Origin of the sequence: Streptococcus pluranimalium, assembly GCF_002953735.1 — a bacterium.
Taxonomy (GTDB): domain Bacteria; phylum Bacillota; class Bacilli; order Lactobacillales; family Streptococcaceae; genus Streptococcus; species Streptococcus pluranimalium.
Map to the genome: position 1 here is coordinate 1,860,145 of NZ_CP025536.1, position 57,671 is coordinate 1,917,815.

General features: G+C 40.0%; 48 protein-coding genes and 1 pseudogene (2 of these 49 only partly in view). 3 read left to right on the plus strand and 46 right to left on the minus strand.

The window, feature by feature from the left end; translation table 11 throughout:
* From C0J00_RS09445 to C0J00_RS09550, 22 genes are all read right to left on the minus strand, one after another.
* Positions 1-50, minus strand: the start of a protein-coding gene (locus tag C0J00_RS09445) for a M15 family metallopeptidase (protein ID WP_104968614.1). 718 nt of this gene lie to the left of the window's left edge; the window shows 50 of its 768 coding nt (coding positions 1-50); the start codon lies at positions 48-50; its stop codon lies off the left edge, out of view.
* Entirely contained in the window at positions 40-741 is a 702-nt protein-coding gene (locus C0J00_RS09450) for a histidine phosphatase family protein (protein ID WP_104968615.1), read from the minus strand. The genes C0J00_RS09445 and C0J00_RS09450 overlap by 11 nt, the downstream gene beginning before the upstream one ends.
* Positions 742-1,271: 530 nt before the next feature.
* A complete protein-coding gene (locus C0J00_RS09455) occupies positions 1,272-2,015 on the minus strand; it encodes a response regulator transcription factor (protein WP_104968616.1) in 744 nt (247 codons plus the stop codon).
* Positions 2,012-3,376 carry a GHKL domain-containing protein gene (locus tag C0J00_RS09460; RefSeq protein ID WP_104968617.1) on the minus strand — a complete coding sequence of 455 codons (1,365 nt, stop codon included), beginning with the start codon at positions 3,374-3,376 and terminating at the stop codon, positions 2,012-2,014. Before C0J00_RS09460 ends, C0J00_RS09455 begins: the two co-directional genes overlap by 4 nt.
* The gene (locus C0J00_RS09465) at positions 3,373-4,689 is read right to left on the minus strand and encodes a hypothetical protein (RefSeq protein ID WP_104968618.1); all 1,317 of its coding nucleotides are present in this window, start codon (positions 4,687-4,689) and stop codon (positions 3,373-3,375) included. Before C0J00_RS09465 ends, C0J00_RS09460 begins: the two co-directional genes overlap by 4 nt.
* A 100-nt stretch (positions 4,690-4,789) precedes the next feature.
* Entirely contained in the window at positions 4,790-6,244 is a 1,455-nt protein-coding gene (gltX, locus tag C0J00_RS09470) for a glutamate--tRNA ligase (RefSeq protein ID WP_104968619.1), read from the minus strand.
* Between the two features lie 220 nt (positions 6,245-6,464).
* On the minus strand, positions 6,465-7,217 hold the full coding sequence (locus tag C0J00_RS09475) for a TIGR00266 family protein (RefSeq protein ID WP_104968878.1): 753 nt from the start codon (positions 7,215-7,217) through the stop codon (positions 6,465-6,467).
* 174 nt (positions 7,218-7,391) lie between these two features.
* Positions 7,392-7,886: a beta-class carbonic anhydrase gene (locus tag C0J00_RS09480; protein ID WP_104968620.1), complete on the minus strand. Its 495-nt coding sequence runs from the start codon at positions 7,884-7,886 to the stop codon at positions 7,392-7,394.
* A 120-nt stretch (positions 7,887-8,006) separates the two neighbouring features.
* On the minus strand, positions 8,007-8,417 hold the full coding sequence (locus C0J00_RS09485) for a Mini-ribonuclease 3 (RefSeq protein ID WP_104968621.1): 411 nt from the start codon (positions 8,415-8,417) through the stop codon (positions 8,007-8,009).
* The gene (cysS, locus tag C0J00_RS09490; RefSeq protein WP_104968622.1) at positions 8,410-9,759 is read right to left on the minus strand and encodes a cysteine--tRNA ligase; all 1,350 of its coding nucleotides are present in this window, start codon (positions 9,757-9,759) and stop codon (positions 8,410-8,412) included. The genes C0J00_RS09485 and cysS overlap by 8 nt, the downstream gene beginning before the upstream one ends.
* Before the next feature lie 2 nt (positions 9,760-9,761).
* Positions 9,762-10,001, minus strand: coding sequence for a hypothetical protein (locus C0J00_RS09495; RefSeq protein WP_104968623.1), 240 nt, complete (start codon positions 9,999-10,001; stop codon positions 9,762-9,764).
* A 186-nt stretch (positions 10,002-10,187) separates the two neighbouring features.
* Positions 10,188-10,964 (minus strand): nucleoside phosphorylase, encoded by a 777-nt coding sequence (locus tag C0J00_RS09500; RefSeq protein ID WP_104968624.1) that lies wholly within the window; start codon positions 10,962-10,964, stop codon positions 10,188-10,190.
* A 467-nt stretch (positions 10,965-11,431) separates the two neighbouring features.
* Complete coding sequence (cysE, locus tag C0J00_RS09505) at positions 11,432-12,055, minus strand: serine O-acetyltransferase (RefSeq protein ID WP_104968625.1); 624 nt, start codon at positions 12,053-12,055, stop codon at positions 11,432-11,434.
* Between the two features lie 69 nt (positions 12,056-12,124).
* Complete coding sequence (locus C0J00_RS09510; protein WP_104968626.1) at positions 12,125-12,871, minus strand: SseB family protein; 747 nt, start codon at positions 12,869-12,871, stop codon at positions 12,125-12,127.
* Positions 12,872-12,873: 2 nt separating this feature from the next.
* The gene (gene pnp / locus C0J00_RS09515) at positions 12,874-15,021 is read right to left on the minus strand and encodes a polyribonucleotide nucleotidyltransferase (RefSeq protein WP_104968627.1); all 2,148 of its coding nucleotides are present in this window, start codon (positions 15,019-15,021) and stop codon (positions 12,874-12,876) included.
* Positions 15,022-15,203: 182 nt separating this feature from the next.
* Positions 15,204-15,965, minus strand: coding sequence for an ABC transporter permease (locus C0J00_RS09520; RefSeq protein WP_104968628.1), 762 nt, complete (start codon positions 15,963-15,965; stop codon positions 15,204-15,206).
* Positions 15,946-16,599, minus strand: coding sequence for an ABC transporter ATP-binding protein (locus tag C0J00_RS09525; RefSeq protein WP_104968629.1), 654 nt, complete (start codon positions 16,597-16,599; stop codon positions 15,946-15,948). Before C0J00_RS09525 ends, C0J00_RS09520 begins: the two co-directional genes overlap by 20 nt.
* A gap of 196 nt (positions 16,600-16,795) precedes the next feature.
* Positions 16,796-17,686, minus strand: a complete 891-nt coding sequence (locus C0J00_RS09530) for a helix-turn-helix domain-containing protein (protein WP_158667331.1) — start codon at positions 17,684-17,686, stop codon at positions 16,796-16,798.
* A 67-nt stretch (positions 17,687-17,753) separates the two neighbouring features.
* Positions 17,754-18,449, minus strand: a complete 696-nt coding sequence (locus C0J00_RS09535; protein WP_104968631.1) for an ABC-2 transporter permease — start codon at positions 18,447-18,449, stop codon at positions 17,754-17,756.
* Positions 18,442-19,272: an ABC transporter ATP-binding protein gene (locus C0J00_RS09540; protein ID WP_104968632.1), complete on the minus strand. Its 831-nt coding sequence runs from the start codon at positions 19,270-19,272 to the stop codon at positions 18,442-18,444. Before C0J00_RS09540 ends, C0J00_RS09535 begins: the two co-directional genes overlap by 8 nt.
* A gap of 608 nt (positions 19,273-19,880) precedes the next feature.
* On the minus strand, positions 19,881-20,150 hold the full coding sequence (gene rpsO / locus C0J00_RS09545; protein WP_017770609.1) for a 30S ribosomal protein S15: 270 nt from the start codon (positions 20,148-20,150) through the stop codon (positions 19,881-19,883).
* A gap of 117 nt (positions 20,151-20,267) precedes the next feature.
* Positions 20,268-21,431, minus strand: coding sequence for an MFS transporter (locus tag C0J00_RS09550; protein WP_104968633.1), 1,164 nt, complete (start codon positions 21,429-21,431; stop codon positions 20,268-20,270).
* 84 nt (positions 21,432-21,515) lie between these two features.
* On the opposite strand from C0J00_RS09550, the gene C0J00_RS09555 reads away from it, so the two are divergent.
* On the plus strand, positions 21,516-22,181 hold the full coding sequence (locus C0J00_RS09555; RefSeq protein ID WP_104968634.1) for a cyclic nucleotide-binding domain-containing protein: 666 nt from the start codon (positions 21,516-21,518) through the stop codon (positions 22,179-22,181).
* Positions 22,182-22,200: 19 nt separating this feature from the next.
* On the opposite strand, the gene C0J00_RS09560 is transcribed toward C0J00_RS09555, so the two are convergent.
* The 3 genes from C0J00_RS09560 to C0J00_RS09570 form a co-directional block, all read right to left on the minus strand.
* On the minus strand, positions 22,201-23,529 hold the full coding sequence (locus C0J00_RS09560; RefSeq protein ID WP_104968635.1) for a uracil-xanthine permease family protein: 1,329 nt from the start codon (positions 23,527-23,529) through the stop codon (positions 22,201-22,203).
* Between the two features lie 275 nt (positions 23,530-23,804).
* Complete coding sequence (locus C0J00_RS09565; RefSeq protein ID WP_104968636.1) at positions 23,805-24,350, minus strand: cysteine hydrolase family protein; 546 nt, start codon at positions 24,348-24,350, stop codon at positions 23,805-23,807.
* A 54-nt stretch (positions 24,351-24,404) separates the two neighbouring features.
* A complete protein-coding gene (locus tag C0J00_RS09570) occupies positions 24,405-25,724 on the minus strand; it encodes a nucleobase:cation symporter-2 family protein (RefSeq protein ID WP_104968637.1) in 1,320 nt (439 codons plus the stop codon).
* 219 nt (positions 25,725-25,943) lie between these two features.
* Here C0J00_RS09570 and def point away from each other — a divergent pair, with 219 nt between their 5' ends.
* Entirely contained in the window at positions 25,944-26,558 is a 615-nt protein-coding gene (gene def / locus C0J00_RS09575; protein ID WP_104968638.1) for a peptide deformylase, read from the plus strand.
* Positions 26,559-26,702: 144 nt separating this feature from the next.
* Here the strand turns inward: def and C0J00_RS09580 are convergent, their stop codons facing one another.
* The 13 genes from C0J00_RS09580 to tgt form a co-directional block, all read right to left on the minus strand.
* Positions 26,703-27,692 carry a lipoate--protein ligase gene (locus C0J00_RS09580; protein WP_104968639.1) on the minus strand — a complete coding sequence of 330 codons (990 nt, stop codon included), beginning with the start codon at positions 27,690-27,692 and terminating at the stop codon, positions 26,703-26,705.
* 921 nt (positions 27,693-28,613) lie between these two features.
* On the minus strand, positions 28,614-30,377 hold the full coding sequence (lpdA, locus tag C0J00_RS09585; RefSeq protein ID WP_104968640.1) for a dihydrolipoyl dehydrogenase: 1,764 nt from the start codon (positions 30,375-30,377) through the stop codon (positions 28,614-28,616).
* A gap of 163 nt (positions 30,378-30,540) precedes the next feature.
* A complete protein-coding gene (locus tag C0J00_RS09590) occupies positions 30,541-31,932 on the minus strand; it encodes a dihydrolipoamide acetyltransferase (RefSeq protein ID WP_104968641.1) in 1,392 nt (463 codons plus the stop codon).
* Between the two features lie 105 nt (positions 31,933-32,037).
* Positions 32,038-33,036, minus strand: coding sequence for an alpha-ketoacid dehydrogenase subunit beta (locus tag C0J00_RS09595; RefSeq protein ID WP_104968642.1), 999 nt, complete (start codon positions 33,034-33,036; stop codon positions 32,038-32,040).
* A gap of 27 nt (positions 33,037-33,063) precedes the next feature.
* Positions 33,064-34,032 carry a thiamine pyrophosphate-dependent dehydrogenase E1 component subunit alpha gene (locus tag C0J00_RS09600; protein ID WP_104968643.1) on the minus strand — a complete coding sequence of 323 codons (969 nt, stop codon included), beginning with the start codon at positions 34,030-34,032 and terminating at the stop codon, positions 33,064-33,066.
* 313 nt (positions 34,033-34,345) lie between these two features.
* Positions 34,346-34,942 (minus strand): NADPH-dependent FMN reductase, encoded by a 597-nt coding sequence (locus C0J00_RS09605; protein WP_199773967.1) that lies wholly within the window; start codon positions 34,940-34,942, stop codon positions 34,346-34,348.
* Between the two features lie 88 nt (positions 34,943-35,030).
* Positions 35,031-35,459 carry a MarR family winged helix-turn-helix transcriptional regulator gene (locus tag C0J00_RS09610; protein ID WP_104968644.1) on the minus strand — a complete coding sequence of 143 codons (429 nt, stop codon included), beginning with the start codon at positions 35,457-35,459 and terminating at the stop codon, positions 35,031-35,033.
* Between the two features lie 144 nt (positions 35,460-35,603).
* Entirely contained in the window at positions 35,604-40,004 is a 4,401-nt protein-coding gene (locus tag C0J00_RS09615; protein ID WP_104968645.1) for a PolC-type DNA polymerase III, read from the minus strand.
* A gap of 320 nt (positions 40,005-40,324) precedes the next feature.
* Complete coding sequence (locus C0J00_RS09620; RefSeq protein WP_104968646.1) at positions 40,325-40,969, minus strand: phosphoribulokinase; 645 nt, start codon at positions 40,967-40,969, stop codon at positions 40,325-40,327.
* Between the two features lie 89 nt (positions 40,970-41,058).
* Positions 41,059-41,592, minus strand: a complete 534-nt coding sequence (locus tag C0J00_RS09625; protein ID WP_104968647.1) for a biotin transporter BioY — start codon at positions 41,590-41,592, stop codon at positions 41,059-41,061.
* Positions 41,579-41,902: a CHY zinc finger protein gene (locus tag C0J00_RS09630; RefSeq protein WP_104968648.1), complete on the minus strand. Its 324-nt coding sequence runs from the start codon at positions 41,900-41,902 to the stop codon at positions 41,579-41,581. Before C0J00_RS09630 ends, C0J00_RS09625 begins: the two co-directional genes overlap by 14 nt.
* 146 nt (positions 41,903-42,048) lie before the next feature.
* Positions 42,049-45,360 (minus strand): Cna B-type domain-containing protein, encoded by a 3,312-nt coding sequence (locus C0J00_RS09635; RefSeq protein WP_104968649.1) that lies wholly within the window; start codon positions 45,358-45,360, stop codon positions 42,049-42,051.
* A gap of 308 nt (positions 45,361-45,668) precedes the next feature.
* On the minus strand, positions 45,669-46,811 hold the full coding sequence (gene tgt, locus C0J00_RS09640; protein WP_104968650.1) for a tRNA guanosine(34) transglycosylase Tgt: 1,143 nt from the start codon (positions 46,809-46,811) through the stop codon (positions 45,669-45,671).
* A gap of 424 nt (positions 46,812-47,235) precedes the next feature.
* Between tgt and C0J00_RS09645 the strand changes: the two genes are divergently transcribed.
* Positions 47,236-48,057: a DUF975 family protein gene (locus tag C0J00_RS09645; protein ID WP_104968651.1), complete on the plus strand. Its 822-nt coding sequence runs from the start codon at positions 47,236-47,238 to the stop codon at positions 48,055-48,057.
* Between the two features lie 44 nt (positions 48,058-48,101).
* On the opposite strand, the gene C0J00_RS09650 is transcribed toward C0J00_RS09645, so the two are convergent.
* The 8 genes and pseudogenes from C0J00_RS09650 to C0J00_RS09685 form a co-directional block, all read right to left on the minus strand.
* On the minus strand, positions 48,102-48,992 hold the full coding sequence (locus tag C0J00_RS09650) for a diacylglycerol/lipid kinase family protein (RefSeq protein ID WP_104968652.1): 891 nt from the start codon (positions 48,990-48,992) through the stop codon (positions 48,102-48,104).
* A gap of 310 nt (positions 48,993-49,302) precedes the next feature.
* Positions 49,303-50,051 (minus strand): annotated as a pseudogene (locus C0J00_RS09655) (ChbG/HpnK family deacetylase).
* Positions 50,052-50,055: 4 nt separating this feature from the next.
* Positions 50,056-51,450, minus strand: a complete 1,395-nt coding sequence (locus C0J00_RS09660) for a PTS transporter subunit EIIC (protein ID WP_104968653.1) — start codon at positions 51,448-51,450, stop codon at positions 50,056-50,058.
* 56 nt (positions 51,451-51,506) lie between these two features.
* Positions 51,507-52,295, minus strand: a complete 789-nt coding sequence (locus C0J00_RS09665; protein ID WP_233995842.1) for a PRD domain-containing protein — start codon at positions 52,293-52,295, stop codon at positions 51,507-51,509.
* Positions 52,296-52,550: 255 nt separating this feature from the next.
* The gene (locus C0J00_RS09670) at positions 52,551-54,446 is read right to left on the minus strand and encodes a M13 family metallopeptidase (protein WP_104968654.1); all 1,896 of its coding nucleotides are present in this window, start codon (positions 54,444-54,446) and stop codon (positions 52,551-52,553) included.
* Positions 54,447-54,753: 307 nt separating this feature from the next.
* Positions 54,754-55,683 carry a transketolase family protein gene (locus C0J00_RS09675; RefSeq protein ID WP_104968655.1) on the minus strand — a complete coding sequence of 310 codons (930 nt, stop codon included), beginning with the start codon at positions 55,681-55,683 and terminating at the stop codon, positions 54,754-54,756.
* Positions 55,680-56,537 (minus strand): transketolase, encoded by an 858-nt coding sequence (locus C0J00_RS09680; RefSeq protein WP_104968656.1) that lies wholly within the window; start codon positions 56,535-56,537, stop codon positions 55,680-55,682. Before C0J00_RS09680 ends, C0J00_RS09675 begins: the two co-directional genes overlap by 4 nt.
* A 1-nt stretch (position 56,538) precedes the next feature.
* A protein-coding gene (locus C0J00_RS09685) for a PTS ascorbate transporter subunit IIC (protein WP_104968657.1) crosses the window boundary here: on the minus strand, positions 56,539-57,671 show its 3' portion. 214 nt of this gene lie beyond the right edge of the window; only the last 1,133 of its 1,347 coding nucleotides appear in the window; its start codon lies off the right edge, out of view; it ends in the stop codon at positions 56,539-56,541.

The window sequence follows — 57,671 nt, forward strand, 5'->3', positions numbered from 1 at the left end:
AAAGCAAATCCCAAAATGACCAGGGACTGTTTTCCTAACTTACTTCTCATTCGCGTCGATAATCTCTCTTCCCTTTTCACGGTAAGATAAATCCGCTACTGTTTCAATCTTAAATTTGCCATCTTTATAAGTCACGACTGAAATACTGCCATTTTCAATACGTTGTTTTTCTTGATTGTTGTCAATCAACCACATGAAAGTACCAATTGTCATACCGTGACTAACAACAATAGCATTACCGCCACCTTGGGCTTCGATTTCTTGTGCCATCGCTTCAAAGCCATCATAAATACGTTTACTTAAAACTTCCCATGGCTCTGCCCAGTTAGCAGTATCAACTTCTACAATACTTTGAGCAATATCTGGGTAAGGCATTTCGTCTAGGGAACGGCCATCCGCAAAAGCAACCGTTCTTGGAAGAACTCCCTGGAAAAGATCGCCGTCATATCCACCATCTAGACTACCAAAACACCATTCACGAATGCGTTTGTCCCGTTTATAAGGAAGGCTTTCATTTTCAGTTTCACGAAGGATAATTTCCATGGTCTGCATCGTACGACCAGAATCACTTGAAAAAGCTGCTTTGAAAGGAATACCAGCTTCTTTCAAACCAATACCGAGTTCTCTGATGCCTTCTTCACCAAAAGCAGTCAAAGGAGTATCCGACCACCCTTGAGCGCGACCAATTGTATTAAACATAGTCTTTCCGTGTCTAGCAATATACAATTTCGTTTCTGTCATGATAACCTCCATTCTAATCTATATTATATCATAAGATTAGTATAAAATGGGAGAGGTACTCCTAGATTTAGCGATCCAGATAGCATGTCAATGCCCATAAAAACTCTCTATCAGTAGCTAGCTTCCAAAAATCCCTGAATGATGATACACTCTATCGTTGGTCTCCTATTGGGGTCAGGCTATAAAACAACACCATTCTAAAGCCTAGTCTTCTACAATATCTCTTGCCATCAAAACAATGGTTTACTCTCTCCTCTGACATCAGTCATTCATATTTCAGTGGGGTTGGTGACTTCAAAACTACTTTACATGTCAAAAAAACCTACCAAGAATGGTAGGTTTTCAATTTCTAGCTTACTAATAGGAGATTTGAAACTAGAAAGGAGATTAAATTAGGAAGGCGAGGGTGGAGATTATTGAGATGTATCGAACAGTCAATATGTTTAAGAGAGTTCCTCGCCTTTACACTTATTAGTCTACCATAATCAGTTTAGTTAACCAGTCATAAGTCGTGAAATGTCGTTTTTTACTCACGAAATGTTATTTTCCCATTTTGTGAGTAAAGTTTTCATTTTCAATCGAGAGACTAAGCAGGTTTCTCCATTATCAAAATAAACCAGTTGAGAGGATTTATCAACACGACTGATATTATCTAGATTAATCAAAAATGAACGGTGACACTGGTAAAACTTGTCGCTCATTTGTTCAACATCGGAGATCTTAGCATAAAATTCTAGACGCTCTGTCTTAGTTCTCAAGATAAGTTTATGGGCTGTTTGAGAGGTTTCAAAATAAAGAATATCATGTAAAGGAACCTTAATTTGAGCTTTAGAGGATTTATAATCAAAGTAAGATACTTCACTTTGAATGCCTCCTGAAAGACTTGATGTATAAAGAATACAATCACGCACCTGCTCTTTAAAATCTTCAGGATCCAGCGCCTTATCAATAAAGTCATAGGCAGCTACTTTATATTTAAAACTGATTGGCGCAAATTCTGAATGCGTTGTGACAAACACAATAACAGCATTAGGATCTACTTGCCTCAATTCAGAAGCTACTTCCAGCCCTTTTCTTGCTTCATCCTTAATTTCAATATCAAAGAAAAATAACTGGTGACTCCCTCTTTCTTTAATATTGTCAAGTAAATTTGAAGCCTTGCTATAGGCTTCTAAATGGCGACAGGCAAGATTTTCTTCTTTTAAGATATCTTTGATCGTTGCTAACAAACGCTCTTTTTGGTAAAGGTTATCTTCTAAAATAAAGATGTTCATGATTCTTGTCTCATTTCTAGGATTTGAGTAAAACTATGCTGTCCTGTTTTTGTTGATAGCATGGTTTGCGGATAATTTTCTAAAATACGTTGAACATTTGATAAACCAATCCCTCTATTTGGTCCTTTTGTTGAATATCCGGCATGAAATATTTTTGAGATATCAACACTATTTTTGGTAACGCTATTTTCTACAATCAATAACTGACTGTCTTCTCTCTCAAAAAAAGCAACACTAACATGAGGTCTCTTCGCTTCTCTTGCAGCTTCAATGGCATTGTCTAAAAAGACAGATAAAATAATAACCAGATCAAGAGCCCCCATATAAATGTCCGTTATCACATCAGGAATTTCTAAAAAAGCTTCTATATTTTGACTTTGCGCCTCAATCATCTTAGCAGATAGTATGCTCTTTATCGGGGATACTTTAAGATTGACCAGTCGCCCCAACTCATACTGCGATTGATCAATAGCGACTTGCCTTCCAGCAATCATCCTACCATAAGCATCGCTAATAGCCTTTACATCTCCCTGATCAATCAAGACACGGAGTTCTTCAAAGGTTCTATCAAACTCATCTTTAAATTGTTGAATATCATTATATAACCATTCGATTTGTTGATTATAATCTTCTAAAGCCTTAATTTTATCAGCTTGTGCTTTCTTTAGTTTTCGATCCATCTCTATTTTTGTTTCATGATTAATCTCAGATAGCAACCAAAAATAAAACACAACAAATACAAACACCAATTGTTGACGATACAGCCAAATACCATCCGCCATCGTCAATAGAGGTTCAAAAAATGAACCATCCAATTTAGGTGATATGATTCTGATGATTGTAGTGCTCGCTAACATAATGTGATAAGTCACTAAAAGAAGGTTAAAAATCCTAGCCAAGAATCGTTTACGAGCCGTCTTTCCATTTTGAATTCTCTGGAAATCCAAATCTAAAATTTTATTCAAAAAATAATAAATAGGAAAAACCGCTCCATAACTAATAGATAAAAGCATGGTATTGTTGTTTAAAGCCTCTGGCGTCAGATCTAATAACGGAGAGATGACATATAAAGCCATCATTCTCGAAAAGATATCAACTGTCACAACTGGGAAGAAACTATAAAAAAGATACTTGGAAAGATGCTCTCTAGGATAGTAAAAATAATAGATGCCACAGAAAAGGAGAACACTTAACGAATACCCCAGAAGCTGATAATGATAAACAACGCCTAATAATAAGATTGACAAAGGGACAAATAGTCTTTTAGAAATCGTAATGCCGCTAGTATGTGAGAAAATCAACCAGTACATATACCAAATAATCACATAAACTAGTAAATCTTTAAATGCTACAATACTCATACGACTTCCTCCCTTACTTTTTCAATAATAAGGGTCTCTTTAGATTTGTAAAATCCACTTTCAAAAAGCAGCTGACAATGTGGATGCGCTTGGAAAATAGCTTGAAGCGTCTGCATCTCTTTGACATCAAGAGCATCATTCAATGTTTGAGTCGCAAAGCAAAGACAGCTTGTTTCTAGACGTTCCATTGACGTCGCATAAGAAACACTCACTTCAAAACTACTTTCATTCTGAGTGATTCTTAACTTTAACCAAGGCTTAGGACTAGCTTTCGTTAGTTTACTAGCCAATCCTAGTAAGAGATGAATCACAAGCACAAAATCTTTTTGCAAGTTTAAAGAATGTGCTGTTATCTCACAAATAGAGGCTGACACATGGATCCCTTGGTTCTTGATATCTAACAAATCACGAATTAACATCATTTTAAGGTTATTATCCTTCAAGGGGATTAATTGATAAAGTAAATAATCATCATGTTCCATGTTATCACGAGACTTTTTTAAAACGTCTTCATATACCGTTTTGATATCTCCTAGGTTTCCATTATACATACAATCTTTCAAGCTAATCAAGATATTGTCATAGTCATGCTTAAAAGCTCGAATATTTTCATAAATAGCTTCAAGATGCTGACTATAATGTTCCAAATTTTCCAGATATTGACTTTGCTCTTTTTCCACTTCTAATTGATAACTTAGTTGAGCTTGTCGATTAAGTAAAGTCAACATATAAATTAAAAGCATAATGAAAGCCAACAGGGTTAGCTGGTGATAGTTAGCGACACTCGATTTTACGTTAAAGAAGATGCCATAATAAACAAGATAATACAGAATAAAGAAGCCATTCATGCTATAAATATAGCTCTGAATACGTTTGTCTGGCATTTGCAAAATAGCTGGGTAATCAATCCTAAATAGCCTCTTTAAAACCCTATTAGTCGGTAAGACTAGTAGTAGAGCAAACACTATCTCCCAGGCAGAAAACGGCTTTTGAACGATATCATATTGAAACAATTTTGGGTAAATGAAAAAGGTAACCGTTCTGACAAAAAGATCAACAAAGATAACAGGGAAAGCACTGTAAAAAAAGTGTCTACAAAGTGTCTTTGCGGAATTCGCCAGTAGAGATAAGCTGAAAAAGGCTAGAAAAAGTGGTAAAAAAGGATTCAAAGGAAATAAGAGGGCAAAAACGATAGATAATAAAAGAGTAACGAGAAAATAAACACCTTTCAATTTTTTCTGCGTGATATCTTGATATATCAACCAGATTACAGAAAAAGCAAAGCAGTAAATGTATAACCCAACGCTTTCCATCCATCCTCCTTCTAAATATTCTATTCTTTATGATGGTTTTTTGTCATACACAAGAAACATAGAAAAGAAGAGTCAGGTAAGTCCCGCTCTTCTTCTGCTATTAAAGACTTTGTAACATATTATTAAGATGTTCAATTGATTTTTCACGTCCCAGTAGGAAAATGGTGTTTGGCAATTCTGGACCATGCATTTCACCGGAAACGGCGATACGAATCGGCATAAAGAGATTTTTCCCTTTAATGCCCGTTTCTTTTTGAACAGCCTTAATCTGCGGGAATATATTTTCTGGTTGGAAATCGTCGTCTGACATAGCTTCTAATTTCGCTTTGAAGGCTTCAAGGACTGTCGGAACTGTCTCACCAGCCATGACTTCTTTCTCAGCATCCGTTAATTCTGGGAAGTCTGAGAAGAATAAGTCTGTCAATGGGACAATCTCATCAGCAGCTGTCATTTGTGGTTTATAGAGTTCCACCAATTTTTCAGCCTTATCAGTCAAACGACCAGCTTCTTCAAGGAATGGTTTGCAAAGTTCAAAGACCTTGTCAAAATCTGCATTCTTGATGTAGTCGTTGCTCATCCAATCCAATTTCTTCTGATCGAAGGCAGCTGGAGACTTGCTGAGACGATTTTCATCAAAGAGCTTGATCAACTCATCACGTGAGAAGATTTCATCTTCTCCACCAGGGTTCCAACCAAGGAGAGCGATAAAGTTAAAAACAGCTTCTGGTAAGTAACCTTTACGACGGTAATCTTCGATAAATTGAAGGGTATTGGTATCACGTTTTGAGAGTTTTTTACCCGTTTCAGAATTGATGATAAGGGTCATATGACCAAATTCTGGCGCTTCCCAACCAAGGGCTTCATAAACCATGAGTTGTTTAGGGGTATTAGCGATGTGGTCATCTCCACGAATGACATGAGAAATCTGCATGTCATGGTCATCCACAACGACAGCAAAATTGTAAGTTGGGAAGCCATCTTTTTTCTGGATAACCCAGTCACCACCGATGTTGCCACCTTCAAACTCGATATCACCTTTGACCATATCTGTCCATTTGTAGATAGCTGTCTCATTGACTGCCAAGCGCACCGTTGGAATGATACCTGCTGCTTCGCGTTCTGCGATATAAGCCACTTTTTCATCTTCAGACATGCCCAAGAATTCGTTGATGTAACGAGGTGTTTCACCAGCTGCTTCTTGACGTTCACGTTCCGCAGCTAATTCTTCTTCTGTCACGTATGATTTATAGGCTTTGCCTTCATCAAGTAATTGTTGAATATACTTTTGGTAAAGCTCTAAGCGTTCAGACTGACGGTAGTTGTCATGTGTTTCAGGACTTTCATCCCAATCCATCCCTAACCAACGTAAGTTTTCAAGCTGACTGCGTTCACCATCTTCAACGTGACGTTTACGGTCAGTGTCTTCAATACGGATAATGAAAGTTCCTCCATGGTGACGAGCGTAGAGGTAGTTGAATAGTGCGGTACGGGCATTACCGATATGTAAAAGACCCGTTGGACTTGGTGCGTAACGCACACGAATATCGTTTGACATGTCTGTCTCCTGTATTATTGTAATCAATAGCTTTGGGCAAATACTCTTCCTTGCCAATCTATACTATTATAGCATAAGTCGGCTTTGTCAGCTAAAGAAATGGCGAGGAGTTTTGTAACAAATTGATATTATACAAGACCCTCTTAATTAGCAAGCTGTTCAGATACTTATCGACAGAACAAAAAGGGTCGAAAGACTTCTCTCAACCCATCATTTCTGATTAAAACAAATCCAAAACACTATCTATTTTGCCACCATTTCCCTTGCCACCAGTAATGAGATGCCCTCCAATAACTTTGGAGAAGGTTTCAATATTCAGACTTTGGACGTAAATCTCCCCATAGCCTCTGAAAGTATTAACGACACCCTCACCCGTACCAATCGATTGTAAAAAGCCATTTTCCAAATGAATATCATAATCCAGACTATCACTCCAGGCAACAACATGAGCATTGTCAATAGTAATGCTATCACCATGAAGCTCCAACTTTTTAACGGAACCAAAAGTATTTGCTAGGAGTGTTCCCTGACCTTCTGTCGTCATGACAAAAAGACCACCTTGTCCACCAAAGAAGGCACGACCGACTGATTGTCGCTCCATACGGTATTGTGCGGAGCCATCCAAAGCCAAAAAAGCACCATCATTAAGGCGATATTGCTTTTGACCTAAATCCAAAGCAATCACTTGTCCAGGCATGGAAGGAGCCAAGGCCAACCTACCATCATTTTCTGTCGAAATGGCTTGGGTAATGAAAAAAGATTCGCCAGAAGTCATGGATCGACCAAGAGCTCCCAACATTCTTCCAAGGCCTTCTCCCCGTCCATTCAGACGAGTATTTAACTGAACACCCGGTGTATGGTAAACCATACTACCCTGTTGCAAATAGACTGATTCGCCAGCCTCTAGAGCAATTTCCACCAGAGGAAACTGCATGTTACTATCAATATGATAAGCCATTCGTTGATCTGTCATTTTTTCATCCTCCATTATCCTTATTATGACAGGATATGAAATCGATAACATCAGTCTTGAGAATGATTTCCAACATGGTAAAACAAGTCTCCAGCAGTTTGAACCCAAACCATCATTACAGTATTGGTAAGCACAGAAAAAACTAGGTCTCTCAACCTAGCTTCAATAACTCTCTCATTTTACCTCTGTCATTCGACCAGTATCCACATCATAGACAGCACCGTTGATAATAACGTCTTCTGGGATTAGAGGAGAATCTTTTAACAGTTGCATATCCTCACGGACACTTTCTTCAATATCTGCAAAGGGCAAAAAATCTTTATCTGATACATCAACCCCCAAATCGTGCTGCAACTGCTCATGAAATTCTGGATTGGTAAAAGTCTGCGCACCACAATCAGTATGGTGGAGCACTACGATTTCTCTTGTTCCAAGCTGCTGCTGAGAAATAACAAGAGAGCGAATCATATCATCCGTCACACGTCCACCTGCATTACGGAGAATATGTGCATCTCCAAGTGCCAAACCTAAAGCTTGCGCGACATGAAGGCGAGAATCCATACAAGTAACAATAGCAACCTTCGTCTTAGGCCTAATCGGTAGGTGCTCTTCCCCGTGTAAGGCAACATAGGCTTGATTAGCTAGCATAAAATTATTGAAATAAGACATGATTACCCTCTCTAAATAATTTGATAATCAAATCATATCATTTTTTAGAGCAGCTGTCAGACCAAACAACTCACCCTAGATTGAACATACGAAAAAAAGCCAGGAAACCTGACTTTACATTTATTTAGCTTCTTGTTCTACCCAATCAATACACCAGGCGACTAGCTTTTCTAGGCGCTCCGTTTGACCAGTCATATCCAAATACCCCATAACAGCCTCAAAACCAGTCGACATGCGATAAGTCACAACATCCGCATTTTTTGCCTTGGTGTGACTGTTGGTGTTGCGCCCCCGACGATAAATATCTTCCTCTTTTTCGGTCAAAAGCTGCGCTTCTAACATAGCTGTGATAAGGCTTGCCTGTGCCCTAGCTGACACATATTTAGTAGCTAAGCGGTGCAGCTGATTAGGCTTAGTCTGACCTGTAAAAATCAGATGGCGACGAATATAATAGGAGTAAACCGCATCCCCTTCAAAAGCAAGAGCAATACCATTGATGAGATTCACATCTACTTGACTCTTATCAGTCACGTGTCCACCTCACTCCATCTTTGGTATCGAGCAGTTTGATACCTTGCTCAGCCAACTGATCACGAATAGCATCTGCTCGTGCAAAGTCTTTATTAGCACGCGCTTCCTGGCGTTCTTCGATCAAAGCTTCGATAGCCGTATCAAGTACCTCTTCTTGATCTTGAAAAACAATCCCAAAGACTGCCAACATAGCTGCAAATTCTTCCTTGATGATAGCAGTATAATGACCAGAATTAATCCATTTTGCTAAATCAAAAAGAACTGTAATCCCATTAGCCGTGTTGAAATCATCATCCATAGCCGCTACAAACTGTGATTTGAAACTATCAAAGTCATCACTATCCACAGTTTCTTGAACGGGTTGTTGATAAGCATTTTTCAAATACTTGAGATTGATTTCAGCATCATGAATGGCCTTTTCAGTGAAGTTGACAGGCTTACGATACTGCTGAGTTGCCAAGAAGAAACGGAGAACTTGACCATCAACTGTTTCTAACATATCATGGACCGTCACAAAATTACCTAGTGACTTGGACATTTTTTCGTTATCCACATTGACAAAACCATTGTGCATCCAGTAGTTGGCAAAAGTACGACCTGTTTTAGCTTCAGACTGGGCAATCTCATTGGTATGGTGGGGGAATTCTAAGTCAGCACCACCACCGTGGATATCAATGGTATCACCGAGGATTTCCGTCGCCATCACCGAGCACTCGATATGCCAACCTGGACGGCCATAACCCCAAGGACTATCCCACGAAACCTCTCCATCTTTGGCAGATTTCCAGAGAGCAAAGTCGACAGGATTTTCCTTACGAGCTGTTTCCTCATCCGTACGACCTGAAGCTCCAATTTCCAAATCAGCGAGGGTTTTATTGGCTAATTTGGCATAGTTCTCCGATTTTTCCACACGGAAGTAGACATCCCCTTGTGACTCGTAGGCAAATCCTTTTTCCACAAGTGTTTCCACAAAGGCAATAATCTGATCCATATAGTTAATGACACGAGGGTTTTTAGTGGCTGGTTTGACGCCCAACTTAGCTGTATCTTCCATGAAAGCAGCGATAAACTTGTCTGAAAGCTCTTTGGTTGAAATCCCCGCTTCGTTAGCAGCCTTGATGATTTTATCATCCACATCCGTAAAGTTCGAGATATAGTTAACCTCATAACCACGGTATTCAAAATAACGACGAATGGTATCAAAAGCCACCGTTGAACGGGCATTTCCGATATGGATATAGTTATAAACCGTTGGACCACAGACATACATCTTGACCTTACCTTCTTGCAAAGGTACAAAGTCACGAAGACTGCGAGTCATCGTATCATAAATTTTAATCATAGTTATTCTCTTTCATCATCGTTTCTAAGCGTTGCCTGTTTAGTCATCTGATATTTCAGTTCTTTCAAGGACTGTTGGTTGATGATATAGACAACAATCATTATCGCTACCGCTATCAGCCCCAGAATAGCTGACCACCAATTCTGTTTAACAAGAGCAACTACAACAGCAATACTAACAAGGCCTAAACAAAGAATTGAAATCACTTGTAGCATTTGTAGACGCATAAGAATTTTTTCCATCATTTTCAACCTTTATAATCTATCATCTCAGAAAGTCATTATCTCAGCCCTAATTTTTACTCACTCATCGTTAGGTCTAAAATCAGAACTCATTCTCTTTTTGTCAACAAATATAGGATAAAGCAGGCTACTAGACCGTTTTATTATACCACAAAACTAGACTCAAACAGAAAGACTAGTTCTCCTTTACAATTCTCTAGCAATCGTCATAGCGATATCGAAAAATACCATAACATCTGTGATTCTTTCCGCATGACGCTGGTCCCACTCATCATTAAGATGGTCGACATAGTCAGCTGTATAGAAAAACTGATAAACATCAGCCTTACGATATTGAGCCCAAGCCATGATTGAGGCAGCTTCCATATCAACAACTTTAGCACCCGCAAGCATACGACGTTTGACCTTATCAGCTGTTTCACGAAAAAAAGCATCCGTAGTCCAGGCTTTAGTTCTCAAACAATCAATACCTGCTTGTCGCAAAGAAGTTTCCATTTTAACCAAGCACCTCTCATCATAAGAAATCTCATCACTAGCTGGAGCATAATGATAGCTAGTCCCTTCATCACGAAGTGCTGTCTGAGGCAGGATAATCTTATCTGTTGCCATGTTTTTATCCAGTACGCCACAGGAGCCTAAAACGATAAACTGCCGAAAACCGACAACCTTTAATTCTTCCAGATTCCCTACTGCCATGGGGGCTCCAATGCAAGCCAACATAACAGCTACTTTGAAACCATCCTCTTCATAGATATACCAGGGGTGTTTGCCATTCAAGCTCTTAATAAAGCCACCTTCATATACATCTGGATGTTGACGGATAATATCAACAATTTCTCCATTAAAGGAATAAATCAATATATCACAGACTTCACGAACCATGAAATCTGCTTTCCCTGATTCCAGAGACAGATTCTCAGGCTCAATGACAGCACGTCCAGGCTCAAATTCTTCAAGAAGCATAAGCAAACACCTAGGGTGAAAGTTCATCATTGGAAAAACAATAGCCCGAAGAAGACTCTGACACCCTATCCTTTCACATTTGTTATAGTATATCAAAATCCCTGAAACCAACCAAACGATTTCAGGGATTTTTCTATTAATAAGACGATTGGTGACTTCTATCCTTTGTTTCTTTCAGACAAAGCAAATCTCGTAACCTGCGGATTATGGTACCGCCAATTTCAATCACTTATTTCTTTTTGTCTAAGAAGCATCTACGGTAGATTAACACTATACTAGATAAAATGCCTAGTATAGATATCGTGATGAGATACTAATCCCCCTTCTCAGGTGTTTCCCTCATCAATACTTGTACTAATAGAACTATCAGAATGATAGCACATAGCAAAAATAAGCCATTTCCTTTCAAAAATGTTTTCATCAACCCTCCCAATAATCTACTATTAGTTTGACATTATTTTTTTCACTTAGAGATGTGACGATTGGTGACTCCTATCTTTTGCCTCTTCCAATTTAGAAGCATAGTAATGACTCCTTCGGTCTTCTTCAACCGCATGATTGACCAGTTCATCCTTCTTACCATGAACCCGGACAACCTTGGCAGGAACACCTACAACGGTAACATCTGGTGGGACATCTGAGACGACAACCGCTCCAGCACCAACCTTGGCGTTTACACCTATTTCAACAGGGCCAATAACCTGAGAATGAGCAGATACCAAGGCACCTCGACGTACCGTTGGGTGACGCTTACCAGTATCCTTACCAGTACCACCCAAGGTCACCCCATGATAGAGCATGACTCCTTCTTCGACAATGGCCGTTTCTCCAATAACCAAGCCCGCACCGTGGTCGATGAAGACACCCGCTGCAATTTCTGCTCCCGGATGAATTTCAATATTGGTCCAAAAACGCCAAAACTGACTATGCATCCGCGCGATTAATTTAAAACCACGTTGCCATAAATAATGAGAAATACGGTGCGCAGCCAGCGCCTTAATCCCTGGATAAGTAAGGACAACTTCCAAAGACGTACGAGCCGCCGGGTCTAATTCTTTTACAATATCAATCGATTTTCGCCACCAGCCCATATGCATCCTCCTTTTCTTTGTCTACTTATCCTAACACTCTAATAGGTGTCACCTGTTTCTATCTCATTCTTATTGATTGATTCCTGCCCACTCAACAATGGCCTGTTGTTCTGCCAAAGGATTGACCACAACACCTAAAGTATCGCCAGCTTCTTGACGATCTTTCTGAAGAATCTCTTCTAGTTTCCAAACGAAAACTGACCCTCCCATTTCTCTAAAAGGCAAGCCAAACTCCTCGTTGTTATACCAGTCTGCAAAATGTGGCAAACTTGAAAAGACAGGAACAAAGCTCTGCTCCAACTCGTTTGCTAGGGTTGGGAAACGACGCTCATGGCTGCCATCCTCTTTTGGATAGATAAAAACTGGCACCAAATAAACTTTCTCTAACAAGTCAGCGGCTTGATTTTCATCACTCATGATGTCATTGATTAGTTGTGTAAAGGTATTAACAAACTGAATCATTTCACTCGATTGAAAAATGGTTGAATTACTGAAATCTCCTGAACGTTTGACATTAAAAATCAAACCTGTCAACTGATGCAAAATAGCTTCTTCAAGCACATCTAGGGCAGAGCGTTCAATCCAGTCTTGCCCTGATGCTGATGGATGCTCATGACAGAAGACTTCAAGATCTTCTGTACTAGTAAATACTGGTGTTAATTTTTGCCCATCAATGGCAATCGCATAGGGTTCTGAACTGGCAAGGACAGGATACATATGCATACTATTGACCAGAGCAATGCTTCGCAGAAAATTATCCGGTTCTGCGATGAATTGACGAAGGGCTAGACCCAACTCAATGTTAAATCTTTCCATGCTTAATTTTCCTTTTTATCCGAAAGCTTTTCTTCAGGCTTTTCAACAGGTTTGGGACGTGGTACTAAAGCTTTCATAGAGGCATCAACGCGACCTTTTTCATCAACTTTAATGATTTTGACATCGACTTCTTCACCAACTTCAAGCACATCTTCAACACGATTTGTACGTGTCCAAGCAATTTCTGAAATGTGAACAAGGGCATCTGTCTTATCAAAGAGATTAACAAAGGCACCGAATTTTTCGATACGAACAACTTTAGCATGGTAAATTTCACCAACCTTAGCTTCACGCACTAAACCAGCAATGATGTCCTTAGCTTTATCAATAGCATCTTGGTCTGAAGAGTAGATAGACACATTGCCCTCTTCATCGATATCAATCTTAACACCTGTCTCAGCGATAATCTTATCAATGGTTTCGCCACCTTTACCGATGACAATTTTGATTTTATCCACATCGATTTTGATGGTGTCAATCTTAGGTGCTGTTGGCGCCAAGTATGGACGCGGTGCAGCAATAGCCTCTTCGATAACATCAAGGATTTCAAATCGAGCTTTTTTAGCTTGCGCCAAAGCTTCTTCAAGGATTTGTGGAGTAATCCCTTCAATCTTGATATCCATCTGAAGAGCTGTAATACCATCACGCGTACCAGCAACCTTAAAGTCCATGTCACCAAAGTGGTCTTCCAAACCTTGGATATCTGTGAGAACAGTATAGTTTGTCCCATCTGAGATAAGTCCCATTGCAATCCCTGCAACAGGTGCTTTAATTGGGACACCACCAGCCATAAGGGCAAGCGTACCAGCCGTGATTGAGGCTTGAGAAGACGAACCGTTTGATTCTAAAACTTCTGCTACCAAACGGATGGCATATGGGAATTCTTCTAAGCTTGGAAGAACTTGTTCCAAAGCACGCTCACCGAGGGCACCGTGACCAATTTCACGACGGCCCGCAGCTCCATAACGACCAGTTTCCCCAACAGAGTATTGTGGGAAATTATAGTGGTGTAGGAAACGTTTTTTGTACTCTGGATCCAAACCATCAACAATTTGGGTTTCCCCCATTGGTGCAAGCGTTAAGACTGAGAGGGCTTGTGTCTGACCACGTGTAAAGAGACCTGAACCGTGAACTTTTGGTAAGAAGTCAATTTCTGCATCTAAAGGACGAATCTCATCAACACGGCGGCCGTCAGGACGAACCTTGTCTTCTGTAATGAGACGGCGAACTTCAGCGTGCTCCATTTGCTCCAAGATTTCAGTCACATCACGATAGATACGTTCGAAATCTGGATCTTCCGCATAACGAGCCGTGTATTCACCAAAGACTTGTTCACGGACTTCATGTGTTGCATCTTGACGAGCTAATTTTTCTTCGACTTGAACCGCACGCGCCAAATCATCGTAGTACTTGTCATTGATTTCTTTGAAGAGCTCTGGATCAACTTGTAGTAGTTCCACATCTGCTTTTTCTTTACCAACAGCAGCGACAATTTCTTCTTGGAAAGCGATCAATTCTTGGATAGCCTCATGACCTTTCAAGAGAGCTTCCAACATAATATCTTCTGATAATTCTTTGGCACCAGACTCAACCATGTTGATTGCTTCTTTGGTACCAGCAACAGTCAACTCAAGGGCAGAAGCTTCTTTTTGCGCCTTATCAGGGTTGATGATGAATTCGCCATCGACATAAGCCACTTGAACCCCTGCAATAGGGCGTTTGAATGGAATATCCGAAATAGCAAGAGCGAGTGATGAACCAAACATAGCAGCCATTGGAGCACTAGCATTTTCATCATAAGAAAGAACGGTGTTAATCACTTGAACTTCGTTACGGAAGCCTTCTGCAAACATCGGACGAATAGGGCGGTCAATGAGACGTGCTGTTAGGGTTGCATCCGTTGATGGACGACCTTCACGCTTATTGAATCCGCCTGGAAATTTGCCCGCAGCATACATCTTTTCTTCGTAGTTAACTTGAAGCGGGAAAAAGTCACCAGAAGCCATTTTCTTAGACATAACAGCAGCTGTCAAGACCGTTGAATCACCATAACGGACAACTGTAGCACCGTTGGCTTGTTTGGCAACTTGACCAATTTCAACCACCAAAGGTTTTCCAGCAAATGTTGTTTCAAAAACCTGTTTACTCATGTATTTACCTCTTTTAATAGAACGTTAGATACCTTGTTTTTTACAAAGCTCAACCTAACTGAAAATCCGTCAAACTCAGCTTTGCAACAAACCATGGTATCTGTATTATTCTACCATAAAATCATCAAAAAAACACGGCTATTCACCATGTCTTCTTGGTCTTTGTAAAGTCAAATAATCGCTTAGAAGTCCAACTGCATCTGCTCGTTAAAGTAGGTTTTGTAAGCAAAATAGGAAGCAATCACAGAACCCAAGCTTGTAGCCGCTAAAAGCATAAACATGACCATAATTTGATATTTAATAGCGTAAACCGGGTCTACTCCTGCAAAAATCAAGCCAGACATCATCCCTGGTAGGCTAACCAAACCAACTGTTCTCGCAGAGTCAATGGTTGGCTGAACACCTGTTTTAATCGCTTGACGCAAAATAGATAGCGAAGCCATCTTAACTGGCGATCCAAGGGCTAACTTTTCCAAGACTTGCTGGCGCTGATCCGTGAACAAACTGTGCATGGCACGATAACTGAGTCCGATGGCAACCATAGAGTTGCTGGCAATCATCCCTGAAATAGGAACAATCTGAGAAGGAACAGCTTTGATGGCACCCGAAGCAATCAGAATACCCAAAGTGATAATCGTTGATAGCAACAGCGCCACCCAAGACTGCCATAGATATTTGGTCTTATTAGGATTGCGCGAATGGGCTTGTCGACTGGCATTAAAGATAATCACCATAACCATAGCAAAGGTCAAAAAGATATTATTGACTTGGAAAATATATTTCAATACAAAACCAACAAGTACCAACTGTACAACCGTTCGTACCACGGCGATAGCCACATCTTTCCCTAAGCCTAATTTTTCTTTAGCACTGATGCCCATGGCTAAGAGCACTAAGCCGAAAGCCAAAGCCAAAGATAAGTTACTAACTGATACGTTTGTCACCGACTAATACTCCTTTCTCGATAGTCACCAGACGACTAGCTGCTTGAATTTCCTCACTGTCATGAGTCACTTCGATAATGGTGTGACCGGCCGTATGGTAGTCTGCAATAACACCGTTAACCAAGCGCTTAGTAACACCATCTAAACCAGCAGTCACCTCATCCAGTAACAAAACCCTAGGTTCAAAAAGCAAATTGCGCACAAGAGCCACACGCTGCTTCTCACCACCAGATAGGTCCTTGACCTCTTGGTCAAGATAAGCTCTAGATAAATCAAAACGTTCCAATTGCCCCACTACCTTAGCCTCATTGAAAGGAAGTTGACGAATCTCAAAAGGAAACTGCATATTATCTCTGACAGTCTTACCAAACAAGACAGGCTGTTGAAAACAATATGACACCTGACGACGATAGCTTACAGGATCTAGATCTGCCAAAGACTTGCCATCAAAGATAATATCTCCAGAAACTGGGGAAATCAGGCTTGATAAAAGCTTCAATAGACTACTCTTACCACTTCCAGATGGACCTGATAAGGTCACTCGCTCTCCATCTTCCACCGATAAAGAGATATCAGATAAAATTGCCTTATCCGCTACTTGATAAGACACATGATTAAGATTAAAAATAGACATGACGTTATTATATCACTCTCTCAGTAAAATAATAAGAAAACAGTTTCAATCTCAACAATATACTTATAAACAAAAAAAGATATTCCACTAGGAATATCAAATAAAAAACCATAAAATCGAACCAAAATTCATGATATAGCTACTTTCTTGGAAAATATATCACAATGATAAACTCTAAAAACAGGACAATAATGTCCTAGACTAACCTTTTGTCTTTGTCGTATTCCATTTTTAAACGATTAAGCAATATCGGTTCGTCTAAAGACTCGGCGATTAGAAAAGCTGTTTGATAGCTACTTTCCATCTGCTCGATATCCCCTTGAAATAAAGCCAATTTAGCTTTAAACATCTCTAAAATCGGCTTGTTTTGATAATGCTTAGTGACTTTAATCACACGATCTAAAGTATCAATACAGTCTGGATAGTAGGCAACATTTTCTTGTGCTAAAACTGCCAAAACAACTTCTTCCATTTGATAAGCAATATCTGGATCAGATAAGTCTCCTTTTGAAAAAATAGACGGAATAAAGTAATCAAAATAACGACTATCTTCAATACCTACTGCACATAAAAAGAGGTATAGAGAAATAAGAAGATAGTCATTCCAATTGTAAGCCTTTTTCAGTAAAACTTGTTCAAAATATTCTTCAATCAGTTGCTCTGCAAAAGCTGTTTTATGGGTAACAAAAACATCCAAATCAGCTTGTAACACCTCAATAGCCATCTGTTCTTCTTCAGGGACTGAATCATAATAGGTTTGCAGTTCATCCATCAACCCATCCAAATAGTTTAGTCTTTCAGGATCTTCGTAACTTTTGAATTGGACAATACGACGTTTAAGAGACACATATGATTGAGGAAGCGCCATTTTATCAGGTTCAATAAACTCCTGAATGGAAACGCCTAGTCTTGACGCAATAAAAAGGCCTTTATCTATTGACAGCAAACTCTTCCCTGTTTCAATCCGAGTTAATTGTCGGACGCTCAAATGTGATTCATCATCGCAGAGAGCTTCCTTTGTATACCCCTTACGCTTTCTTGCAGCCCTAACCCGCTGTCCTATCTCAGCTTTCAATTCCTCAGACATCATTATTCTCCATGCATAATAATGATATTATTATAACAAAAAATACAGAAATATTAATATTTCTGTATTATTGACGCATTTTTAAATTCCTCTTGTAAGAGTAAATGAGAGCAACAGCAAGTAAAATTGCCCATACCAATAGGGCACAAAACTGCTGAGAAAATAACTCAAATGTTTTCCCTTGGGTCAAAAAGGCCTGACTTAAACCGATAAAGGAATAATTCAAAACTGTATTAAAACCTTTAAGTTCAGCTGATAAAATTGGGAGAAAAGTTACAAAAAAGAAAATCATTAAACTGTATGCACTGGCTTGCAATTGCGTTTTAGATAATAAGGCAATCGTACTATTTAATGCAATAAAAACCATTGTTGTCATTAAAATAACGAAAACATATGTCCCCCAAGAAACAATCTCAACACCACCTATCATTGGGATAACAAGCGCAGAAATGGTAGAAAAAACGATAGGAAAGGCAAATATCGAAAGCAGATACTCTGCCTCACCAACTCCAGACAGCAATAAGGTCTTCAAATTTCTTTTTTCTTTCTCCTCGCTAATAATCATCGATGAAAAAATACCTGCTGTTAGCGCATAAATCATATTAATTGACATCGATAGCAAAGAAACACTTCCTCTCATATCAGGAATAATATTCAAAAGATAGGCATCTACTATTGGCATAAGACCACAGATGATTAGAATGACTTTATTACTTAATAGGTAGCGCCATCTCAACCACAACAAAGATGAAAAATTAGCCATGATTTTCCTCCGTCAATTTGATAAATATAGTTTCTAAGCTTGTTTCATAGGTATGCATACTAACAATATCATGATCCAAATAATCTTTGACGTTCGATTTAGCTACAATGATTTTTTTGCCACTAGCATATGTTAATTCAATAGCATCTTGTTTACTATGTCGAGTAATGATATCAGATGGACTTCCATTTTCGACAATTTGTCCTTTATGTAAAATAGTAATATAATCACAAACTTTGCTAGCTTCTGACATATTATGCGTAGTTAGGAAGATGGTTGTACCCCTAGATTTCAAATCAAACAAGAGATGATGTACTTTTTCTGCTAGACTGGGATCCATTCCAGAAGTAGGCTCATCCAAGAAAACTACTTCCGGATTGTGCAAAATCGCTCGAATGAGGAGCAGACGCTGTTTCATACCAACAGATAAACTTTCCGCTTTTTTATGACGACTATCATATAAATCTAGCTTCTTTAAGTAATCATAGACCGTCTCTTTCGAGACTTTATGAAACTTTGCAAAGAATAATAGATTATCCTCAACGGTCATCTTTTCATAAAAACCAACAACATCACTCATGATACCTATCCTTTTGAAGTCATGCTTGGTTAATGATGACACATCTTTTCCGAAGATAATTGCTCCTCCACTATCCGCACGAAGCTGACCAGTTAAAATGTTAATTGTTGTTGTCTTACCAGCTCCCGAAGGACCTAAGAATCCAAATATTTGACCTTTATCAAGGCTAAAAGAAATATTATTCAGCGCAGATGAACCTTTAAATGACTTTGATAACTGTTTGACTTCAATTTGTTTAGACATCTTTTTCTCCTTTGTGCATGTCTTACCATTATAAAATAATATCTCCTAGAAAACAGGACATATTTGACCTATTACAAAATTCATTTCTAAACGATATTATTCTTACACTTTCATTAAAACTGCAGTTTAGAATTGAGTAAAAAATGGAGGTAAAACGATGCTAACTGGTGTACTCATCTATACAGGTGTTAAAGTAGGACTAGCAGCTGCTGCAGCCTACTACTATACACATCGATAAAGTAGAAAAGAGAATTCCTTATAAGGATTCTCTTTTTTTCATGTTTGCTTAAAGCTCTCCCAAATGGAAGAGTTGCATTGAACTCGCCTACGAGACTTGACGAAAAGAGAAAGTTCTCTAGACGGCTCCTGAAATGTATTTAAAACAAAAGAAAAATACCCGTAGATTAGATGCTTAACTGAACTCAGGCTAAAATCCTAGTGTACAAACATACAGCATCATTTTTCTATCTTTATACGAATGGTTAAACGCCCTGACAGATTCGTTGAACACAGCCTAAAAGATCGGAAAAAAGACAAACTGCCTCGAAATAAACATTTCGGGCAGTTTTCTATTTTTCAGTCGCTTTTTGACGGCTTTTGTATCCGAATTAACGACGAAGTCCAAGAGATTGGATAAGCTCACGGTAACGGTTTACGTCTGTGCGGCGTAGGTATGCCAACAAGTTACGGCGGTGACCGATCTTCTTCATCAAACCACGGTATGTCGCGTGGTCTTTTTTGTGCTCTTTGATATGGTTGTTAAGGTGGTTGATTTCCCAAGTAAGTACTGCTACTTGAACTTCAACTGAACCTGTGTCGCCTTCATGACGAGCATATTGTGAAATGATTTCATTTTTTTTCTCTTTTGAGATTGCCATAGTATATTCTCCTTTTTTTGCTTGATCCGAGTCCTAGGATTGGCACTCCTAAAACCAAGAAAAAGTTGGTTTTGTCGATTACCGACTTTATTATTTTATCAAATTATAGACTTAGGGTCAATTTTTTCTTTTTGAAAACAATCGACCTCCCAGTAAGCAAACTGACATACTAAGGATGAGTAAAGCATATAAGCCAAAAACACCAGTTGAGGTATTTGTTAAAGCGCTCAACACTTCTAACGCCAAAGCTGTTGACCCTCCTCCTAGATTGCATCCCAGAAGAACCAGAGTTGTCGCTGTTGCAACAAGATGAGCAGGCATCTTTTCTGAGATGGTATGAAAAGCGTAAGTCACAGCTAAAGAATAGAAGAAACCTGACATCAAGGCGCCAATTACTAAAAATAACCAGTTATCAGCTTGCCATAAGATGAGGCAGCCTAAACCAAAAATCAAGCTAACACCAACTTGGAAGAATTTCCCTAAAAAATCCATCAAGGGAGAGTATAAACCTCCCGCTAAAATCCCCATAATCATCATAGCACTCAGTAGAATACTGGATTGGGACGCTGTTCCTAAGTCGAGACTCTCCACAACTTGAGGAATCCTAATAGTGACTGAGGAATTGACCAAGATAATGAAGCCCGCATAGCAAGCAGTCCCAACAATATAAAGTAATTGCTGGTAAGAAAGACGAGTTGCTTTTACCTGAGTTTGCTCATGGTCTTCTTGTGGGGCTTCTGGTACAAACGCTAGGTACATGATTAAAATCAATAAACCAAAAGCATAAATCGCAAACGAAGCGGACCAGGAGACACCCAAGAATTGTCCTGCCAAAAAGGTCAGTACTGCTGAACCCAAAACTTCCATAGAACCTCTGAGACCAAGCATTCGACTACGATCTTTTCCTGTAAAGCGTTCACTAATAATATTAATAGCACGCGCATTAAGCATACCAATCCCACTTCCCAAAAGGATTCGTGAGACAAGTAACAAAGGGTAACTTTGGAAAACAACCGGTAAACTGCCTCCGACAGATAATAACAAAAGACCAATAACAATAATGACCCTTTCTTTTAACAATCGGTTGATGAATGGACTTAAGAGTAGAATCCCCATGATAGCAAAAGAAGACAGGGGAATAAGCCGCTCAATTTGCGAAGCTGTGTAACCATTTTTTTCAAAATGACTAATCATCTGAGGTAGGGCTGGTGATATGGCAAAAGTTGATACCAACATTAGAGATAAGGAGAGCAGACTAGCTCTTTCAAGGGTAGACTTCATAAGGAACCTTTCTTGCACAATTAAACTATGCTCAGTATAATGAATCTTAAGTGTTATAAATAGGACCTATGTCCTAAAAGGAGGATGAAAACGATTTTTATGGACAAATCAATCGAGGACCACTTAACTAATGAGGCCATACACCATTTTTTCCCAGAAAAATATCATCGCTATTTACGGCTTATTACTTATCAAAAAGGAGAAGTCATTTGTTATCAAGGAGACCTTTTGAATCACATCTCTTATTTTCTATCTGGCAAAGCTAAAGTCATTCGACAATCTGCAAACGGTAAGGAACATATTTTAGAGACTATTCAAACCCCCACTATCATCGGTGATATTGAACTTCTGGCTCAGAAGACTGCTGTCTCTTCTGTTATCGCATTAGAGGATTGTCAACTGATTCAACTACCACTTTTTGATAAGGCAGAGTTATTATCGGATCCGCTGTTTCTATATCAAGTTGGTCGAGAAATTGCGCTAAAATGCTATCAACAGAATGTCAGCTCATCTACTAATATCACCTACTCTGTTAAAGAGCGTTTAGCTAGCCATATTTTAAATATAGCCAATACAGAAGAATTCACACTGGAATTGTCCCTTTTAGCTGATGCTTTTGGAACCAGCTACCGTCATTTAAACCGTGTGGTGAAACAAATGCTTGATGAAAATATTATTCAAAAAACACGCTTCAAACACTACAAAATCACTAATAAAAAAGCACTTCAAGCCTTGGCAATCCAAGATTAAAGTGCTTTTCCAATTCTTACTACTCTTGTTTTGGATGAGCTGACGGTAAGACAAGATTAAGAATGACACCAACAATGGCACTTAGTGCTGTCCCTGAAAGCGTCAAGGCTCCCAACTCAAGCACAGCACTGCCCAAACCGAGAACAAGCATGGCACTAGCGATGATTAGATTACGTACTTGAGAGAAATCCACACGACTTTCAATCAATACTTTCAAACCATTGCTTGCAATAACACCATAAAGTAGAATGGACATGCCTCCTAATACAGCATTTGGAATCGTTGAAATCAAGGCCGTAAATTTTCCAAAGAAGGAGAAGGTAATAGCAATCAAGGCTGCGTTACGAATCACTGATACAGAGGCAATCCTTGTCATTCCGATAACGCCAGTGTTTTCTCCGTAAGTCGTATTAGCAGGACCACCAATCAAAGCAGATACTGCTGTTGCCACACCATCCCCAATTAAGGTATACTTTAGCCCTGGATTTTTTAAATATTGACGACCAGTAATTTGACCAAGAACCGTATGATCACCGATGTGTTCAGCAATCGTTACAACTGCGATCGGTAAGATAGCAAGCATTTCTGGGCCAAAATAGAACTTATAGGTTTGAAAATGACCTGCTTTAAAAGGAAGGTAAAATTGAGGAATTTCAAACCAAGCTGCTTCCTTAATAGGTGTAAAGTCAACCAAACCAAGGAAAGCAGATAGCACATAACCACCAATAATCGCTACTAAAAATGGAATAATTTTGATAAAACCACGACCACTTGTATTGATAATAGCAGCAATCAAGAAGGTTACTGTAGCTACCAAGATATGGCGCCAATCAGAATCTGCAACAAAACCGGCATTGGTCACCGCAGAACCTGCCAAGCCCAAACCAATCACAATAATCATTGGTCCAATAACAATAGGGGGTAGTAATTTGTCTATCCAAGATGTTCCCACTAAGCCGACAAGACCTGCAATCAGAACATAGATAAGCCCGACAAAGAAAATCCCCGTTTGAGCCGCTGAAACATCACCACCCATGGCTTTTATTGCAGTTGCCATCGCCGTAATATAGGCAAAAGAAGAACCTAGATAAACGGGCACTTTAAACTGAGTAGCAACTTGATAAATCAAGGTTCCAATACCTGAAGCAAACAAGGCAACTGAAACTGGCATACCCAAGATCAAGGGAACTAAAATAGTAGCTCCGAACATGGCAAAAACGTGTTGGAAGCTAAGCAAAATGCCTTTACCAAAGGCCGGCTTTTCATGAACATCTAAAAGCAAATCGACTTTATTCAAATCAACATCAATGACTGAATGTTCATCTGTAGTAATCGTGTTTTGTGACATATCTCCTCTTTCTCTGGGCATAAGAAAAGTCATATTCACATGGAATACAACCCCTTTTGTCTACACAAAAGGACCCAGCTATATCATATAGTCATAGGCCCTCAATTGTTTAATCCTCAAAAGCTGATAGAACACATCTTTTTTTGAGTATTTTCCTTGATGTCTTTCTCACCTCACGGGATGAGTTTAAAAACCTACGCTTTAAATATTTTAACACAAGGTTATTCAAAAAGCTAGCTATTTTTTCTATTACTCTTTACCATTTCTAGATGAAATTAAACTTTTTTAATGACTTCTTCAGTCCGTATAATTGTTGCAAATTCATCATGTAATGTTGCAATACTAATATCATGAATCGTTTGTGCAGGAACACTATTACCTTGATGATCAGGTAAATCAAAAGAAGCTGTCGCATCCTCTACTAAAAAAGTATTAAAACCATAATTACCAGCCATTCTGGTTGTTGTTGATACACAATGAGGAGTTGTCAAACCAGCAATGAATAACGTATCTATCTCTTGGTCGTCTAAATATTTTTTTAATTCAGTACCTATAAAGGCACTGTTTACTGTTTTGGAAATCACTTTTTCACCCATCTTTGGTGTCACAATCTTTTGAAATTCAAAACCACTTCCTTTGTAGAAAAAACGAGATTCTGGAGATTTACTGAAATGATTAATATGAACAATAAGTTCTTTCTTTTCTCGAAAGAAGTTCAAGAGTTTGCCAGCTTGTTTCTCAGCATCCTCATTGTTACGAGCACCCCACGAACCATCTCTAAATGTTCTCTGAATATCAATTAAAATCAAAGCTCTCTTCATATTAATTTTCTCTTTTTACACCATAATACTTTAATAACCAAATCGACTACCTTGTTATTTTTTCTCTTTTAATGCAAGATTCAAAACCAAGGCTGCTAGTGTTCCTGTTGAGATGCCTGATGAGAGGACCATTTGGATGGGCATTGGTAAACCTGATAGGAGTTCGGGACGAACGGTTACTCCAATCCCTAATGCGAAGGCAACAGAGATGATCAGTAACTCGCGGTCACCCATTTTCACAGTCGCCAGGGTCTTAATCCCCTGTGCGGCAACTAGTCCAAACATAATCACTCCAACACCACCTAAAACTGGCTGTGGCATGATCGAAATCAAGGCTGATACTTTTGGAAAGACTCCGAGGATTGCCAAAATCAAACCGGCAACTACCATGACGTGACGGCTAGCGACTTTGGTAAGGGTAATCAACCCAACGTTTTGAGAGAAGGCTGTGTTTGGTCCTGCACCGAAAACTCCTGCAATCATAGAACCAACACCATCTGCCAAAACACCGTTGGCAGCACGTTCGCTGGTGATTTTAGTATCAGAAGCTTCTCCAATGGCCATCATAATTCCAACCGTACCGATGAGCGATACCACATAAGCAGGCACAAAAGATAGAATGGCAGAGAAATCAAAGGTAACACCGTAATTGAAAATCTTTGGAAAGGCAAACCAGGCTGCCTCATTGACCGCTGATAAGTCCACTTTACCCAGAAAAATACAAAGGATGTACCCAAAAATCATCCCGATAAAAACAGATGCTGTTGACCACATCCCTTTACCATAATGGTTTAGGATAAGGGTGAAGACCATGACGACAAAAGCAATGGTAATATTTTCCACAGAAGCATAATCCTTGGCACCAGAACCACCGGCTGCCCAGTCCATGCTGACTGGTAAGAGTGTGATACCGATAAGAGCCACAACGGTCCCTGTAATCAATGGCGGAAAGAATTTCATCAATGGTTTAATAAAGCGGCTAAGAACGATTTCTACCAAAGAACCAGCAACAGTTGCTCCAACAATCCCAGCAATGCCAAAACGGCTTCCAACAGATATGGCTGGATTGGCAAAGGTAAAGTCTGTCCCCATCATCCCTGAGACACGAGATCCGATTGGCCCCAAACCTTTGGATTGAAGCATTGTCGCTATTCCAGCTACAAAGATGGAGGCAGATACCATGATTGATGTATCTTCGACGCTAAGTTTGAGCGCACCAGCAACAACAAGTGGTACTGCAATAATACCAGCAAAGGCTGCAAGAATATGTTGCAAAGCCAATACAATTGATACTCCTACTGGTGGCTTGTCCTCAATTTTATACAAGATTTGTTCGGATGTTTCCTCTAAAACCAACTTTTTTTCTAAAGACATCTAATATTTCCTCTAAAAATAAAAATATATTTCATTCTAACATCATTTTTTCTTTTTTTCAATGATTTTATCGAACTATTTTATAGTTATATTTATTTTTGTTCGTATTTTTATTTTCTTAGCTTACAAATCTTGCGTGATCAAAACTTTAACTGACTTTCATTTTATGATATAGTTAAAAGTACGAAAACTATCAATAAAACTAGCAAAGGAAACCATATGTCACCGATTGAAAAAATTACCAAAGCAGCGCATTTGATTGATATGAATGATATCATCCGTGAGGGCAATCCGACTCTTCGCGCTAAGGCGGAAGAATTTACTTTTCCTCTTTCAGATCAGGATATTATCCTTGGTGAAAAAATGATGCAATTCTTGAAACACTCACAAGACCCTGTTATGGCTGAAAAACTTGGCCTTCGTGGTGGTGTTGGTTTAGCTGCGCCACAATTGGATATTTCAAAACGTATCATCGCTGTTCTTGTTCCAAATCCTGAAGATGAGGAGGGGAATCCACCTGAAGAGGCCTATAGTCTTCAAGAAATGATGTACAATCCCAAAATTATCTCTCATTCTGTACAGCAGGCTGCGCTTGCAGATGGTGAAGGATGTCTTTCAGTCGATCGTGTGGTTGAGGGATATGTTCCTCGTCATTCTCGCATTACCGTCGAATACTTCGACAAGGATGGTCATAAACAAAAGCTAAAACTCAAAGGATACAATGCCATTGTCGTTCAACATGAAATAGACCACCTTAATGGCGTCCTTTTCTATGATCGCATCAATATTGCAGAACCCTTCAAAATCGAAGAAGGGGTTATTATCTTAGATTAACATACTAAAATGAAGTAGTGGGACAGCTCCGAAGCACGAGAGCACCCACTACTTTTTGTTATATTAATATTGATGGTTGAAAATAAGTTCGCTGTAAATAGAGGATAATAAAAAGGCTAGAACCTTATGTCCTAGCCGACTGTTTTAGGCAACAATAGCTTTAGCTACTTCTTCTGTTGTCATGCGTGAGAAATATTGTGTGGTGTCGATTGTTTGGAGTTTTTCAAGAACGTCTTTGTACTCATATCGGGTGCCTACTAAGAGCTCTTCAATATCTTTAGCTGGTTTGACACCAAAGAAGTCTCCATAGATGGTCAAGCCTTTGATGATTGAGTTCTCAACGTTGGCATAGGTTGTGATTTTACCTGCTGGGTAACGAACGGCACGTGAAACTGTGTACTCTGGTGATGAGCCAAAGTTCCATTCCCAAGTATTGAATTGCTCATCGTATGATTTTTGGATGGCTGCCAGGTCTTCATCTGAGAAGACATACTCTGTCATGTCAGGGTATTCTTCTTTCATTTGGTTCAAGAGGGCATCTTGGAACTCCAAAACTGTCATTTTTTCTGGCAATTCGTTATTAATATTGGTGACACGGGCACGAACTGACTTGACACCTTTAGACTCGATTTTATCTTTACTCACCTTTAGAGCATCTCCCAGCACCGTCATATCTACATCAAAGAGGAGGCAACCATGGTGCATCATGCGACCTTTGTGGTAGGCTTGAGCATTTCCGGCGATTTTTTTACCATCAATTTCCAGATCATTACGCCCTGAAAACTCAGCCTTGACACCCAATTTTGCCAAGGTATCGATAACAGGTTTTGAGAACGTTTCAAAGTCGAATGACCCTTCGCCAGCCTTATTAGAAATGATGGTATAGTTGAGGTTGTTCAAATCATGGTAAACCGCACCGCCACCTGAAAGACGGCGAGCGATATGGATACCATGCGCGTCAGTGTATTCTTTGTTAATTTCTTCGATGGCATTTTGATGACGACCGATGATAATGGCTGGCTCATTAATCCATAAAATGAATAGCTCATCCTCATCAACTAGTTCACGAAAAGCATAAGCTTCAAGGGCAATATTGTAATGTGGATTATTACTGGTATTGACAATATATTTCATCAAAAAACTCCTTTATTTTAGCTAGTTTGCGTGTGCAAAAATATACTCTTTAAGTATAATGCAAACGCTAGCAAATAACAAGATATTACAAATCTTTGCCCTAAAATCTATTCAATAACAGTTCTTCTAAGTTTTAGAGACGCATTATACTGTTCAACTTCAAGTGCTCCAAAAATGTATTAAAATAAACTAGATTATTGATAGCTTCACGCTCAATAACCTTCTGACGACAAAACACCTTGATCAATATTTAACGAGATATCTTGCCTAGTTTAAAGTTTAGGTGAGGCAGCATAGTGCTCATCGTTTGTTATCAAATGCTTTAGCAGTTAGATTAAAATAATTTTATGACGAAGACACCTTCCGTTCGATTTTAACGGAAGGTGTCTTCTAATGTAAGAGTTAACTAAGCTGTTGTTTCAAGGACTTTAATCCTTAGAAACAACAGCTTACGATAGAATCTACTGATTAAATCAACAAAAAGAGCAGCAGTCGGTAATACTGCTACTCTTTTTGTTGATTAAACCATTAACTATCTAGACATACTATTCACAATAATCAATTCTTTTCAGCAGATACTAGGCAGCGAAAGCGAAGATTGAATTAAAGGTCATCAAGCTGAGCTTTATACTCACAATAATAAAGTTTAACAATAGGGGCTAATATTATAGATACTTACGACGAAAAATGACCTCGTTCGACATTAATGAGGTCATTTTTCTAGTTCAAGGTTTAGGTGAGGCACCATAGTGCTCACCGTTTGTTATCAACTGCTTTAGCAGTTAGATTAGAATAATCTTATGACGAAGACACCTTCCGTTCGATTTTAACGGAAGGTGTTTTCTAATGTAAGAGTTAGCTAAGCCGCCATAGCGGTTAGCGTCTTGTTTCAAGGACTTTAGTCCTTAGAAACAACTACTCTTATTTACGTTTTGGTGGGTTATGGATAGCTTCACCCAATACATCAGCAAATGCTTCGTACATAACTTCTGAGAAGGTTGGGTGTCCGTGAATTGAAAGGAGAAGTTCATCTACTGTCAATTCATTTTCCATAATAGTTGCTGCTTCGTTGATCATTTCAGCTGCTGCTGGACCAATGATGTGCACACCAAGGATTTCATGGTATTTAGCATCTGCGATAACTTTAACAAAACCTTGGTCTTCATTTGAAGCAATAGCACGTCCGTTACCTGTGAAGCTGTTTTTACCGATAAGGATGTCACCGTATTTAGCACGAGCATCTTCTTCAGTCATACCAACCATGGCAACTTCTGGGTGTGTGTAAACAGCAGCTGGTGTAAATTCAAGGTTAGCTTTGCGAACTTTACCATGCATAGCATTTTCAGCAGCTACTTCACCCATACGGTAAGCAGCATGCGCGAGCATTTTAGTACCGTTCACATCACCTGGTGCGTAGATACCTGGAATAGATGTTTCTTGATACTCGTCAACCTTAATACGGTTACGCTCCATTTCAAGATTAAGGTTTTCAAGTCCATTCATTTGTGGTACACGACCGATTGAAAGGAGTGCTTTTTCAGCAACAACTTCTGAACCATCGTTAAGTTTCAATGTCAATTGGTTGTTTGCTTCAACAATTTCAGAAACACCAACAGATGTCTTGATGTTCATACCTTTTTTAGCAAGAATTTTTTGAAGTTCAAGAGACACTTCTTTATCCATAGCAGGGATGATACGATCAGCCATTTCAATAACAGTAACTTCAACACCGTATGAAGCCCATACAAGTCCAAGTTCGATACCGACAACACCGCCCCCCATAACAGCAAGTGATTTCGGCATTTCACGAAGGTCAAGAATATCGTCAGAAGTCAAGACAAGTTTAGAGTCAATTCCTGGGATATTGATGCGTGATACTTTTGAACCAGTTGCAAGGATAATATTACGTCCTTTGATGGTTTCTGAACCAATTGTAACTGTTTTATCTGGGTTAACTTGTCCAAGTCCATTGAACATGGTTACTTTGTTAGCTTTAAGAAGACCTGCAACACCACCTGTCAATTTCTTAACAACAGAGTTTTTGAAGTCAACTGTTTTATCCATATCGATAGTATAGTTTGTTGAAGCAAGGTTGATACCACGACCGGCCGCATGCTTAATACCATCAAGGATTTCAGCATTTTTAAGGTAAGTCTTAGTTGGGATACATCCCACGTTCAAACAAGTTCCACCGAATTCTGATTTTTCAACGATGGCAATTTTACCACCGAGTTGAGCACCGCGAATAGCAGCGTAGTAACCAGCAGGGCCACCACCAACAACGATGATGTCGTACTCATTATCTGCAAGTGGCGCTTTTTCAGCAGCAGGCGCAGCTTCTTGAGCTGGTGCTTTTGGCACTTCAAGACCTGCAGCTTCAAGGTCTTCAGTCGTACGTTTCACATCAACATCAGATCCTGCAGGTGAACCAGCTTCCACTTCTTCACCAGCTTCACCAATGTACCCGATTGTTTCTGTTACTGGTACCGTTTCACCAGCTTGACGAGTGATTTTCAAAAGAACACCTGAGTCTTCTGCTTCGATTTCCATGTTTGTTTTATCAGACATGATTTCAAGAAGAACATCACCTTCAGCGACAGTATCACCTTCAGCTTTTTTCCACTCGATGATTTCACCCTCGGCCATATCAACACCGAGTTTTGGCATAATAATTTCAACAGCCATTATTGATTTCCTTTCGTAAGATACATTGGGCATTTGAAAGAAGGATTTTTGACAATCCTACGTAGACAGCCATGTCCCACAGATAATCTTAAATCATTCTTCTTTCAGCCCATCTTTAGTTTTTGTTTACAGTAGATGATATAACTAAATTAAATCAATCTCATCAGATAAGCAATTCAAATGGATTTTCCATCAATTTCTTTAGGTCAACCATGAATTTAGCACCATTCATACCATCAACCAAGCGGTGGTCAATTGTCAAGCACATTGCCATGATTGGACGTGCGACAATTTCACCATCCACAACTGTTGGCGTTGGAATCGTTGCACCGATACCAAGGATAGCTGAGTTAGGTTGGTTAATGATTGGGTTAAAGGTCTTAGTGCCAAACATACCCAAGTTTGTGATTGAGAAGGTTGAACCAGACATTTCAGCAGCTTTTAATTTACCGCTTTGAGCTTTCTTGATAACGTCTTTTGATGCAAGAACGAAATCTGACAAACTCATCTTATCAGCACCATGAACAACTGGAACGACAAGTCCATCGTCAAGACCTACGGCAATACCAAGGTTAACGAAGCGATGAAGCTCAATGTCATTGGCGTCATTGATGAGTGAAGCATTCATGTATTCATGCTCAGGTTTCATCAATGTTTTAACAACTGCCATACCAATCAAATCAGTAAAGCTAACTTTAAGTCCTGTTTTAGCCATGATTGGGTCGATGAGTTTCTTACGAAGGGCGATCATTTCTGTCATGTCAATATCGTAATTAAGCGTGAAGGTAGGTGCTGTAAGGTAAGAGTTTGTCATACCTTTAGAGATAGCCTTACGCATTGCTGACATTGGTTTGTGCTCAACGCCTTCAGGAAGTTCAACCACTTTTTCTTCTTTAGCAGGAGCTGATTCTAGAGCTGATGCTGGTTTAGATGCGTCAAGGGCAACAAGAACATCTGATTTTCTAATTTTACCAGCGAACCCAGAGCCTGTGATCGCTGAAAGATCAAGACCTTCTGCTTCAGCTATCTTACGAGCAAGTGGGGTTGCTTTAGGTTGAGCACCTTTGAAGTTTTCAACATCTGCAGCATGAACACGCCCTTTAGGACCAGATCCAGGAACAAGACCTAAATCAACACCTTGCTCACGAGCCACTTTACGAGCGGCTGGAGTAGCACGTACTTTTCCGCCTTTTCCTTGAGGAGCGGCAGCTACTGCTGGAGTTGGGGCAGCTGATTGAGTTGGAGCTGCAGCGGGTGCTGGGCTCGCTTCTTCTGTAGGTGCAGGTGCTGACCCTGCAGTCTCTGTAATTTCTTCGCCAGCTTCACCGATGTAACCAATGGTTTCAGTTACCGGTACAGTTTCACCAGCTTGGCGAGTGATTTTCAAGAGAACACCTGAATCTTCTGCTTCGATTTCCATGTTCGTCTTGTCTGACATAATCTCAAGGAGAACATCACCTTCAGCGACAGTATCACCTTCGGCTTTTTTCCATTCGATGATTTCACCTTCAGCCATGTCAACACCGAGTTTCGGCATAATAATTTCGACAGCCATAGTATTCCTTTCTTAGAATAATTGGGGCTCAGCCCATTATGTCGTAAAATAGATAAGAGGGAGAGTTGTCTTCATTTCCCTTCTTATCCTGATATTTTATTGTGATTAGTTACCGTTATTAGCCATCTTACGGATAGCTTCTTTGATTTTCTCTACATCTGGTAAGATTGCTTGTTCAAGAACACGTGCGTATGGTACAGGCACATCTTCTGAAGCCAAACGAACGATTGGATGATCAAGATAGTCAAAAGCTTCACTTTCAGTAACTTTTGTAGCGATTTCTCCGATAAATCCACCAGTCTTGTAAGCATCATTAACAAGCATCAATTTACCTGTTTTCTTAACAGAATCAACGATCATATCCAAATCAAGCGGAATCAAGGTACGTGGATCGACCACTTCAACATCAATACCCTCTTCTGCAACTTCTTCTGCTGCTTGAAGAACACGCTCTAACATACGTCCGTAAGAAACGATGGTAAGATCTTTACCTTCACGCTTGATGTCACCTTTTCCAAGTGGGATATAGAAGTCTGGATCTTGGTTAACTTCTTCTTTTTTACCATAAAGAGCTTTTGGTTCCATGAAGATAACGATGTTATTATCTTGGATCGATGACTTCAGAAGACCTTTAGCTTCATTAGCTGTACCAGGTGCAACAACTTTGATTCCCGGAATGTGGGTTAACCAAGCTTCAAGTGATTGTGAGTGTTGCGCTGCAGAACCAATACCTGAACCTGATGCCACACGGAAAGTAACAGGTGTTTTAAGACCGCCACCAAACATATAGTTGTTTTTAGCACCATTATTAACAATAGCATCCATCATGATGGTAATAAAGTCCATAAAGGTAACGTCAACGATTGGACGAAGACCTGTGATAGCTGCACCAATAGCTGCACCTGAAATAGCTGCTTCTGAGATCGGTGTATCTTTAACACGTTTAGCACCAAATTCTTCCAGCATACCTACTGACGTACCAAAGTCACCACCATAAACACCAACGTCTTCACCAATAAGGAAGATGTTTTCGTCTTTACGCATTTCTTCAGACATAGCAAGGTTTACGGCTTCACGTAATGCCATTAATTTTGTTTCTGTCATTCTTTCTTTTCCTCTACCTTTCTACTCTTAGTCTACCCATACATCTTCGAAGGCTACTGAAAGCTCTGGGAATGGACTGTTTTCCGCAAACTCATAAGCTTCATCAACTTCTGCTTTTACCTGCTCTTGGATAGCATCTAACTCTTCATCAGTTGCAATTCCTTCTGATGTCAAATAAGCACGGTATTTAAGCATTGGATCTTTTTCTTTCCACTCAGCCACTTCTTCTTTCGTACGGTATTTACCAGCATCAGATGTTGAATGACCAAACCAGCGATATGATTCAACCTCAACGATAGCAGGACCGTTACCACCACGAACATGCTCAACAGCTTTACCCATCGTTTCATATACAGCTAGAACATCGTTACCGTCTTCACAGTAGAAGCCAGGGATTCCGTATGCTTCTGCACGTGTATAAAGGTGCGGTGTGTTTGTTGCGTTTGAGATATCCATTGAGATACCATAACGGTTGTTGATGATAAAGAAAATAACAGGAAGTTTCCAAGTCGCAGCCATATTAACTGACTCATGGAAAGAACCTTCATTAGTAGCACCATCTCCTGAGAATGCAACCGCAATATTATTTGTTCCCTTGTATTGTTGTGTAAGCGCAGCCCCTGTTGCCAGTGCGAAACCGCCACCAACGATACCGTTTGTTCCGTAGTTACCTTTTTCAAAGTCAGCCAAGTGCATAGAGCCACCACGCCCTTTTGAAACACCTGTTGCCTTACCAGCAAGCTCAGCCATCATCCCTTTAAGATCCATATCTTTAGCGATTGATTGACCATGACCGCGGTGATTTGAGAAGATAAGATCTTCGTAACTCAAGTGCGCAACAGCACCAACGTTAGCTGCTTCTTCTCCAACTGAGAAGTGAGTCATCCCTTGAACAAAACCGCGACGAACGAGCTTGTTGATACGCATATCAAATTCACGAATACGTTCCATTTTCAAAAACATATCCATGTGTTGTTCTTTAGACAAAGTAACCATACTGTCCTCCAATAATATATTAATCACTCTTCATGATAACGTAATTATTCACAATTTGCAAGAAAATAAAACGCTTTCTAACCTATAACAGAAGGCTTTGGAATTAATGAAAGTTAGTGATTTCACAAACTTTTTATATGGACTTCTGTTTCATTTTCTAAAACAAATAGAATGCTTCCAAAAAGATCTCAGATTCAAAAAAAAATGCATCCTGCCAAGCGACTAAAACCTTGACAGGATGCATTTCATTATAAAGAGATTAACTGGACTTTTTTCTAAAAAGAAGATTTTTACCAGCCCCTTTAAAAGGTTATTATTCGTTAATAGCTGCAAGAAGGGCTTCAACTTGTTTATTCAAGTCTGCTGAAACTTCTTCAGTGGCAACGAATTTACCGTCAGCCCATGCTGAATCGTTAACTTTTGATGTTGTAAATTGGTCAACAAGATTTGTGCGGATAAATGGAAGAAGTGAACGGTATTGGTCACCAGCTTGCTCATGTCCACCGTTAGCAACAAGTGATACTGTTGTTACTTTATCGTGAATAGCTGATTCTGCTGCTGGGTTAGTTGGATCAAGTGAACGTGACAACCAGTCCAGAAGGTTTTTCACTGTACCAGGCATAGCAAAGTTGTAAACAGGTGAGAAGAACCAGATAGCATCTGCTGCTTGAACAGCTTCACGTGCTTGAGCAACTGATACCGGTACTACTGCTTCTAAATCTTGTGAGAAAACAGGAACATCTGAGTAATCAAGGTAAGTCACATTTGCTTTACCTTCAAGTGCTTTCTCAGCTAATTCTGCCATTTGGTGGTTGAATGACCCTTGACGTAGTGAACCAACAACGAATAAAATGTTTTTCATTTCTTTTTCCCCTTTGAAAAGTGATTTCAATTTAGTAATGATAGTCATAAAGACTCCTTCTAATTAGTAGCAATTTATTACTATGTCGTTATAGTATCAGAACTATATTATCTTGTAAAGAAAAAAGTACTATGTATTACAAATTTTTAAATTTCTTCAAAAGGTCTATCAACTGTAGCTGTTCTGCTTCCGTTAGAACAGAAAATGATTCTTCAACCCGTGCGATGTGCTCCGGTAAAACTTGCTCAATCAATCGGCGACCGTCATCTGTTAAACCAATGACGTAAGCGCGTTTATCTTTATCATCACGACGGCGATATATCCATCCATTACGCGCCATATTTTTCAAAACAACAGTCATATTTCCCGATGTGGCTAGGATTGAGTCAATCAGTTTACCGATATTCATCTCGCCTTTAGTATATAAGACATCTAAAACACTGAACTGTGTTGGCGTAATCTGATGCTTATTAAATACACTTGCCCCCAAGGCATCCAAAGTTCTCTCCGCCTTTCGAAACACAACCATAGCTTTTAGAGCAGTATTACTGTCCAGTCTACTCATCCTCATCTCCTTTAAAGGTTTCTTATACTAATTAGTGCCATCATATCATCAGAAGACCTATTTGGTCAAGAAAAAACAGGAGTTGAAAGGCTTCAAGCTCCTGTTGTCATAGATTTTGGAATAAAAGTCACAGTTGCATGCCTGTTAAGCAAAAAAATCATCAAAAAGACTCAACTGATTATCTTCTGGAAGGTTGCCAAGAATACCCATATCGGACATTTTTTCAACTAAAGTAGATGACAGGCCGCCACGTTTGCGCAACTCTGTCTTTGAAAGGAATTCTCCATCCTGACGAGCACGAACCACTTGCTTGGCAACGTTCTCTCCCAGACCCTCGAGAGCTACAAATGGCGGAATTAAGGTATCACCATCAATGATAAACTCAAGAGCATCACTACGATAGAGGTCTAATTTACCAAACTGATAACCACGTTCCAACATCTCATTAACTAACTCAAGTGTTGTAAAAAGGTCATTTTCTACATTCGTTGCTTCATTACGCTGCCTCTTCTCTGTAATATCTTTCATACGGGCTTTGACAGCTGTTAAACCACCACTCATGGTTCTAAGCTCAAAGGCTTTTGCCCGAATGGAGAAATAAGCACAGTAGTAATATAGAGGATGATGAACTTTAAAGTAGGCTACACGAAGGGCCATCAACACATAGGCTGCCGCATGGGCTTTAGGGAACATGTACTTGATTTTTCCACAAGACTCGATATACCAGTCTGGCACATTGTTCTCACGCATAGCTTGAATATAGCCATTGCGCTCGTCTTCAGGAATTTTCAACCAAAGCCCCTTACGCACACGCTCCATAATGGTAAAGGCCATCTTAGGCTCAAGACCACGGTGCATGAGGTAAACCATGATGTCATCCCGACAACCGATAACGGTCGATAGGTCAGCGATACCTTGCTTAATCAAGTCCTGCGCATTTCCGAGCCAGACATCTGTTCCGTGGGACAATCCTGACAGCTGAAGCAATTCCGCAAAGGTTGTTGGACGTGTTTCATTGACCATGCCTCGAACGAAGTTGGTTCCAAACTCTGGAATCCCGAGCATCCCCGTAGGGGTACCAATCTGCTCCTCAGTCACCCCAAGGATTTCGGTCCCAGAAAAGAGAGCCATTACCCCAGGATCATCGGGTAGGATTTCCGAAGGATTAATTCCCGATAAATCCTGCAACTTACGAATCATAGTCGGATCATCATGCCCAAGGATATCGAGTTTTAGGATATTTTCATCGATATCGTGGAAGTTAAAGTGGGTGGTTTGCCATTCTGCAGACGTATCATCTGCTGGATACTGGACAGGTGTGAAGTCATAGACGTCCATGTAGTTTGGAATAACAACGATACCACCCGGGTGCTGACCGGTGGTCCGTTTCACCCCTGCCGCTCCTTTGGCAAGGCGATCCACTTCGGCATCACGGTAAAACTTCCCATAATCACGCTCATAGCCTTTAACGAAACCGTAGGCTGTCTTATCCGCAACAGTACCAACAGTCCCCGCACGAAAGGCATACTCTTCACCAAAGATATCACGAACGTCCAAGTGGGCTGACGGTTGGTCATCACCTGAGAAGTTCAAGTCAATATCGGGAACCTTGTCTCCATCAAATCCAAGGAAGGTTTCAAAGGGAATATCTTGACCATCTTTTTTGTATAGCGTGCCACATTCAGGACAATCTTTATTTGGCAAATCGTAGCCTGAACCATAGGAACCATCTGTAATAAATTCACTGTGTTGGCAGTTTGGGCAGACATAATGCGGTGGCATGGGGTTAACCTCAGTAATCCCAATCATGGTCGCAACAAAGGAAGAACCAACGGAACCACGAGAACCTACCAAATACCCTCGTTCGTTAGAGCGATTAACCAGCATCTGCGAAGCCAAATAAATCACGGCAAAGCCATTACCCAAGATAGACGACAGCTCTTTTTCGATACGCAGATCGATAATATCAGGTAGAGGATTGCCATAAATCTCAAAAGCCTTCTCATAGGTTAATTCAGCGACAGTTTCCTCAGCCTTATCGATGTAAGGGGTGTAAAGATCTCCCTTAACGACTTCAATGTTGTCAAAGCGTTCGGCAAAAGCTTGCGTGTTTGTGACGACAACCTCATAAGCCAACTCTTTCCCCAGAAAGGCAAACTCATCCAACATCTCGTTGGTGGTTCTGAAGTGAGCTTTAGGAAGCGGCGCTGGCATGGCACCCTCACCACGTCCAATGGTACGGTTAATCATAGCCCCTTGTCCTAGACTGCGGACGATGATTTCTCGATAAATCTCCTCTTCAGGTTCGATATAATGCACATTTCCGGTCGCTAGAACTGGCTTATCTAAACGACGACCGACTTCAATCAAATCTTGAATAGCTTCTTGGATTCCCGTCTCATCTTTGATTGTACCTTGTGCTAAAAGCGGTGCATAGAGAGCAGGTGGCATGATTTCAATAAAGTCATAATACTTAGCTGCTTCAACGGCTGCTTCAACTCCCTTGGTTAAGACAGCATCAAAGACTTCCCCTTCTGAGCAGGCTGAACCTAGTAAGAGCCCTTCGCGATGAGCATTGAGCACTGTCCTTGGAATACGAGCAACCCCTTCAAAGTATTTGACATTTGAGAGGGAGACTAGCTTGAAGATGTTTTTAAGGCCAGTCTGGTTTTGCACATAGATAGTCGCATGTTTGACCCTAGCCTTCTTATAAGAATCTTCCGCAACCAGCTTGGTATTAAGGTCTGCCATATCGGTAATGCCATGACGGTCCAAGACATCATTGATAAAGATAAAGAGTAGGCGTCCTGTTGCCTCAGCATCGTAGTTAGCCATGTGGTGATGCTCAAGCGCAACTTGGAAACGTTTTGTCAAAGGTCCTAAACCATGACGTTTGTATTCTGGGTAGAGATTACGAGCGAATTCCAAGGTGTCAATGACAGATTGGGTAATGAGTGGTAAGCCATGACGCTCATAATTGGCATTCATAAAGCCAACGTCAAAAGTAGCGTTGTGGGCAACGAGGACAGTATCTTGACAAAAGGTTTGAAATTCTTCCAAAACTTGTTTTAGTGGCTTAGACCCTTGTACGTGCTGATCGGTAATCCCTGTCAACTCCGTTGTAAAGGCTGATAGTGGGTGACCTGGGTCAATGAATTCATCGAATTGTTCGATGATATTACCCTTATGCATCTTGGACGCCGCAATCTGAATCAGGTCATTATTAACAGCTGATAGTCCTGTCGTCTCCACATCAAAAACGACATAGGTCGCTTCTTTGAGAGGCATGGAAACTTCATTATAGGTGATCGGCACACTGTCTTCAACAATGTTGGCTTCCATCCCAAAAATAGCCTTTATCCCCAATTTACGGGCACGATGATAACCGTGCGGGAAACTCTGTACATTAGCATGGTCTGTAATGGCAACCGCAGGATGCCCCCACTCTGCCGCCTTATCAATCAGAGATTCCACGGTTGGTAGGGCGTCCATGGTTGACATATTCGTGTGAGCATGAAATTCCACCCGTTTTTGACCGTCTGGCATGAGGTCCTTGCGTGGCGTATGAGCAATTTCCTTAACCTGCTGAACGTTCATGGTCAAGCTCTTAGTAAACTGGTTATTTTCGATATTACCTTGCACACGAAGCCAAGCGCCTTTAGCAATCATGTCGTATTTTTTGAGGTCATCGTCATCTTTAGCCCATTTTTGCATGGCAAAGCTGGAGGTATAGTCTGTCATCTTGAAGTTGATAATATGACGACCTGTGCGTGTCGTCTTCTTCTCAACATCAAAGACCATTCCCTCAAAGACGATACGATTTTCCTCTGTTTGGATATCAATCATTGGGGTGATTTCTGCTTTTTCAAATCCCGCTTGGCGTTTAGCTGCTCTTTCTTTATAGTCAAAGGCTGGAGCTGCTTTAGGTTCTTCTGGTGGAGGACCCGCCGCTTCTAAGGCTTTCTGTGCCTCCAGGTTTTCCTGCGCAGCTTGTTCTAAGAGGGCTTCACGATTACTTTCAAATGACGACTTCAAATCTTCTGTCATGGCTTGATCAGAAGCAACTTCAAAGGTCAAATCTCCAAAACCAAACATAGCCATTTGCTGCGCTAATTTAGGAATATGATTCTTTTTGAAATGCTCATTATCAGCGTATGCTGGCCCTGTGATAATGACGTTTTGACCATCATAAGACACTTGTAGTTTAGAGAAAGTAGCCTTGAACCCAGCACTGGCACAAAGAGTATGTTCAAAAGCTTCACAGTAATAAGCCTGCAAGAGTTCTTGGTCAAACTCAGGATCTTCAACCTTGATATCAAAAGATGCCTTAATGTCAGCATTTTTGAAGGTTGACACTAGACGCATTTCAAGCTCACGGTAAAGCTCGATGGGAAGAATGTGCTCAAAGGCAAAATGAAAATCCCAGCGACGACTGAGAGAATGCACCTTAACCTCGATAATATCTGCAGACGAAAAGGCCCTTGAACGACGATGTTCAAGCGGCATTTCAATCTGTTCCATGAGTTTTTCAAACAAGTCTGACATGATTTCTCCTTGATAATAACTGCTACTATTTTACCACAAAAAACCAAGCTTTTGGCAGATAAAAGAGTTTGAAACAGGAAATCATTAGATGGCTAAAATTCCGTTTTTCTCACTATAGTAGGTTTAATATCAAACCGAAAAGAACTATCTAAATGCACTATTACTCTCATCAGCGGATAGCTCAAATACTAAGGAAAATGATCGTCCAGTTTCGAAGATTAGTAAGCATTGTTTATATCACTAAGCTGTAAAATTTGATGACATCAGTGCGTTAGAACACCCTCAACCACCGCGTCTTCGCCTCTTCATAATAAGAAATCTTATTTCAAATCCTTCAAATAAGAGGATTGGTAGGTTACCTTAAAATCATTGGCGGACTGATCAATTAAGATATGGGCATTTTTTATGATTGGTTCTAAATAATGATGGTATTGCTGACGTCGAATCGCATGTGTCTTCTTGACAAACTCCGAATTACGTTGACGTACTTTAGTATCTCTGCTTAAACGCCGCTGAAGTTCTGTCTGACTATCTATATAGCAAGCGATTGTCACATCAAATAAAGATGATGGTAAAAAGGCACCACTCATCCCCTCAACAATAAGAATCGGTTTGTCTCCATGTAGTATTTTCGATGGCGACCACGGCTCGTCAATCGTCAATATAGATACTCCTTGCTGTAGTGCTAGGATATCTCTTTCTAAACTTTTTAGCTCATGTATGATTGGTATACTTGCTGTTACCTTTTGATCAGGAAACGCCTTTGGAACAACTAGGTTTCTATGTTCCGTGGAACTAATATAGGGATCTGTCTCTAGTGAATTGACTTGCTCTCCTAACATACCCGCCAACTCTTTGGCTAGACTAGATTTCCCGGAAGCACCGTGACCAACAATCCTAATTGTTGATTGTTTTTGACTAAGCAAATAACGTGAAAATCTCTCAATAAATTGTAATCGTGGCATCGATAGTCCCCACTTTCTAAGATAATTTATCACACTTTTAGAATTGAAAAAAGCGGTTGTTTTACCAACCACTTCTATCTCACAGTGTATTACTCTAGTCCCAACTGTTTCCGATACTTTGTTCCAATAATTGTCGCAATGGCTGCTTTGATACTATCGCCTGGAATGAAGACTAGATTTGACAAGAGTGACGGGAGGAGTGGAGCATTTGTGTAATGCGCCAAATAAATAGCTCCAATCACATCAACAAGTAATACTCCGCTCAACCACACCAAGGCGAAACTGATAAGGGGATGAGAAAAGAGCAGTAACCGACGGAGACCAGCAAGGGCGAGGGGCATTAGTAACCAACCGACAACATAGCCTGCTGTTGGCCCAGCAAAGACTACCAAGGTCGTGCCACCACCCGTAAACACAGGTAAAAACAAACCTAAAATGAGGAAAATAAGAATAGCCAAGCTTCCTTTTTTGGCACCTAATAGAATGGCAGCCAGCATGATTCCTAAATTTTGAAGAACAATTGGAACAGGAATAAAACCTAATGGCAGAGGGGGCATAAGCCCTAAAATAACAATCAATGTGGACATTAAGGCGATTTGAATGAGTGATTTAGTTCTGTTCATGGTGAAACTCCTTTGAAAAATAGATATGGTCATGAAGCTGACAGTTGGGATTAAAGCCAGAGCCGCACTGCGGGCAAGACCCTCGTTTGTAAGCTGAAAAGGTCAGATAGGTCTGACAAACACCACACATGACAGGATAAGGTTCATCAACCGACATAGCCTTAAAAGGATGGCTTTCCAGAGCATCGTGGCACTTGTAACAAGCATAGTAAGACTGGCAGTCAGCACACTTCAAAGCAACGATATCCTGTGCAGAATGATAGTGCCGACAGCGACTGTTCTCATCTATGCTGATTCCTTTAAATAACATATCTTCCCTTTCCTAAGCTTCCTTGCTTTAGTTTATCTAATCTTTGTTTTTGTGTCAACTTTATTTAAAAATTAAGTTTACAGTTTATCCAAAATAAAAAGGCCCTTATGGACCTTTTTACGATTTCATTAACGGCTAAAACTTAATTAGGCTTTACGTCGTTTAATGATGTAGTATGCGAGGAGTGCTAAGATTCCCACTCCAATAAAGCCTAAGATACTTGAGTTCTCACCAGTACTTGGCAAGACTTTTCCAATGGCTTTTTTAATGTCTTTGACAAGTTTAGGTGCTTTATCTGATGATTTCTTATCTTCAGTTGAGCTAGGTGATGTTGGAGGTGTTTGTCCTGGTCCCTCTGGTTTTGTTGGGATATGGTGATTAATAATGACAACTTGTCCGTTTTCAACACTAGAAACCGTCTTTTGGTAGCCTTTCACATCACTGATCTCTGAAACAGAATAAACAATCTCTTTCTTATCAGCTTTTAAATCAAGCTCATTCCAAATATAAGTCCAATTATTATCTTTTGATAAAACTACAGCATCGCCTGATTTTTCACCATTCGCATATAATTGAACTTCAATAGAATCTGGACGAAGACCGTCTTGATCATTTTCATCATCCCAAACTTTTGAAACAGTGACACTCGTTTTTCCTGGTGTATATGAGTTTGTTAGGTTATAGCCATCTTGAGTGACTGCATAGTTAGCAACAGCATCTTCTGTAATAGTGTAGACAATTTCTTGTCCATCTTTGAATTTTGGTAAGTTTTCAAAGGCGTATGTCCAACCACTCGCTGCATCAACAAGCTGCTCTGCAACTTCTTGACCATCTGCTAAAAGATTAACTGTGATTGACTCTGGACGTTTACCATCTTGATTATCAGCATCGTCCCATGTCTTCTGACCAGTGATATTCGTAACTTCTGGTGAATAGGTGTTAGTAAGGGACCAACTACCTTCCTCTGTTAGAACTGGTTCTGAAGCTGTATAACCTTCTGGAACCGTTACTTCAGCTACTGAGTAAGCAATCTCAACACCATTTGCAAATTTTGGAAGATTGTTAAATGAAGCTGACCAATTGTTAGCCGCTGTCAAAACAAGTTTCTGATCTGTGATTTGACCATCTTTAACAAGAGCCACTTCAAGAGAAGCAGGACGTTTACCGTCTTGGTTCTCAGCATCATCCCAAGTTTTAGAAACTTCAACTGCAGTTGTTTCAGGATTATAAGTATTTGTTACTACAATTTGACCATCCTTAATAGCTGAAACTTTTGATTTATAGCCTTCAACTTCAGCTTCTTCAACTGCATAGACAATATCTTGTTTGTTCGCTTTTTGATCTAGGTCTGACCATGTGTATGTCCAGTTATTATCTTCTGACAAGGTTACAACTTCTCCTGAAGCTTTACCATCAGCTGTTAACTGAAGACTGATAGTAGCTGGGCGTTTCCCATCTTGGTTGTTGGCATCATCCCAGACTTTAGAAACCGTTACACTTGTTTTTCCTGGCGCATAAGTATTTGTAATATCATAGCCATTAATCTCAGTTGTATAGCCTTCAACAGTATCCTCTGTTACTGTGTAATTGATAGCAACTGGTTGACCGTTGACATCAAGTTCATCTTTAAACTCGTTAAGGTCTGTAAAGCTATATTTCCAATCATCTTCAGCTGTAACAGTTTTCTCTGCAACCTCTTTACCATCTGCTAAAAGATTAACTGTGATTGACTCTGGACGCTTGCCGTCTTGATCATCATTATCATCCCAAGTCTTTGTTCCTTCTACAGAAACAAGTGATGGTTTGTAGGTATTTGTGATATTACGGTGAGTTTCATCATAAGAAACTTCGTAGCCAAACGGAACATAAAGTTCTTCAACTGTATAGTTGATTTCACTGCCATCAGCATTGTATTTTGGTAGATTTTCAAAGCTATAGTTACCTTCAGCATCTGTGTCTGTCGTTTGACCTGCTAAAGCAACACCGTCAGCCAACAATTGAACAGTGACACTTTCAGGACGTTTAGCTGCGTCATCACCCTTCCAAGTCTTCGTTCCTGAAACATCAGTAAGCGCTTGGTAAGTATTCGTGAAAGTTGTCTTCTCTCCATAAGCTGCTGATCCTCTATAGACATTATCAGCATCTTTAGTGACATCAACTAGAACATCAACTTGACCTTCATCGTAGGTATAGCCTTCAACTCGATCTGCCTCAGCTGGAATAACTTCTTTGATGACATAGTTAAATTGACCCTCTGATTTCAAGGTTAAGGCATCAAAGGTTACTTTACCATCCGCAGCATTTTTCTTAACCTGCAATGGATTCGCTAAATCATCAGCAGCGTAAAGCGCAAATTCAAATTGATCTGCTTTTAGGCTAGCTCCGGCACCTTCGACTAATTTCTGAGTCTCAAGAATTACCTTATCTGATTTTACTGCTGAAGCACGCCCTGTCCCTGAATCAACAACATATCTTGCTGTATAAGGGTTGTTGTACCCATTTGATCCCTTAACAGTAATTGTATTATTCAAAACATTGCCAGTGGCATAGGCTTCATCTTTAATATGGGTAGTATAAAGGATGTAGTATGGATGACCATAGTCTTTGCCATCAAGGGTCTGGATGTATTCGTCAGGTGCTGTATAGGTAAAGCCAGTCTCAGAGAAAACCACATCTCTGCGATGATTATCTACTGTAAGGCGCTCACTAATTTCACGCTCAGAGTCAATCGGATCATCTGCTACGACAACCTTACGAAGAACACGGACATTGGCCTTATCTTCATCTGTGAAGTATTGCCCTTCACTAAGAGTATCTTCAATGACCAAATGACGGATAGGCTCTTGAGAAGCATTAACAATAGCTACCCAATGAATTTTTTTGGGATCATCTGCACTACGGTAAGAGTATTTGTAACTTACTCCAGGAATAACACTAACACCTGTATTGTAGCTAACTGGCGTCGCTGTTCCTGGAATAGTTGTCTCAACGGTTTGAGCGCTATCATCGGTTGCGCGAACATCAAATGTCAATTCCATGGTTCTTTGTTCGTTTACTTTCGAGAAGAAATCCGTAAACGTCACAATAACCGAGTTATTAGTGTTACTGTTTCCCACAGCATGACCGACAACTGAACCAGCCGCATTTGTCACTGGGAAGCTAATAGCCCCAGCTAGCTTAAGCTCAGCTGGTAATTGTAATGTTAGGGTATCTCCCTCGTCAATATCCCTCACATTAGTAAAATCAAATGCTGCATTGTATTTTAATAAGCCACTGTCAAGCTGCTTATTCGTATTATCCAGTGTGATGACTGTTCCATCTTTCTGAACATGCACTAAGTTCGCTGTAATGCCATAGCCAGTGATTTCTTGAGCACTAACTTTAACATTTGCGAGACCTGTTAAAGAACTGACTAATAAAGTCAGTATCGATAAAATGTTTAAAATTTTTCGTTTCATCGTCTCTCCTTCTTTCTTGTTTTCACCTATACATTACCGCAATGTAATGTCTATTCAACCCCTTATGGTGGCGTATCTCCCTCTCAAAGATTTTACACTTTACCATAAATTGTCAACTCTTATTATATCTATGTTTCAACTATATTTCAAGTAAATCGTTAAAAAAACTGACTTTTAACATCTTTATAATTATGGAGTGATTTTCGCTTAAATTCAGACTATTTCCCTTATAATGCTGCTTTCCTTTTCAATGTCATTCCATAAAAAAAACATCAGAAAAAGCTTCCTGATGTCAATTATCAAAAAAATTAAAAATTACGTTTTGAGTGATTATAACCGTATCGTTCTACAAAGTCTTCACGGAATTCAAGTAAATTATCGTCCACGATCGCTTGGCGAACTTTCTTCATCAAATTAACCAAGAAATAGAGATTATGGTAAGATGTCAAACGCATACCAAAGGTTTCGTCGGCTTTAAGAAGGTGACGGAGGTAGGCACGTGTGTAGTTTTGACAAGTGTAACAATCACAATCATGATCAAGTGGTGTGAAATCTTCAGCATACTTGGCATTTTTAACCACCAAGCGACCTTCACTGGTCATACAAGTCCCGTTACGAGCGATACGTGTTGGCAGCACACAATCAAACATGTCCACACCGCGAATAACCGCGTCAATCAAACTATCAGGAGCTCCAACTCCCATGAGGTAGCGAGGTTTATTCTCAGGCAACATTGGCGTCGTGAAATCAAGCACAGCATTCATCTCTTCATGCGTCTCACCAACAGCAAGACCACCGATAGAATAGCCGGCAAAATCCATAGAAACCAAGTCTTGAGCAGACTGACGACGGAGGTCTTCAAAACCAGCCCCCTGCACAATACCGAAGAGCCCTTGATCTTGCGGGCGACGATGGGCTTTTAGCCCACGTTCCGCCCAACGGCTTGTTCGCTCGATAGAATTTTTGACGTAATCATAGGGTTGGTAAAATTGTGGGCATTCGTCAAAGCTCATCATGATATCCGAACCAAGATTGTTCTGAATAGAGATGGCTTTCTCCGGAGAGAGGAACATTTTAGAACCATTCAAGTGGTTTTTAAAGGTCACCCCTTCTTCAGTGATATTGCGGCTATCAGCCAAAGAATACACCTGAAAACCACCAGAATCGGTAAGAATAGCCTGGTCCCAGTTCATGAATTTGTGTAAGCCACCGGCACGCGCAATCAATTCGTCACCAGGGCGTAACCAGAGGTGGTAAGTGTTTGAAAGGATGATCCCTGAACCCATTTGTTTCAATTCTTCAGGAGATTGTGTTTTTACCGTGGCTTGTGTCCCAACCGGCATAAACATAGGGGTTGAAAAAGTACCATGTGGGGTTTCAATCTCTCCCAGACGGGCACCTGTGTGTTTTTCCGTTTTGATCAAACGGTATTTGATAGCATGTTCTGTCATATTGACTCCTTATTGTGTTACTCGATGAGTATAAATTTACTAGAAAAGACAGTCCTAGGGATGAGACAAAGACTTAGGATTTCCAAAATTCGTCAACCCTAATCTCACCCTGCACCATAACAAGTCAGCTTTGTTATTTTACCAAATAAAAGGCAAGGTGTCAGTTCTTTCCATCAGCTTTTTGACTTTTCTTAGTTTATATTAAAATACACTTGATTTTCAAAGAACCTCTTATTTTCAGCCAGTATCTTTTGTAGTACACCTTATCTTTAAGAGTGTTACCAAAGTCTTTTCTAAGTCTAAAAGTTTTGGGAATAAGAAAAACAAGTATACCGTAAACCCGTTGTTTGTAGCATTACTTCCAGGCTTATGTTACAATACCTCTATAATAACTGTTCCCACTTTCGCATAGATTGGAGATTTTATGATTAGAAGTATCAAACAACAAGCAAAAGTCTTAGTTAAAGGCCTCCCTGGGAAATATTCCCTCTTTATTCTACCGATTATCCTAAGCATTGTTAATATTACTATCTCTTATAGAGAAACTACTATTGATAGTATAGACACTCAGGTTAGTCTTTCAGCTACTATTTTTCCACCATTAGTCACTTTCTTAATAGCCTTCTTTACGATCTCAGCACTTTATACCATGCTTGAAGTGGTTCGACAAGAGCGAAAAGCTGTCGAATTTGGGGACTTAATGCAAAGTTTCTCAGGCGGTCGCTTTGCTAAATTATTTGTCACTCTGCTTGTGCGCAACCTCCTTATACTACCTTGGGCTTTCTTATTTGGTATCGGAATGGGCTTAATGCTTGGCGTTATGATTGTCTCTCTTGAACATAGTGAGCCACTCGGTAGCGTCAGTGTCATTATCACCTTGCTTGGTTTAGTCCTCATGGTTGCAGGGATGATTCTAATCATTTGGAAATCCAACCAATATTCTCAAACTGAATTTGTCATTTATGACCAAATCGCTCAGAATCGCTATCAAGGACCACTAGCAGCTATCAAAGAAAGTAAACAATTGATGAAAGGGCATGTTTTTGAACTATTCAAACTTTACTTGAGTTTCATGGGCTGGTACCTTCTTACTTTCCTTACCCTCGGACTTGTTTCCATTTACCTTATCCCTTACATGACAACAACACGCGCTGTTTATTACCAATACTTATTAGAGCAAAATAGTGCGCCAACTACCGAATACCAAGACGGTCCTATCCAAGAATCACCTTTTGATGTTCGCTAAGAAATCCAAAAACTCATCTGGTTTACACCAAATGAGTTTTTTCTTTACTTCCCACTATAAACGGTTAGATGAGATGGCAAGATAGTGATATCAATAGGCAGCTCATCTCCCTCATCTCCATCAACATTTGTTCCCAAAGATTGTGAATTTTTCAAAGCAATATGAGCCTTGTTGAAAGTACGATAGCCAAGATTTTGGTTAGATTCCGTAACCCCTTGTGCTAAGTTTGGAATGGCTTGAAAGGACTCTAACATGTTGGTATCTTTGAGGTAAACCAAATGTAAGAGACCATCGTCCACCTTAGCATCAGGCAAAAAGTTTTCATGACCACCGATAGAGTTAGTCAAACCAATTAACAGTGTTGTTGATTCGACTGAGATATAGTCGCCGTCAACATCTAATTCAAAGTTATAGGTTTCATTCTGGGCAATTTTCTTAAGGCCAGAGATAAGATAAGCCATCTTGCCAAACTTCGTTTTTTCTTCAACAGAAACATCACGAACAGCTTCAGGAATTGATCCGACAGCAACAACATTCATAAAATAGCGGTCGTTAATCTTCCCAATATCCAAGGATTTTGTTTGCTCAAAATCAAGTGCTTCAATCGCTTCTTTAGGATTAATAGGCATGTTTAAAGCACGCGCTAAATCGTTAACAGTACCTAGTGGGAAAAAGCCAAATTTTGGTCGATAATCCTGTTCAGCAAGTCCACTGATCCCTTCATTAACGGTACCATCACCACCCATAACAAAGACACTGTCTAGCTTATCTAGAGCTGCAGCCCTAGCAAAATCACGAGCATCGCCTCCTTTTTTAGTTTCCTTTACCTCAACTTCGTCAAAATAGGATTCTAATTTTTCTACAGCGGCTTTTTGAAATTCTTGAGCTTTCTCTCCACCTGCACTTGGGTTTACTACTAATAAAGCTTTTTTCATAAGGTCACCTCACTTGTTTTCTCTACTGTCATCATACCATAATGTCTTGAAAAACACCTGATACCGCTCTCAAAAAGATTCAGAAAAAATCCGTATTAAAATTTTTTGTCAGTTAAGCTTTTTTTAAGACTACTCTCTTATAATATAATCATCCTAAAACTTTTTCTGTTGCTAAGTCCAAAAAACTTAGTAACAAACTTTTTCATAATCTCCTAAACCAGACAATTATGTCTGGTTTTTTTGTTGCCAAAAAACACCCTAATCTGTCGATTAAGGTGTTGGGTTGGCATAAAGTAAGATGGTTAATAACTTATAAATCTCTATAATCAATGAGAGATACATTTTCATTTTTTAGCCAATTTTTAACTGTATCGTCAACCAATAAGGCTACTTCCTGTGTTCGTGGAATGGTTAAACTGGAATGGTTTAGTAAATAGTCATCAAGGTACCCAGGGTGAAAGACGGCTAATTGTATAACTTCTTCCGAAGATTTATCGACCATTCGATTCAACATCATCTTTGGATCATAATCTGGAGACATTGACTCCATATTAAATTGAACAGTTGATTGCCCAATACGAATTGGCTCTCCCCCAGTGAAAAACCAGAATACTTAAGATTATGTTTATCAGCTATGTATTCCAAACCTTTAAAAAAATTAACAGATGAGACAGCATGCCCCTCAAAGTAATCTGGTTTACGACCAAACAATTCTAAAAATTTTTGATATTGTGCTTCTATCTCAATGATCACCTCTTCAAAAACGACAAAATCTTCACTTGCTGTTCGATACACTTTCGAGGATTTAAAATAACCATTATCGTCAACAAGACTTGGAATAAGTCTAGGGTCTGTTAAAGGTCTCTCTGCACAAATATTGGTATGAACTCCTAAGGCAATATCATAATTTCTAACAAGTTCAACGCCATGTTTTGTAGCAGGCATATTTACCATCACACCTAAACTACTAATAAGCCCATCTTTGATTGATTTCTCAATCCCATAATTAACAGCTTCAGAATAACCCAAGTCATCCGCACGTAAAAGTATTTTTTTCATCACTTTACCTCTCATTTTTCTCTATAGGAAAACCAATAAAATAAGTCAGAATAGCTGTACTAAAGAAGGCAATCGCAACAGAGATACAGCCATTGATGATATTAGTCGTACCACCACCAACATATCCAAGCACTGAAAGAAAATTAGTTGCTCCCATAATATAAGAACGTACTCCTGTTAGACCACCATATAGTGCACCTAAGAAACCTCCTATAATCAGAGAAATAAATGGACGCTTATAACGAAGACCAACACCATATAAAACCGGTTCAGTCACTCCACCAATAATACCAGAAACGAAATAACCGAATGATAGAGCTTTCTCATCTTTATCGCGAAGTTTTAAAAATGCGCCTAGTGCCATACCAAATGCTGCCCAGGTTGCCGACATCCCTGCGGTTGAAACCAAAGCCTCGGAACCATTTTGAAGCATCGTTGTGATAGCAAAGACGATAAGGATCTGATGCATACCTGACATTACCAAAAATTCCCAAAGGGCTCCAATTACTGCAATTGCAATAAAACCACCATACTTATGGAAAATAATTAAGCCGTTACCAATCCAGTCTCCAAGTATACTTCCTAAAGGCGCTAGTAAACCAAAAGATAAGGGAACCAAAACAGCAACTGTCAAAAATGGAACAAAAATAGTTGATAGAACATCTGGAATAATCTTTTTGAAAAATCGTTCAATATAAAACATTACCCAAACTGACAAAATAACTGGCAACACTGTTTGAGCGTAATTGTGCATCGTAGTTGGTATGAATCCATAAATATCGAAGGGCTTACCATCTAAAGCTACCAATGAAGGAACCACAAGCATTGCTCCAGTGTATAGTCCTATAACTTGGCTTGCTCCCAATTTTTTTGCAGCTGTCCAACCGATAAAAATCGGCATAAAGTAAAAGAATGCATTATAGAGAGCATCTAAAAGTACATAAGCATTACTTTTATCTGATATCAGATGTAGCAAATCGGGGCCAAGAATTACTTGTATCGTTCTGAACATTGCCGCCACCATCATCGCAGGAATTAAGGGAGTCATTGAACCCGCTAAATAATTTAGAATATTTGAGCCAACTTTTTTTAAGGTAAGTTTTTCCTTAGGTTGGTCCAAATTCTCATCAATTTGTTTCTCAGTAACAACATCTGCAAGTCTAGCAAATTCTGGATAAACTTTGGCTACGTTTTGCCCAATAACAACTTGATACTGACCACCTGATTCAACAACAGCAAGTACACCTGGGATAGCTGTAATCTCATCTTTATTTGGAATCGAGGTATCTTTTAGATTCAAGCGCAGACGTGTCATGCAATGAGTTGCATTTGTTACATTTTCCTTCCCTCCAACTGCTTGGAGGACTTTTTCAGCAATAACTTTATTATTATCAGTCATAATAGTCTCCTTTTACGATTTTTTCGCTTTTTCATATAATCTATTGATGTGAATCATCAAATAGAGAAGTTCGTCATCCGACTGGACCAATCCCATTGTTTGGAAATATAGTCCATGATGGTGATTGCAACTAGGTATATTTTGGGATGCTTTGAGCGTAAACTTTGTAATATTATTTCATTACCATCAATAAAAGATTCATCTTCTCTCAGCCTTTTTAGGTAATATCGTACATGTGCTTGAAAACGTTGATAATTGAACTCCTCACGATCAATGGTGATAGATAACTCATTTTCAATTATTTGTGACACAATTTCTATCAACTCTTCTATTTTTTGCGACTCTCTATCAATGGTGAAATCTGATTTGCTATTGATAAAATGCATGGCAATATTAGTAACTTCACTATGAGGCAAATTGACATTAAGGGTTGTATTAATAATAATCAATGCCTCTTCTGCCAATTTTGTCTCCAAAGGATAAAGTTGGGCTATATCCTGAGAAAAGAGAACCTTCATTTCTTTAAATTCTGCTAATCTGCGTATAGCAAATTGAATATGATCAGCCAAACTAAATACTAGTGTAGGATTTAAGACACCTTCTAATTCCTTTTGAGCATTTTGGACAATCTCTACACTTAGCAACATAAGATCTTCAGGAATCTCTGTCAAGAGCATTTCTAAATGTTCATCTAACTTATAGAAAGTCATATCTATTTTAGATAAATCTGTTAATTCGTAAGGTGTTTTTGGAAAACCGATACCACGACCAAATGCTACAAGTCGCTTGTCATTGTCATCAATACACTCCGCTACATTATTATTGATTTTTTTTATAACTCTCATCACACATCTACCTTTTTCTTATTAGTGAATTTTCCACTTAAAAGCTTATTCACCCAAACAAAAAAACTCTTCGAAAGCACACCTCACCCCTTTAATTAGAGTTTTTGGTAATGCCTCCCGAAGAGTAACAATCCGATTTATTTAAAGTCATTATACTCAAAAAAGAAAGCGTTGTCAATGTTGTTTTAAAAGTTTTTTGAGCTTAAAAAACACCCTAATCTGTCGATTAAGGTGTAGGAGTGGCCTAATAATAGTTTACCAAATCACGACACGGTCGGCTGGTTCACGCCACATGCCGTCACCTTCTTTGACATCAAAGGTTGTAAAGAAGTCATCGAAGTTCGGCAATTGGACATTGGTGCGAAGTTTGCCAGGGGCATGAACATCCACCGATAGCAAGAGTTGCAAGTACTCTTCGCGGGCTTTCATACGCCAGATAGTCGCAAAGTTAGTAAAGTAATCTTCTGCTGAGAAATCAGCATCTTTCTTAGCTGCTTCAAGTGCGGCTGCAAGTCCACCAAGGTCAGCGACGTTTTCAGATACGGTTAATTTTCCATTAGTCTTACCACCAGCAAAATCAATCCCGTCAAACTGTTCAACCACTTTGTCTGTACGCTCTTTGAAAGCTGCATAGTCTTCTTCTGTCCACCAGTTGTTGAGGCTTCCATGTTCGTCGAAAGAGGCACCGTTGGTGTCAAAGGCGTGTGATATCTCATGGGCAATCACGGCACCGATACCACCGTAGTTGGCTGATGAGGATTGCTCCAAGCTGTAGAATGGCGCTTGTAAGATGGCTGCTGGAAAGACGATTTGGTTTTGTTGCGGATCGTAGTAGGCATTGACCATATGGGCTGGCATGTGCCATTCATCGCGATCCACTGGCTGGTTCCACTTGCTCCAAGAGTGAGCGATAGAAATCTTAGCCAAGTTCTTAGCATTTTCCACCAATGATAGGTTTTCATCAATCACTTTCTTAGCATAGGTTTCTGGTAATTTTTCAGGGTAACCGATGTGTGGGATGATGACGTTGAGTTTAGTGATAGCCTTGTCAATGGTTTCTTTTTGCAACCAGGTGTTGTTTCTTAAACGATCTTTATAGACACCAATCATGGTTGCCACTTTAGCTTCTACATCTGCTTTGGCTTCAGGTGAGAATTTTTCACCCGCATACCAGAGACCCAAAGCTTGGTTGAATGGCCCTTGTGCTAAATAGAAGGCTGCTTTTTTCTTATCCATGGCTTGTGGTGTTCCTGAAAGGGCACGACCGTAAACACCTGACAAGACACGAATCTCATCTGTTAGGTATGAGTTAAAGGCATTGGCTGCGCTGTAAACTAGCTCTGCCTTGAGGTTTTCCCAGTTGTCTTGAGAATAATAAGTCGACGCAAATTCCGTCCAGAAACGCTCTTCTGGAACGATAACCTTGTCTGGGGTTTGTCCTAGGATTTCAGTAAAGATAGCATCCAATGGTAATTCTGGAGCCAATTTAGCAAAGTCTGCCCAATCGTATGGATGGTAGAGTTTGGCATATTCAGCTGATTCTTCACTTGATAAGACATACTTAGCTAATTTTGTGTCCAATTCGAGAATCTTGTCTAGCATATCTTTGATGTCTTCTACTGAGAAACCAAATTTAGGTAGCAAGTCTTCCTGTGATTGGCGCCAGAGGGCTAACAATTCTTTACCTTTGTCGTTGTCTTCAGCGTAGTAGGTCGTATCTGGCAAGATAAGACTTGGCGCTTGAGCCCAAAGGACATTGGTTTGGGCATCCATAAAGTCTGGGGCCACCCCAAATGGCAAGAGGTTGGGTTTACCTTCCATCTCGTAGTTGCCAATGCGACCTGCAAATGCTTCAAACGACGTGAGGGCTTGGTACTCTTTAATGAGCGCTTGAACAGGTTCAGTTCCTGCTGCTTCACGTGCATCGTAGTCAGCTACTAACTTGTGGAATTTGACAAAATTAGCCAAAATCTCACCTTCTGGAAGATTCTTGCCAGCTAGCCACTCGTCAGTGGTTGCCAACATCAAGTCTTCAATCTCATCAGCCAAGTCAGAAAATCCTCCAGTACGAGGCTTGTCATCAGGGATAACAGCTGTTTTTTCCCACTCACCGTTGACGGCATCAAAAAAATCATCTTGTAAACGTGTCATAAAGTCTCCTTCTTTTGAAAATCAGCCTTATAGTCTTTTGAATTAACCGTGATACATCGTCATTATCGACTTGCCGAACGTTTAAGGGCAAGTTTCGCTTGTCTTACCTCCAACCTCAAACAGCTTAATGAACTGTTTGAACTGTCTGCGTCTCAGTTCCTTGTCCGACAGTTAAGTCATTTGACTATAAAAGACCAGATTAGGCTTATTTTAACAAATTTAGAAAGGGATTTCAGCTGCCAACCGTGATTATTTTCAATTTTCTGATAGAAAACTAAAAATCCTCCTAAAAAGGAGGATCTTAAAATTATGATTCGATAAATGCTCTCGCAGCATCAACGATATGACCAACACTTAGTCCATAAGCTTCCAAAAGGTAGTCTGTTTTTCCGACTTGCCCAAAAGCTTCATCAACACCTATCCGTTTGACTGGTGTGTCTGTTCTCTGACTGAGCAATTCACAAATAGCGCTACCAAGGCCACCAATTTTATTGTGGTTTTCTACGGTTAGAACTGGTTTCCCAGCAAGCAGACTTTCAAGATTGTCTGGAAGTGGCTTGATTTGGAAGAGGTCAATCAGACCGACAGACAGCCCTTCTTTCTCTAGAAGTTGACAAGCTTCCAAAGCTTCTGCGACCATAATCCCCGAAGCAACTATGGTCATATCATCACCTTCCCTCAACTGACAGTAGCCTTTTGAGAAATCCTGCTTGTCGTCATAGAGTGGTTTTGGCGCCTTGCGTGTGGTTCGAATGTATTTAAATCCTGGGAGCTGGAGAGTATTTTCCAGAATGGCTTGAAAAGAAACATCATCACTAGCTTCAAAAACATGTGCCTTTGGAATAGCCCTCATAAGACTGAGGTCTTCAAAAGGCATGTGGGTACCGCCATTGACTTCAGCCGTTACACCCGCATCTGAACCAATCAAGGTTGCATCCAGTTGCGCGTAGGCCAAGGAGACAAAGACTTGGTCAAAAACACGTCTTGAGGCGAAGGGGCCAAAAGTGTGGATATAAGGTTTATAGCCACGAAGGGAAAGACCTGCTGCTGCACCAATCATTTCAGCTTCCATGATACCAACATTGATATATCGGTCACCGAAATCTTGGGCCAGAGTGTGAGTCATCATGGAACTCGATAAATCCGCTTCTAACACCGCTAAATCTTGCCGCTCAAGGTTCGTTTCTTTCAGAAAATCACGATAGACGAGGCGCATCTCTTTAGTTTGACGATTCATTTGACAACCTCCAATTCCTGACCTAATCGCTTAGCGATAGCATCAAGCATTTCCTTCATCGCTGCATCTGGACGAATATGATGATTTGATGCCATGCTTTCTAACTCTTCTACACCTTGACCTTTAATCGTATCAAGGACGATGCATTTTGGTTTGTCAGACTCAGAAAGCTTACAATCCTCTATTGCCTGATAAATGGCTGCCATATCAGAGCCATCGACTCTAAAAGATTCAAAACCAAATGCCTTAAATTTAGCAACAAAGTCTTGAGGATTTGAAATCTCACATGTAGAGCCATCAAGCTGTTTTTTATTGTCGTCAACAAAAACGATGAGGTTTGATAACTTTCTGTGGGCTGCAAACTGCGCTGCTTCCCAAGCCTGCCCCTCATTAAGTTCACCATCACCAACAATTGTGTAGGTATAAAAACCTTTCTTTTCCATTTGTTGGCTATAGGCAACACCTGTTGCGACACTCATCCCTTGTCCCAGGGAACCCGTGGTCATATCAACCCCAGGCGTTAAGTTTCGGTCAGGATGAGACGGCAATTTAGTTCCATTTTGGTTTAGAGAATGGAGAAAATCCTTACCAAAGAACCCTTTCAAATAAAGAGTGCTATATAGGGCTGGGCCCGCATGCCCTTTAGACAGGATAAAATAGTCACGGTCTTTATTGGCATGTTTTTCTGGCACCATTGGCATAACCTCTCCATATAAGACAGCCAGGGTTTCAACGATAGAAAGACTACCTCCATAGTGTCCAAAACCAAGATGATTAAGAGTTTCTAAAAGGTTAAACCGAATTTCTTTGGCAAATTTTTCCAATTCTTGATGTTTTTCTGAAGATAACGGCATACTAACCCTCCTTCGTTTGAGAAGATTTCCCGACAAATGAGAAACCAAACATAGCTAGGAGAACAACAATGATACCGACAGCAATACCTGTTGCACTTGCGACATTATTCAAGCCACCAAGGATAATCCCAAGAAGTCCAAAGTCGGCATCTGAGAAGGTTGAGCCTTCAAATCCAAGACCGCCAAGGACTGGCATTAGGAAGATTGGCAAGTAACTGATGAGGACACCTTGTAAGAAAGCACCTACTGTTGCACCACGAACACCTCCAGAGGCATTTCCAATAACACCAGCTGTCGCACCACAGAAGAAATGAGGAACAACTCCTGGCAAGATGACAGTAGTTCCTGTCATAATCATCAAGGCCATACTTACAAGACCACCGGCAAAACTAGAAATGAAACCAACCAAAACAGCATTTGGTGCGTATGGATAAACAATTGGACAGTCCAAAGCTGGTTTGGAATTTGGTACCAACTTTTCAGAAATTCCTTTAAAGGCTGGAACGATTTCACCAAGAATAAGACGAACACCAGCAAGGATAACAAAGACACCTGCAGCAAATTGTCCAGCTAGTTGCAAGGCATAAACCATACCATGTGTGCCACCACTCAGCTCTTTCATGATCCAGTCATTACCAGCAAAAATCGCAACAATGAGGTAAATAATGGCCATTGATAGGGTAATACTTACCGTTGAATCACGGAGAAAGGCAAGACTCTTTGGAAAGTTAATGTCTTCTGTTGATTTTGATTTGTCACCAACAAACCCACCAACAAAACCGCTCAACCAGTAACCGAGTGAGCTAAAGTGACCAAGTGCCACCTTGTCATTACCTGTCAACTGAATCATGTATCTTTGAACAAAGGCTGGTGACAAGCTCATGATAATACCAAGCGCAAGACCTCCAAAGAGAATAAGAGGTGCTGAGGTAAAGCCTGCTACGGTTAAGATAACCGCAATCATACACGCCATATAAAGGGTATGATGACCTGTTAAGAAGATATACTTGAACTTGGTGAAGCGTGCAATCAGGATATTAAAGACCATCCCTGCAAACATGATAAGGGCAGTTGCTGAGCCATACTTTGTCAAAGCCACGGCTACGATAGCTTCATTATTTGGCACAACTCCTG

Excerpts from the sequence above, each read along its gene's own strand:
- C0J00_RS09450 (WP_104968615.1), bottom strand. The coding sequence starts at position 741 with ATGACAGAAACGAAATTGTATATTGCTAGACACGGAAAGACTATGTTT.
- C0J00_RS09455 (WP_104968616.1), bottom strand. The coding sequence starts at position 2,015 with ATGAACATCTTTATTTTAGAAGATAACCTTTACCAAAAAGAGCGTTTG.
- C0J00_RS09460 (WP_104968617.1), bottom strand. The coding sequence starts at position 3,376 with ATGAGTATTGTAGCATTTAAAGATTTACTAGTTTATGTGATTATTTGG.
- C0J00_RS09465 (WP_104968618.1), bottom strand. The coding sequence starts at position 4,689 with ATGGAAAGCGTTGGGTTATACATTTACTGCTTTGCTTTTTCTGTAATC.
- gltX (WP_104968619.1), bottom strand. The coding sequence starts at position 6,244 with ATGTCAAACGATATTCGTGTGCGTTACGCACCAAGTCCAACGGGTCTT.
- C0J00_RS09475 (WP_104968878.1), bottom strand. The coding sequence starts at position 7,217 with ATGACAGATCAACGAATGGCTTATCATATTGATAGTAACATGCAGTTT.
- C0J00_RS09480 (WP_104968620.1), bottom strand. The coding sequence starts at position 7,886 with ATGTCTTATTTCAATAATTTTATGCTAGCTAATCAAGCCTATGTTGCC.
- cysS (WP_104968622.1), bottom strand. The coding sequence starts at position 9,759 with ATGATTAAAATTTATGATACGATGACTCGCAGTCTTCGTGACTTTGTA.
- C0J00_RS09495 (WP_104968623.1), bottom strand. The coding sequence starts at position 10,001 with ATGGAAAAAATTCTTATGCGTCTACAAATGCTACAAGTGATTTCAATT.
- C0J00_RS09500 (WP_104968624.1), bottom strand. The coding sequence starts at position 10,964 with ATGCTTCTTGAAGAATTTGAGCCTGGACGTGCTGTCATTGAGCCTGAG.
- cysE (WP_104968625.1), bottom strand. The coding sequence starts at position 12,055 with ATGGGCTGGTGGCGAAAATCGATTGATATTGTAAAAGAATTAGACCCG.
- C0J00_RS09510 (WP_104968626.1), bottom strand. The coding sequence starts at position 12,871 with ATGGAAAGATTTAACATTGAGTTGGGTCTAGCCCTTCGTCAATTCATC.
- pnp (WP_104968627.1), bottom strand. The coding sequence starts at position 15,021 with ATGAGTAAACAGGTTTTTGAAACAACATTTGCTGGAAAACCTTTGGTG.
- C0J00_RS09525 (WP_104968629.1), bottom strand. The coding sequence starts at position 16,599 with ATGTCTATTTTTAATCTTAATCATGTGTCTTATCAAGTAGCGGATAAG.
- C0J00_RS09530 (WP_158667331.1), bottom strand. The coding sequence starts at position 17,686 with ATGTCTGAGGAATTGAAAGCTGAGATAGGACAGCGGGTTAGGGCTGCA.
- C0J00_RS09535 (WP_104968631.1), bottom strand. The coding sequence starts at position 18,449 with ATGGCTAATTTTTCATCTTTGTTGTGGTTGAGATGGCGCTACCTATTA.
- C0J00_RS09540 (WP_104968632.1), bottom strand. The coding sequence starts at position 19,272 with ATGTCTAAACAAATTGAAGTCAAACAGTTATCAAAGTCATTTAAAGGT.
- rpsO (WP_017770609.1), bottom strand. The coding sequence starts at position 20,150 with ATGGCAATCTCAAAAGAGAAAAAAAATGAAATCATTTCACAATATGCT.
- C0J00_RS09550 (WP_104968633.1), bottom strand. The coding sequence starts at position 21,431 with ATGAAGTCTACCCTTGAAAGAGCTAGTCTGCTCTCCTTATCTCTAATG.
- C0J00_RS09555 (WP_104968634.1), top strand. The coding sequence starts at position 21,516 with ATGAAAACGATTTTTATGGACAAATCAATCGAGGACCACTTAACTAAT.
- C0J00_RS09560 (WP_104968635.1), bottom strand. The coding sequence starts at position 23,529 with ATGTCACAAAACACGATTACTACAGATGAACATTCAGTCATTGATGTT.
- C0J00_RS09565 (WP_104968636.1), bottom strand. The coding sequence starts at position 24,350 with ATGAAGAGAGCTTTGATTTTAATTGATATTCAGAGAACATTTAGAGAT.
- C0J00_RS09570 (WP_104968637.1), bottom strand. The coding sequence starts at position 25,724 with ATGTCTTTAGAAAAAAAGTTGGTTTTAGAGGAAACATCCGAACAAATC.
- def (WP_104968638.1), top strand. The coding sequence starts at position 25,944 with ATGTCACCGATTGAAAAAATTACCAAAGCAGCGCATTTGATTGATATG.
- C0J00_RS09580 (WP_104968639.1), bottom strand. The coding sequence starts at position 27,692 with ATGAAATATATTGTCAATACCAGTAATAATCCACATTACAATATTGCC.
- lpdA (WP_104968640.1), bottom strand. The coding sequence starts at position 30,377 with ATGGCTGTTGAAATTATTATGCCAAAACTCGGTGTTGATATGGCCGAG.
- C0J00_RS09590 (WP_104968641.1), bottom strand. The coding sequence starts at position 31,932 with ATGGCTGTCGAAATTATTATGCCGAAACTCGGTGTTGACATGGCTGAA.
- C0J00_RS09595 (WP_104968642.1), bottom strand. The coding sequence starts at position 33,036 with ATGACAGAAACAAAATTAATGGCATTACGTGAAGCCGTAAACCTTGCT.
- C0J00_RS09600 (WP_104968643.1), bottom strand. The coding sequence starts at position 34,032 with ATGGTTACTTTGTCTAAAGAACAACACATGGATATGTTTTTGAAAATG.
- C0J00_RS09605 (WP_199773967.1), bottom strand. The coding sequence starts at position 34,942 with ATGACTATCATTACTAAATTGAAATCACTTTTCAAAGGGGAAAAAGAA.
- C0J00_RS09610 (WP_104968644.1), bottom strand. The coding sequence starts at position 35,459 with ATGAGTAGACTGGACAGTAATACTGCTCTAAAAGCTATGGTTGTGTTT.
- C0J00_RS09615 (WP_104968645.1), bottom strand. The coding sequence starts at position 40,004 with ATGTCAGACTTGTTTGAAAAACTCATGGAACAGATTGAAATGCCGCTT.
- C0J00_RS09620 (WP_104968646.1), bottom strand. The coding sequence starts at position 40,969 with ATGCCACGATTACAATTTATTGAGAGATTTTCACGTTATTTGCTTAGT.
- C0J00_RS09625 (WP_104968647.1), bottom strand. The coding sequence starts at position 41,592 with ATGAACAGAACTAAATCACTCATTCAAATCGCCTTAATGTCCACATTG.
- C0J00_RS09630 (WP_104968648.1), bottom strand. The coding sequence starts at position 41,902 with ATGTTATTTAAAGGAATCAGCATAGATGAGAACAGTCGCTGTCGGCAC.
- C0J00_RS09635 (WP_104968649.1), bottom strand. The coding sequence starts at position 45,360 with ATGAAACGAAAAATTTTAAACATTTTATCGATACTGACTTTATTAGTC.
- tgt (WP_104968650.1), bottom strand. The coding sequence starts at position 46,811 with ATGACAGAACATGCTATCAAATACCGTTTGATCAAAACGGAAAAACAC.
- C0J00_RS09645 (WP_104968651.1), top strand. The coding sequence starts at position 47,236 with ATGATTAGAAGTATCAAACAACAAGCAAAAGTCTTAGTTAAAGGCCTC.
- C0J00_RS09650 (WP_104968652.1), bottom strand. The coding sequence starts at position 48,992 with ATGAAAAAAGCTTTATTAGTAGTAAACCCAAGTGCAGGTGGAGAGAAA.
- C0J00_RS09660 (WP_104968653.1), bottom strand. The coding sequence starts at position 51,450 with ATGACTGATAATAATAAAGTTATTGCTGAAAAAGTCCTCCAAGCAGTT.
- C0J00_RS09665 (WP_233995842.1), bottom strand. The coding sequence starts at position 52,295 with ATGAGAGTTATAAAAAAAATCAATAATAATGTAGCGGAGTGTATTGAT.
- C0J00_RS09670 (WP_104968654.1), bottom strand. The coding sequence starts at position 54,446 with ATGACACGTTTACAAGATGATTTTTTTGATGCCGTCAACGGTGAGTGG.
- C0J00_RS09675 (WP_104968655.1), bottom strand. The coding sequence starts at position 55,683 with ATGAATCGTCAAACTAAAGAGATGCGCCTCGTCTATCGTGATTTTCTG.
- C0J00_RS09680 (WP_104968656.1), bottom strand. The coding sequence starts at position 56,537 with ATGCCGTTATCTTCAGAAAAACATCAAGAATTGGAAAAATTTGCCAAA.